Origin of the sequence: Nocardioides lijunqiniae, from assembly GCF_015024225.1 — a bacterium.
GTDB lineage: Bacteria > Actinomycetota > Actinomycetes > Propionibacteriales > Nocardioidaceae > Nocardioides > Nocardioides lijunqiniae.
Genome location: NZ_JACJGM010000017.1, coordinates 57,176 through 100,665 on the forward strand (window position 1 = coordinate 57,176; position 43,490 = coordinate 100,665).

At 72.9% G+C, this 43,490-nt stretch carries 39 protein-coding genes (1 of these 39 cut by a window edge); 29 read left to right on the forward strand and 10 right to left on the reverse strand.

The annotated features are described in order from the left end of the window. Positions 1–514, forward strand: the 3' portion of a protein-coding gene (locus IRQ30_RS11780) for an SDR family NAD(P)-dependent oxidoreductase (RefSeq protein WP_193613041.1). 470 nt of this gene lie to the left of the window's left edge; only the last 514 of its 984 coding nucleotides appear in the window; the start codon falls outside the window, past its left edge; the stop codon is at positions 512–514. 3 nt (positions 515–517) lie between these two features. On the opposite strand, the gene IRQ30_RS11785 is transcribed toward IRQ30_RS11780, so the two are convergent. Further along, positions 518–1,249, reverse strand: a complete 732-nt coding sequence (locus tag IRQ30_RS11785) for an SDR family NAD(P)-dependent oxidoreductase (protein ID WP_193613042.1) — start codon at positions 1,247–1,249, stop codon at positions 518–520. A gap of 110 nt (positions 1,250–1,359) precedes the next feature. On the opposite strand from IRQ30_RS11785, the gene IRQ30_RS11790 reads away from it, so the two are divergent. Genes IRQ30_RS11790 through IRQ30_RS11805 form a run of 4 tightly spaced genes read left to right on the forward strand, consistent with a single transcriptional unit; the run spans position 1,360 to position 3,598 of the window. Further along, the gene (locus IRQ30_RS11790; protein ID WP_193613043.1) at positions 1,360–1,977 is read left to right on the forward strand and encodes a nitroreductase family protein; all 618 of its coding nucleotides are present in this window, start codon (positions 1,360–1,362) and stop codon (positions 1,975–1,977) included. Next, complete coding sequence (locus IRQ30_RS11795) at positions 1,974–2,621, forward strand: hypothetical protein (protein WP_193613044.1); 648 nt, start codon at positions 1,974–1,976, stop codon at positions 2,619–2,621. The genes IRQ30_RS11790 and IRQ30_RS11795 overlap by 4 nt, the downstream gene beginning before the upstream one ends. Before the next feature lie 27 nt (positions 2,622–2,648). Beyond that, on the forward strand, positions 2,649–3,131 hold the full coding sequence (locus IRQ30_RS11800; RefSeq protein ID WP_193613045.1) for a glutathione peroxidase: 483 nt from the start codon (positions 2,649–2,651) through the stop codon (positions 3,129–3,131). Further along, entirely contained in the window at positions 3,131–3,598 is a 468-nt protein-coding gene (locus IRQ30_RS11805) for an SRPBCC family protein (protein ID WP_193613046.1), read from the forward strand. The genes IRQ30_RS11800 and IRQ30_RS11805 overlap by 1 nt, the downstream gene beginning before the upstream one ends. A gap of 186 nt (positions 3,599–3,784) precedes the next feature. Here IRQ30_RS11805 and IRQ30_RS11810 read toward each other — a convergent pair whose 3' ends face one another. Together IRQ30_RS11810 and IRQ30_RS11815 are read right to left on the reverse strand one after the other, a co-directional pair. After that, positions 3,785–6,109, reverse strand: a complete 2,325-nt coding sequence (locus tag IRQ30_RS11810; protein ID WP_193613047.1) for an MMPL family transporter — start codon at positions 6,107–6,109, stop codon at positions 3,785–3,787. 59 nt (positions 6,110–6,168) lie between these two features. Next, entirely contained in the window at positions 6,169–6,753 is a 585-nt protein-coding gene (locus IRQ30_RS11815; protein WP_227467474.1) for a TetR/AcrR family transcriptional regulator, read from the reverse strand. A gap of 227 nt (positions 6,754–6,980) precedes the next feature. On the opposite strand from IRQ30_RS11815, the gene IRQ30_RS11820 reads away from it, so the two are divergent. Further along, complete coding sequence (locus IRQ30_RS11820) at positions 6,981–8,330, forward strand: NAD-dependent malic enzyme (RefSeq protein WP_227467491.1); 1,350 nt, start codon at positions 6,981–6,983, stop codon at positions 8,328–8,330. A 4-nt stretch (positions 8,331–8,334) separates the two neighbouring features. On the opposite strand, the gene IRQ30_RS11825 is transcribed toward IRQ30_RS11820, so the two are convergent. Continuing rightward, complete coding sequence (locus IRQ30_RS11825) at positions 8,335–8,970, reverse strand: hypothetical protein (RefSeq protein ID WP_193610089.1); 636 nt, start codon at positions 8,968–8,970, stop codon at positions 8,335–8,337. 199 nt (positions 8,971–9,169) lie between these two features. On the opposite strand from IRQ30_RS11825, the gene IRQ30_RS11830 reads away from it, so the two are divergent. From IRQ30_RS11830 to IRQ30_RS11875, 10 genes are all read left to right on the forward strand, one after another. Beyond that, positions 9,170–10,186: an ATP-binding cassette domain-containing protein gene (locus tag IRQ30_RS11830; RefSeq protein WP_193613050.1), complete on the forward strand. Its 1,017-nt coding sequence runs from the start codon at positions 9,170–9,172 to the stop codon at positions 10,184–10,186. Then, positions 10,183–10,947: an ABC transporter permease gene (locus tag IRQ30_RS11835; protein WP_193610091.1), complete on the forward strand. Its 765-nt coding sequence runs from the start codon at positions 10,183–10,185 to the stop codon at positions 10,945–10,947. Before IRQ30_RS11830 ends, IRQ30_RS11835 begins: the two co-directional genes overlap by 4 nt. A gap of 51 nt (positions 10,948–10,998) precedes the next feature. Then, positions 10,999–12,627 (forward strand): vWA domain-containing protein, encoded by a 1,629-nt coding sequence (locus IRQ30_RS11840; protein WP_193613051.1) that lies wholly within the window; start codon positions 10,999–11,001, stop codon positions 12,625–12,627. Between the two features lie 75 nt (positions 12,628–12,702). Beyond that, complete coding sequence (locus tag IRQ30_RS24200) at positions 12,703–14,157, forward strand: fatty acid desaturase (protein ID WP_193613052.1); 1,455 nt, start codon at positions 12,703–12,705, stop codon at positions 14,155–14,157. A 17-nt stretch (positions 14,158–14,174) separates the two neighbouring features. After that, the gene (locus tag IRQ30_RS11850) at positions 14,175–14,750 is read left to right on the forward strand and encodes a TetR/AcrR family transcriptional regulator (protein WP_338089675.1); all 576 of its coding nucleotides are present in this window, start codon (positions 14,175–14,177) and stop codon (positions 14,748–14,750) included. A gap of 60 nt (positions 14,751–14,810) precedes the next feature. Further along, positions 14,811–16,208: a DHA2 family efflux MFS transporter permease subunit gene (locus tag IRQ30_RS11855; protein WP_193613053.1), complete on the forward strand. Its 1,398-nt coding sequence runs from the start codon at positions 14,811–14,813 to the stop codon at positions 16,206–16,208. Positions 16,209–16,254: 46 nt separating this feature from the next. After that, the gene (locus IRQ30_RS11860) at positions 16,255–17,463 is read left to right on the forward strand and encodes a M15 family metallopeptidase (protein WP_193613054.1); all 1,209 of its coding nucleotides are present in this window, start codon (positions 16,255–16,257) and stop codon (positions 17,461–17,463) included. Positions 17,464–17,546: 83 nt separating this feature from the next. Then, positions 17,547–18,158 carry a DedA family protein gene (locus IRQ30_RS11865; protein ID WP_338089676.1) on the forward strand — a complete coding sequence of 204 codons (612 nt, stop codon included), beginning with the start codon at positions 17,547–17,549 and terminating at the stop codon, positions 18,156–18,158. Between the two features lie 185 nt (positions 18,159–18,343). Continuing rightward, positions 18,344–19,309, forward strand: coding sequence for an NADPH:quinone oxidoreductase family protein (locus IRQ30_RS11870; protein WP_193613055.1), 966 nt, complete (start codon positions 18,344–18,346; stop codon positions 19,307–19,309). Continuing rightward, positions 19,302–20,120: a 2-phosphosulfolactate phosphatase gene (locus tag IRQ30_RS11875; RefSeq protein ID WP_193613056.1), complete on the forward strand. Its 819-nt coding sequence runs from the start codon at positions 19,302–19,304 to the stop codon at positions 20,118–20,120. Before IRQ30_RS11870 ends, IRQ30_RS11875 begins: the two co-directional genes overlap by 8 nt. Positions 20,121–20,200: 80 nt before the next feature. Here IRQ30_RS11875 and IRQ30_RS11880 read toward each other — a convergent pair whose 3' ends face one another. Next, positions 20,201–20,497 carry a putative quinol monooxygenase gene (locus IRQ30_RS11880; RefSeq protein WP_193610098.1) on the reverse strand — a complete coding sequence of 99 codons (297 nt, stop codon included), beginning with the start codon at positions 20,495–20,497 and terminating at the stop codon, positions 20,201–20,203. A gap of 65 nt (positions 20,498–20,562) precedes the next feature. On the opposite strand from IRQ30_RS11880, the gene IRQ30_RS11885 reads away from it, so the two are divergent. After that, a complete protein-coding gene (locus IRQ30_RS11885; protein WP_338089677.1) occupies positions 20,563–22,500 on the forward strand; it encodes a M13 family metallopeptidase in 1,938 nt (645 codons plus the stop codon). Positions 22,501–22,512: 12 nt separating this feature from the next. Here the strand turns inward: IRQ30_RS11885 and IRQ30_RS11890 are convergent, their stop codons facing one another. Continuing rightward, the gene (locus IRQ30_RS11890) at positions 22,513–23,139 is read right to left on the reverse strand and encodes a hypothetical protein (RefSeq protein WP_193613057.1); all 627 of its coding nucleotides are present in this window, start codon (positions 23,137–23,139) and stop codon (positions 22,513–22,515) included. Between the two features lie 91 nt (positions 23,140–23,230). On the opposite strand from IRQ30_RS11890, the gene IRQ30_RS11895 reads away from it, so the two are divergent. After that, positions 23,231–23,743 carry a hypothetical protein gene (locus IRQ30_RS11895; protein ID WP_193613058.1) on the forward strand — a complete coding sequence of 171 codons (513 nt, stop codon included), beginning with the start codon at positions 23,231–23,233 and terminating at the stop codon, positions 23,741–23,743. Between the two features lie 6 nt (positions 23,744–23,749). Here the strand turns inward: IRQ30_RS11895 and IRQ30_RS11900 are convergent, their stop codons facing one another. Continuing rightward, positions 23,750–25,105, reverse strand: coding sequence for an MFS transporter (locus tag IRQ30_RS11900; RefSeq protein ID WP_193613059.1), 1,356 nt, complete (start codon positions 25,103–25,105; stop codon positions 23,750–23,752). 105 nt (positions 25,106–25,210) lie between these two features. On the opposite strand from IRQ30_RS11900, the gene IRQ30_RS11905 reads away from it, so the two are divergent. The 3 genes from IRQ30_RS11905 (at position 25,211) to IRQ30_RS11915 (ending at position 29,473) form a co-directional block, all read left to right on the forward strand. Further along, positions 25,211–27,331, forward strand: a complete 2,121-nt coding sequence (locus IRQ30_RS11905; protein WP_193613060.1) for a RecQ family ATP-dependent DNA helicase — start codon at positions 25,211–25,213, stop codon at positions 27,329–27,331. A 65-nt stretch (positions 27,332–27,396) separates the two neighbouring features. Beyond that, positions 27,397–28,410 carry a hypothetical protein gene (locus tag IRQ30_RS11910; RefSeq protein WP_193613061.1) on the forward strand — a complete coding sequence of 338 codons (1,014 nt, stop codon included), beginning with the start codon at positions 27,397–27,399 and terminating at the stop codon, positions 28,408–28,410. A 22-nt stretch (positions 28,411–28,432) separates the two neighbouring features. Further along, positions 28,433–29,473, forward strand: a complete 1,041-nt coding sequence (locus IRQ30_RS11915) for an NAD(P)H-dependent amine dehydrogenase family protein (RefSeq protein ID WP_193613062.1) — start codon at positions 28,433–28,435, stop codon at positions 29,471–29,473. Positions 29,474–29,575: 102 nt separating this feature from the next. Here IRQ30_RS11915 and IRQ30_RS11920 read toward each other — a convergent pair whose 3' ends face one another. Next, entirely contained in the window at positions 29,576–31,063 is a 1,488-nt protein-coding gene (locus tag IRQ30_RS11920; RefSeq protein WP_338089678.1) for a DHA2 family efflux MFS transporter permease subunit, read from the reverse strand. A 91-nt stretch (positions 31,064–31,154) separates the two neighbouring features. Beyond that, positions 31,155–31,643 carry a glutathione peroxidase gene (locus IRQ30_RS11925; protein WP_193613063.1) on the reverse strand — a complete coding sequence of 163 codons (489 nt, stop codon included), beginning with the start codon at positions 31,641–31,643 and terminating at the stop codon, positions 31,155–31,157. Between the two features lie 91 nt (positions 31,644–31,734). On the opposite strand from IRQ30_RS11925, the gene IRQ30_RS11930 reads away from it, so the two are divergent. From IRQ30_RS11930 to IRQ30_RS11940, 3 genes are all read left to right on the forward strand, one after another. After that, positions 31,735–34,485: a DEAD/DEAH box helicase gene (locus IRQ30_RS11930; protein WP_193613064.1), complete on the forward strand. Its 2,751-nt coding sequence runs from the start codon at positions 31,735–31,737 to the stop codon at positions 34,483–34,485. A gap of 19 nt (positions 34,486–34,504) precedes the next feature. After that, the gene (locus IRQ30_RS11935) at positions 34,505–35,212 is read left to right on the forward strand and encodes an SWIM zinc finger family protein (RefSeq protein WP_193613065.1); all 708 of its coding nucleotides are present in this window, start codon (positions 34,505–34,507) and stop codon (positions 35,210–35,212) included. Between the two features lie 63 nt (positions 35,213–35,275). Further along, positions 35,276–36,625, forward strand: a complete 1,350-nt coding sequence (locus IRQ30_RS11940) for an MFS transporter (RefSeq protein WP_193613066.1) — start codon at positions 35,276–35,278, stop codon at positions 36,623–36,625. 5 nt (positions 36,626–36,630) lie between these two features. On the opposite strand, the gene IRQ30_RS11945 is transcribed toward IRQ30_RS11940, so the two are convergent. After that, positions 36,631–37,215 carry a TetR family transcriptional regulator gene (locus IRQ30_RS11945; protein WP_193613067.1) on the reverse strand — a complete coding sequence of 195 codons (585 nt, stop codon included), beginning with the start codon at positions 37,213–37,215 and terminating at the stop codon, positions 36,631–36,633. A 79-nt stretch (positions 37,216–37,294) separates the two neighbouring features. Here IRQ30_RS11945 and IRQ30_RS11950 point away from each other — a divergent pair, with 79 nt between their 5' ends. The 5 genes from IRQ30_RS11950 to IRQ30_RS11970 form a co-directional block, all read left to right on the forward strand. Then, a complete protein-coding gene (locus tag IRQ30_RS11950) occupies positions 37,295–38,818 on the forward strand; it encodes a carboxyl transferase domain-containing protein (protein ID WP_193610110.1) in 1,524 nt (507 codons plus the stop codon). A 93-nt stretch (positions 38,819–38,911) separates the two neighbouring features. Then, a complete protein-coding gene (locus IRQ30_RS11955; protein WP_193613068.1) occupies positions 38,912–40,810 on the forward strand; it encodes an acetyl/propionyl/methylcrotonyl-CoA carboxylase subunit alpha in 1,899 nt (632 codons plus the stop codon). Continuing rightward, on the forward strand, positions 40,807–41,727 hold the full coding sequence (locus IRQ30_RS11960; protein ID WP_193613069.1) for a hydroxymethylglutaryl-CoA lyase: 921 nt from the start codon (positions 40,807–40,809) through the stop codon (positions 41,725–41,727). The genes IRQ30_RS11955 and IRQ30_RS11960 overlap by 4 nt, the downstream gene beginning before the upstream one ends. Then, the gene (locus tag IRQ30_RS11965; protein WP_193613070.1) at positions 41,724–42,815 is read left to right on the forward strand and encodes a hypothetical protein; all 1,092 of its coding nucleotides are present in this window, start codon (positions 41,724–41,726) and stop codon (positions 42,813–42,815) included. The genes IRQ30_RS11960 and IRQ30_RS11965 overlap by 4 nt, the downstream gene beginning before the upstream one ends. Continuing rightward, a partial coding sequence (locus IRQ30_RS11970) for a hypothetical protein (protein WP_193613071.1) occupies positions 42,815–43,490 on the forward strand: 676 nt, incomplete at its 3' end. The genes IRQ30_RS11965 and IRQ30_RS11970, both read left to right, overlap by 1 nt.

The window sequence follows — 43,490 nt, forward strand, 5'->3', positions numbered from 1 at the left end:
CACCGAGCTGCTGCTGCCCGCGCTGGGCGCCGCGACGACCTCGGGCGGCTCGTCGGTGGTCTTCATGGCGTCGGGCGGCATGTACGGCGCCGGGCTGCGCGGCACCGAGGACGAGATCGAGTTCCGCGACGGCACCTACGACGGCGTGCAGGCCTACGCGCGGACCAAGCGGATGCAGGTCGTCCTGGCCGACGCCTGGGCGCGGCGGCTGCGTGGCGGCGGCGTCCGTGTCGAGAGCATGCACCCAGGCTGGGTGGCGACGCCCGGCGTGACCGAGAGCCTGCCGCGCTTCAGCAAGGTGATGGGCCCGCTGCTGCGCGACGCGCGCGGGGGCGCCGACACGGCCGTCTGGCTGGTGGCGACCCGCCCCGAGTCGTCCGGCAGCCACCACTTCTGGCACGACCGGGCGCTGCGCCCGACGACGTTCGGCTGGCAGCGCGACCAGGACGCCGGCACGGTCGAGCGGTTCCTGGCCTACGTCTCCACCGCGACCGCGACGTCCGCCGCCTGGTAGCCCTCACCAGGGCACGACGCCGGCCGCGTCGACGAACCTCCCGGCCGGCCGCTCGGTCGCCGAGCCGGCGCGCCACACCACCTCGGCGGCCTCGTCGGCCGTGAGTGGCGCGAGGTCGCGGCTCATGGGCGTCAGGTCCGTCTGGACGAACCCCGGGCAGACCGCGGTGACGACGACCGACGTCCCCTCCAGCCGGCGCGCCAGCGAGACCGTGAGGCTGTTGAGGGCGGCCTTCGACGCGCGGTAGGCCGGCACGGCCGTGGCGGCGTACGGCGAGGACGGGTCGGCGTGGTCGGTGAGCGAGCCCATCGTGCTGGAGACGTTGACGACCCGACCGTCGGCGCTGCGCAGCACGAGCGGCAGGAACGCCTCGATGACCGCGGCGGCGCCGACCACGTTGGTGTGCAGCGTCCGGGCCAGGACCGACGGCTCCGCGAAGGCCGCGCCGGTGGAGGTGGCCTCGGGCAGGATGCCGGCGTTGTTGACCAGGACGTCGAGGCGGTCGTGACGCCGTGACAGCTCCTGCGCCGCGCAGCGCACGCTGACCTCGGAGTCGACGTCCAGGCCCACCCCGGAGACCTCCAGCCCCTCGCGGCGGAGCAGGTCCACGGCCCGTCCGAGGGCCGCCTCGCTCCGGCCGCTGAGGACGACGTGGTCGCCGGCTCGGGCGAAGCGGCGGGCGGTGGCCAGGCCGAGGCCGCGGGTGCTCCCGGTGACCAGGACGGTGCGTGACATGGGGTCTCCTTCGAGGGGGTGTCATGCCAGCGTGCCCGCGCCGCGGCGGGCGCTCTCGCGGGATCCGGACCTGTCATCGGCCGTCGCCGGGGCCCGGCGATACTGGCGCGATGGAGCAGCCGCACGCGCCGATGCCGGGCGCCGAGTCGCTGGCCGAGCCGCTGCGCTCGCGCTGGAGCCCGAGCATCTTCGACGACACCCACCGCCTGGACCCCGAGGACCTCGAGACGCTGCTGCACGCGGCGCAGTGGGCGCCGAGCTGGGGCAACAGCCAGCCGTGGGCGTTCGTCGTCGCCGAGCGCGGGTCGGCGAGCCACGACCTGCTGGTGCCGCACCTGAGCCGTGGCAACGCCGGCTGGGTGCCGCGGGCGAGCGTCGTCCTGGTGACGGCCGTGCAGGTCGCCCCCGACCCCGACGGCGAGGGCGGGGCCAGCCCGGGCCACGCGTTCCACGACCTCGGCCAGGCGGCCGCCCACCTGACGCTGCAGGCGCGCTCGATGGGGCTGCACGCCCACCAGTTCGCGGGCTTCGACCGCGAGGCGGTGCACGCGGCGTTCGGCGTGCCGGCGTGGTTCGAGGTGATGACCGGGATCGCGGTGGGCGTGCGCGGCAACCCCGAGGACGTCCCCGAGCGCGACCGCGGCCGCGAGCAGAAGGTGCGCCGCCGCCGCGAGCTCGACGAGTTCGTCTGGGGTCCCGCCTGGGGCGAGCCCTGGCAGGCGCCGTGAGCCGCCGCGGCAAGTCGCTGCTGCTCGTCGGGCTGGTCGCGCTGCTGGTCAACCTCCCGGTGGCCCACAGCACCTGGACGAGCTGGCGGGTCGACCGCGACGGCGTCGACGTCACCGCGTCGGTGACCGACACCCGGCGGCTGCCCGACGGCGACGGATACCTCGTGGAGTTCCAGATGCCCACCGAGATCGACCCGGAGGAGCCGCTCTGGGTCGCCCAGGTCGACGAGGCGACGTACGACGAGGCGGTGGCGCAGGAGCGCGTCGACGTGCGCGTGCTGCGCGACCAGCCGTCGGCGTACACCGTGAGCGGCCAGGTCACCAGCCGCGTCGGCCTGGTCATCGTGCTGCTCGTCGACGCGCTGCTGCTCGCGGTGGCGCTGCTGATGTGGCGCACGCGAGGACGCGGCGGGCACGCGCTGGTGCTGGTCGCCGACGGCGACGTGGAGCGCTGCCGCCCCGGCGCGCTGCTGGAGCGGCGGGAGGACGGGCACTACGTCGTGGAGGGCGAGGTGGTCTCGATCGAGGCGGACCGGATCGTGCTCGACGTCGACGGCCGCGAGGTGACGGTGCTGCTGGAGGGGCATCACAACCCGGTGGGCCACCAGCAGCCGGCGCGCGTCTCCGGACACCTCGTCGGCTGACGTGGACGCCGGGGGACACTGGGCAGCATGAGCGCACTCCAGGACTTCTCCGCCACGGGCATCGACGGACGCGATGTCGACCTCGCGGACTACGCCGGCCAGGTCGTGCTGGTCGTCAACACCGCCTCGCAGTGCGGGTTCACGCCGCAGTACCAGGGCCTGCAGCGCCTCCACGACCAGTACGGCGAGCAGGGCTTCGCGGTCCTGGGCTTCCCGTGCGACCAGTTCGGCCACCAGGAGCCGGGCGAGGACGACGAGATCGCCGGCTTCTGCGAGCGCAACTTCGGCGTCACCTTCCCGCTCTTCAGCAAGGTCGACGTCAACGGTGCCGACGCGCACCCGGTGTTCGAGTGGCTGCGCTCGGAGAAGGGCGGCCTGCTCGGCAGCAAGATCAAGTGGAACTTCACCAAGTTCCTCGTCGGCAAGGACGGCAAGGTCATCGGGCGCTACTCGCCGACCACGGCGCCCGAGAAGATCAGCGGCGACATCGAGAAGGCGCTGGCCTCCTGATGGCCGTCTTCTCGGCGACCACCAAGGCCGAGGCCGTCGTACCCCACGAGCGCGCGCGCATCTGGGACGCCCTCGTCGACCCGGCGCTGGTCGGCCGGATGACGCCGTTCGTGAAGCGGATCGAGGCCTCCGGCGAGCACTGGGTCTGGTCGATGAGCGGCCTCGAGGTGATGGGCATCGGCTTCTCCCCGACGTTCACCGAGCGGATGACGCTCAAGGACCAGGAGCGCATCGAGTTCGAGCACGACCCGCCCGCGAGCGTGAAGGAGCGCGCCGGCGTCACCGGCTGGTACGACCTGCGCGACGTCGACGGCGGCACCCGCCTCGAGACCAGCCTCGAGGTCTGCATCAGCCTGCCGCTGCCCCGCGCCGCCGGCCCCGCCGTCCGCTCCGCCATGAAGGGCGTCATGGCCACCATGGGCGACCGCTTCGCAAAGAACCTGCTGGACCACCTCGCCGCGGGGTGAGCAGGTTTTTCAGCATCTGCTGAAAGACCGGCGCTTCTGGGCGTGAGTTCGGCCCAGAAGCGCTGGCTTATCAGCATCTGCTGAAAAACCTGCTGTGCGGCCGGTACCCACATCTGCTGGTACCGGCCACCTTCTGGGCCGTCGAAGCGCCCCAGAAGGTGGCCGGCAGGCCCAGAACCGCCGCGGTCAGACGGTCGCGGACCGGCCGCTGTCGAGGCTGTCGAGCTCGTCCTCGAGACTGGCGCCGCTCAGGTGCGGGCGGACCAGCTTCTCGCCCTCGACGTCGACGTTGGGCAGCAGGCGGTCGAGCCAGGCCGGCAGCCACCAGGCCTTCTCGCCGAGCAGGTACATCAGCGCCGGGATCAGCGTCATCCGCACGATGAAGGCGTCGAAGAACACCGCCACGGCGAGCGCGAAGCCCATCGACTTGATGATGGGCTCGTCGATCAGGATGAACGCCGCGAACACCGAGATCATGATGACGCCGGCCGCCGCGACCACGCGGGCGCTGTTGCGGAAGCCGTCGACGACCGCCTCACGGGTCGACATGCCGTGCACGTGCGCCTCGCGCATCCGGGTCACCAGGAAGACCTGGTAGTCCATCGCGAGACCGAACACGAGCCCGATCAGGAAGATCGGCATGAAGCTGACGATCGGCTGACCCTCGACCAGGCCGAACGTGCCCTCCTGGAAGACCGCGACCGTCACGCCCAGCGTCGCGAGCACCGAGAGCAGGAAGCCCAGGGTGGCCGTGAGCGGCACCAGGATCGATCGGAAGACGACCATCAGCAGCAGGAACGCCAGGCCGACGACGACCGCGAGGTAGACCGGCAGCGCGCCGCTGAGGCGCTCGGACACGTCGGTCGTGATCGCGGTCAGGCCGGTGACGCCGGTCGTCGCCCCGGTCTGCTCCTCGATGCCGCTCTGCCCGTCGCGCAGGTCGGTCAGCAGGTCCTCGGTGGCGGTGTCCTCGGGCCCGGTCTCCGGGGTGATCAGCACCGTGGCGCCCGTACCCTGCTCGTTCTGTCCCACGACCTGGGCGTTCTTGACGTTGTCGAGGCCAGCAGCCCAGGCGGCCACCTCGCCGAACGCCGCGCCGCGGTCGGCCTCGGGTACGTCGCGGGCGTCGACGACCGCGAGCATCGGCGCGTCGCGACCGGGGCCGAACGCGTCGGCGACCAGGTCGGAGGCCTTGCGCTGCGTGGTGTCGGAGGCGGCCGTGCTGTCGCTCGGGAAGGCGAGGTGCAGGCTCTGCAGGGGCAGCGCGAGCACGCCGAGGCCGACGACCACGAGCAGCACGACGGCGATCGGGGCGCGGGCGATCGTGCGGGCCCAGCGGACGCCGTTGTTGAGGATCAGGCCGTCCTCGTCGCGCTTGGGGCGGTAGTGACGCACCCGGCCGCCGAACGCCTTGGACTTGGTCATGCCGAGCAGCGCCGGCAGCAGGGTGAGCGCGACGAGCACCGAGATGAACACGGTGGCCGCGGCGGCCAGGCCCATGCTGGCGAGGAACGGGATCCGTACGACGAGCAGCGCGGACAGCGCGATGATCACGGTGAGGCCGGCGAAGACGACGGCCGACCCGGCCGTGCCGACCGCGATCCCGACCGCCTCCTCGCGGTCGTCGGTGTGGTGCAGCTCGCTGCGGTAGCGCGCCAGGATGAACAACGCGTAGTCGATGCCGACCGCCAACCCGATCATCGTGGCGAGCATGGGCGTGGTCGAGCCGATGTCGGTGAACGCGGTCATCGCCGTGACGCCCATGATCCCCAGGCCCACGCCGATCAGCGCGGTGAGGATGGGCAGGCCGGCGGCCACGAGCGAGCCGAAGGTCAGGATGAGCACGATCAGGGCGACGCCGATGCCGATCAGCTCGGAGGTGCCGCTGAGCTCGGTCATGCCGGTGGTGCCGGAGCCGTTGGCCTCGACGGTGAAGCCGTCGCCGCGGGCGTCGTCCATCGCGTCCATGAGCGCCTCGATGGTGGAGGGCTTCACGTCGGCGACGGAGTCCACGTCGAAGTCCCAGGCGATGGTGCCGACCCGGCCGTCCTCGCTCAGCGGGGACAGCGCGGCGGCGTTCGCCCTCGCCTCGTCGACCGAGCCCCCGGCGTCGGTCGCGGCCTTGACCAGCTGGTCCTCCTGCGCCTGAGCGGCCTGGACGGGCCCGGCGAGCGGGGCGTCGGGCATCTGCGGCAGTCGCGAGAGGTCCTGGATCAGGGCGTCGACGCGGTCGGCGTACTCGGGGTCGGACAGCGTGCTGCCCTCCGGGGCCGCGACGACGACCTTCACCGAGGCCTGGTCGAAGGCGTCCACGGCGTCGGGGAAGAGCTCGGCCTGCAGGTCGCCGGCCTTCTCCGAGGGGATGCCGGGGATCGAGAACGAGTCGGTCATCGGCTTGGACATCGTCGCCGAGAAGGCGCCGACGGCGAGCACGGCGATGATCCAGCCCGTCAGGAACAGCGGCCAGCGGCGGAAGGCCGTCTTGCCGAGGCGGTAGAGCACGGTGGCCATGGGGGAACTCCTGGTTGCGGTGGGGAAGGGCTGGTCGGGCTGGTCAGGGAGTACGGCGGTCAGACGAGCAGCTCGCGCGCGAGGCGCAGCTGGTGCAGGAAGACGTCGGCCAGCGGTCGGTCGTCGCCCTCCTGGGTGGGCAGGCAGCCGTCGAAGAGCGCGACGAACAGCTGGACGAGCAGGCGGGCGCGCTCGGCGCCGAAGTCCGGGCCCTCGCGGGTCAGGATCATCTCGACGAACTCCCCGGCGAGCGCCTCGAAGCGCTCGTGGGCCGCCACGATGAGGCGCGGCGTGGTGACGACGATGCGGCGACCGCGCTGCATCTCCTCGCGGTCGAGCACCTTGGAGCTGAGCAGGACCAGGGCGAGCTCGCCGAGGTCGTCGACCAGGTGTCCGTGCGGGCCGCCGGCGTAGAACGTCGCCAGGACGTCCGGCGGCACCTCCGGCGGGTTGCCGAGGACGGCGTCGATCTTGCTGGGGAAGTAGTTGAACAGCGTCCGGCGCGACACCTCGGCGTCCTCGGCGAGCTCGTCCATCGTGAAGCCGTCGAGCCCGCGCTCGTCGGTGAGCCGCTGCGCGCACGCCGTGATCCGGTGCTCGGTCTCGAGCCGGCGCCTCTCCCGGAGCGTTGCACTTTCTTCCATGGAGTGCATTCTTGCACTCTTTCGGGAAAAGTGCACAAATGTGTCGCCCGTCACTCGCCTTCAGCCCCCCGTGGGGACGATTCCCTCACCTCGGGGCCCGCCGGCGCCGTCGGTGGTGGTCGTTGTGGTCGCCGAGGGACGTCGGTGACTTGCCGGTAACCCGCGCGGGGGGCGAAGGTGGCGAGGTGTCCAGACACTCCGCCACCACGTCGTCGTACTCGATCACCATGCGCCTGCACACGGCGCCCGACCACGGGGTCGTCGGCCAGGTCGCCACAGCGATCGCGCAGGCGGGCGGGATCGTGACCGCGATCGACGTCGCGGAGTCGACCGGCACGCGCCTGGTCCTCGACGTCACCTGCTCGGCAGGCGACGCCGACCACGCCAAGGAGCTCGAGGCCGCCGTCGACGCGGTCGACGGCGTCGAGGTCTACAAGGTCAGCGACCGGACCTTCCTGCTCCACCTCGGCGGCAAGATCGAGGTGTCCTCGAAGGTGCCGCTGCGCAACCGCGACGACCTCTCCATGGCCTACACCCCGGGAGTGGGGCGCGTCAGCAAGGCGATCGCCGACCACCCCGAGGACGTGTGGCGCCTGACCTCCAAGGGCAACACCGTCGCCGTCGTCACCGACGGCTCGGCGGTGCTCGGCCTGGGCAACATCGGCCCCGGCGCCGCGCTGCCGGTGATGGAGGGCAAGGCCGCGCTGTTCAAGCGCTTCGCCGACATCGACGCCTGGCCGATCTGCCTGGACACCCAGGACACCGACGAGATCGTGCGCGCGGTCGAGATGATCGCGCCCGGCTTCGGCGGCATCAACCTCGAGGACATCGCGGCGCCGCGCTGCTTCGAGATCGAGCGCCGCCTGCGCGACAGCCTGGACATCCCGGTCTTCCACGACGACCAGCACGGTACGGCGATCGTCGTGCTCGCCGCGCTCACCAACGCGCTGCGCGTGGTGCGCAAGGACCTCGCCTCGGCCCGCATCGTCGTCTCGGGCGCCGGCGCCGCCGGCAGCGCGATCGTGACCCTGCTGCTCGCGGCCGGCGTCAGCGACGTCGTGGTCTGGGACCGCGAGGGCTGCCTGGCCGCCGGCATGACCGGCCTCTCCCCGGCCAAGCAGCGCCTGGCCGAGAGCACCAACCCGCGCCGGGTCACGGGCGACCTGCGGGCGGGGCTCGCCGGCGCCGACGTCTTCATCGGCGTCAGCGCCCCCGGCGTGCTCAAGGCGGAGTGGATCGCCGACATGGCCGACGAGGCCGTCGTCTTCGCGCTCGCCAACCCCGACCCCGAGGTCGACCCGGCCGAGGCCGACAAGTACGCCGCGGTCGTGGCCAGCGGCCGCTCCGACTACCCCAACCAGATCAACAACGTCCTGGCCTTCCCCGGCGTCTTCCGCGGACTGCTGGACGCACGCGCCTCGGAGATCACCGTCGACATGCTGCTGCGCGCCGCCGACGCCATCGCCCACGTCGTGCGCGACGAGGAGCTCAACTCCAGCTTCATCATCCCGAGCGTCTTCGACACCGACGTGCCCAAGGCCGTGGCGGCCGCCGTCCGCGGCGGCGACCAGCGCTAGACGCTCAGGGCCGCCCGAGCGACCCGGGCGCCCGGAAGCGCACGGTCGAGGCCAGGGCGTCCTCGCGCAGCACCTTGCGCTCGGCGACCACCTGCACGGCGTAGGGATGCCCGACGTACATCGCGGTGACGGCGTAGCCGGTCCCGCCGGGCAGCTCGCGGCGCCACTCGTGGCGCAGCGGGGTGCCGTCGCTCGCCTCGACCGTGGACCGCTCGCTGCCGGCGTACTCCTCGTCGAAGGCCGCCCGCCCCCCGGCCACCGAGCGGAGCTCGCTGTAGGTGATCGTCACCGGTGACCCGGCGATCTCGAAGTCGCACATCCAGACCGTGGGCCGTCCCGAGCCGCGCTCGCCCGTGCGGACGTCCTGGCAGCTGTCGCCGCGCGGGCTGAACGACGGGAAGACCCAGCGCAGCCCCCGCACGCCCTTCGGCCGCGCGCACGAGGACAGGTCGGCCACCTCGCTGCCGTCCCAGCAGACCGACGACGGGGCGGTCGCGTCGGCGCTCTGCGGCTCGGCGAACAGCAGCCGCGCGCCCACCAGGCCGGAGGTCGCCAGGAGCACGACCAGGGGCAGCACCACGAGCGGCGTGCGGCGTCGCAGGACCCGGCGTACGGCGCCGAACCGTCGCTGCGTGGCCATGACCCACCTCGTCTCTGGTCGTGCCATTGTGACCCCGGACACGCCCGCCGTCACCCGGTTCGGCGATTCCAGTGCCGGCAGGCGGGCCCGGCGGGACCGATGACTCGCGCTCCCGGAGCCGGTCTGAGCGTGCTCGCGGGCCCTGCCGGCCGTCCCCGGCCCCCACTATCCTGCGAGATCGACCCCGAGGAGCAGATCGATGATCGAAGCGCGCGGACTCGTGCAGACCTTCCACACCGGGCAGGGCAGGAAGAAGCGCCCGGTGCACGCCGTGAGCGGCGTCGACCTCGACGTCGCGGAGGGCGAGGTGGTGGGCTTCCTGGGCCCCAACGGCGCCGGGAAGACCACCACCCTGCGGATGCTGGTCACCCTGCTCAAGCCGACCGCCGGCACGGCCCGGGTCGCCGGCTACGACGTCGCCCGCGAGCCGACCCAGGTGCGGCGCAGCATCGGCTACGTCTCCCAGACCGGCGGCGTCTTCAGCAGCGCGCGCGCCGGCGAGGAGGTGATGGACCACGGCATGCTCTACGGCCTGTCCCGCTCCCAGGTCGAGACCCGCGGCAAGGAGCTCTTCGAGCAGCTGCAGCTCGACGGCCTGTGGGAGCGCATGCCCAAGAACATGTCGGGCGGGCAGAAGCGGCGCCTCGACATCGTCGCCGGGCTGATCCACGACCCCACCCTGGTCTTCCTCGACGAGCCCACGACCGGCCTGGACCCGCAGGCCCGGGCCAACCTCTGGGAGCACATCGCCAAGCTGCGCTCCGAGCGCGGGGCCACGGTGTTCCTCACCACCCACTACCTCGACGAGGCCGACGTGCTGAGCGACCGCATCGTCATCATCGACCAGGGCCGCATCGTGGCCAGCGACACCGCCGACAACCTCAAGGCGCAGGTCTCCGGCGACCTCGTCGACCTCGAGGTGGCCGACGCCGGTCAGGTCGCCGTGGCGCGCGACAAGCTGGCCTCGATCGCCACGCAGGTCGAGGTCGACGACCGCCACGTCCGCGGCCGGGTGCAGCGCGCGGGCCGGGCCATCCCCTCGCTGCTGCGCGACCTGGAGGCCGCCGCGGTCTCCCTCGACTCGATCGAGGTGGCGCGCCCGACCCTCGACGACGTCTTCCTCACCCTCACCGGCCGCTCGCTGCGCGACGCGGAGTCGGCGGCCGACGGCCCGGGGGCCGACGCCGAGACCGAGCTCGAAGGAGCCACCTCATGAACAGCTTCGTCCGCGACTCCTCCATCGTCTTCCGCCGCCAGATCCGGATGAACCTCCGCAACCCCGCCTGGGTCCTCATCGGCGTCATGCAGCCGGTCCTCTACCTCCTGCTCTTCGGGCCGCTGCTCAAGCCGGTCGTGCGCACCTTCCCCGGCTTCGACGGCAACGAGTTCACGTTCCTGGTGCCCGGCCTGCTCGTGCAGCTCGGGCTCTTCGGGGCGTTCTTCGCGGGCTTCGGCCTGATCGCCGAGTGGCGCGAGGGGGTCGTGGAGGCCGAGCGGGTCACCCCCGCCAGTCGTACGGCGCTGCTGTGCGGCCGGCTCCTGCGCGACCTCGCTCAGCTGCTCGTCCAGGCCGTCATCCTGGTCGCCCTCGGCTACGTCATGGGGCTGCGCGGCTCGTTCGGCGGCATCGTCGTGGGCATCGTGCTCACCCTGCTGATCGGCGGGGCGTGCGCGGCGGCGTCCAACGCGCTCGCGCTGACCACCAAGTCCGAGGACGTGATGGCGCCGCTGATCAACATGATCATGATGCCGGTGCTGCTGCTCAGCGGGATCCTGCTGCCGATGACGCTGGGCCCCGCCTGGCTGCAGAACACCAGCGACTTCATGCCGTTCCGCTGGATCGTCGACGGCGTCCGCGACGCCTTCACCGGCGACCTCGGCACCAGCGGCGTGCTGTGGGGCACCACCTGGGCCGCGGCGCTGTTCGTGGTCGCGCTCTGGTGGGGCACCTCGGTCTTCCGCCGCGACGACGCCTGAGCGCGCCGACCCGGCCAGGAACCGTCCGGAGGGTGGCCGCGTCCCACCTGCATGACACCCCTCCGCACTGTCGTGGCCGCCCTGGTCGGCTCGCTCGCCCTGACCCTGACCGCCTGCTCGCAGGACCACGAGCCGGAGCCCGGCCCGGAGCCGGGCACCGTGACGCGCGGCATCGACACCGCGTCGTACGTCGAGGACTACGAGGTCGGCGCCGGCGACAGCGGCGCGATGAACTACTCCCAGTCCCAGCCGCAGTCAGCGCCCGGGAGCGCGAGGTCGTTGTCGGAGGGCGGTGGCACGGACCCGCTGAGGATCCCCGGCCCCCTGGAGGACAACACGTTCGTCGACGAGGGCACGAGCGGCTTCGTGGACCCGCGGGAGGACGCGCGGTCGACGTTCGCGCTGGACGTCGACACCGGCTCGTACGGCGTCGCGCGGACGCTGCTCGAGCAGGGACTCCGCCCGCCCGCCGAGTCGATCCGGGTCGAGGAGTGGGTCAACGCGCTGCCGGTCGCCGACGAGGCCCCCGCGGGCGCCGACCTCGCGGTGACCAGCGAGTCCGGGATGGCGCCGAGCCTCGAGGACGGCACCCAGCTGGTGCGGGTCGGGGTGGCGGCGCGGGAGGTGACCGCCGCCGAGCGGCCGCCCGTCCACGTCACCCTGGTCGTCGACCGCTCCGGGAGCATGGACATCCGCGAGCGGCTCGGGCTCGTGCAGTCGTCGCTGGCGCTGCTGGCCGACCGCCTGCGCGACGACGACACGGTCGCGGTCGTGTCGTTCGAGGACCAGGCCGAGCCGCTTCTCCCGCCGACCCCGGTCCGCGACACCGAGACGATCCTCGAGGCCGTCGAGGGGCTGAAGCCCGGCGGCAGCACCAACCTCGAGGCCGGCCTGACCCTGGGCTACGAGCAGGCGCGCAAGCACTTCGACCCCGAGGGGCTCAACCTGGTCGTGCTCTGCTCCGACGGCGTCGCCAACGTCGGCGCGACCGGCCCGGGGTCGATCACCGAGCGGATCGCCGAGGAGGGCCGCGACGGGATCAGCCTGGTGACGGTCGGCTACGGGATGGGCAACTACAACGACCACCTGATGGAGCAGCTCGCCGACCTCGGCGACGGCTTCTACTCCTACGTCGACTCCTACGACGAGGCCGAGGAGCTGTTCGGCACCGCGCTGACCACCACCCTGACGCCGGTCGCGGCGGAGGCCCGCACCCAGGTCGCCTTCGACCCCGAGCTCGTGTCGTCGTACCGCCTGGTCGGCTACGACAACCGGCAGATCGCCGACGAGGACTTCGCCGACATGGACGTCGACGCGGGCGAGCTCGGCGCCGGCCACCACGCCACGGCGCTCTACGAGGTCCGGCTCGCCGACGGCGTCGAGCCGGGCGACGTGATCGGCACCGCGAGCGTGCGCTGGACCTCCCCGCGCGACGGCGAGCCCCAGGACGCCGGCGCCGAGCTGACCGCCGCCGACCCGGCCGCCGAGGCGAGCCCGGCGCTCGCGCTGCCCGCGGCGGCCGCCGACCTGGCCCAGCTGCTCAAGCGCGCCGCGCCGTACGCCGAGCGGCCGGTCTCGCTCGAGAGCCTCGCGGAGCGCGTTGAGGTGCTGGAGACGGAGGGGGTCGACGGGGCCGAGGAGCTCGCCGAGCTGGTGCGCGCCGCGCAGGACGCCGACTGACTTTACAAAGGCGCAGGGGTTGTCAAGCAGGTTTACAAACAGTACGGTCCTGTAAACCGCACGGAAGGCAGCCCCATGGACCAGATCGCCCACAGCACCGTCCCCGCCGGCTCCACCGACCACTGGCGCGACCGCAAGCGCTACCTCTGGCTGATCGGCCTGGTGGTGCCGAGCCTGGCGTTCCTCGGCTACGGCCTCTGGCTGGCCACCGGCCTGGGCGTGTGGTTCTGGATCGGGCCGGTGGTGATCCTGGTGGTCGTCCCGGCGATCGACCTGGTCACCGGCCTCGACCGCTCCAACCCGCCCGACGACGCGATCGAGGCGCTGGAGAAGGACCGCTACTACCGCTGGATCACCTACCTCTTCCTTCCGGTGCAGTACGCCGGGTTCGTCGGCGCGATGTACCTCATCGCCCGCGGCGACCCGCTCGGCCTCGGCGGCGACCTGGCGGTCGTGGACAAGATCGGCCTGGCCATCTCGATCGGCTGCATCGGCGGCATCGGCATCAACACCGCCCACGAGCTGGGCCACAAGCGCGAGGCCAACGAGCGCTGGCTCTCCAAGATCGCCCTCGCGCAGAGCTTCTACGGCCACTTCTACATCGAGCACAACCGCGGCCACCACGTGCGCGTCGCGACGCCCGAGGACCCGGCCTCGTCCCGGCTCGGCGAGACGTTCTACGCCTTCTGGCCGCGCACCGTCCTCGGCTCGCTGAGGAGCGCGTGGCGCGTCGAGAAGCGCCGCTACGCGCGGCGCAAGCAGCACCCGTGGCGCCTGGGCAACGACGTCCTCAACGCCTGGCTGATGTCGGCGGTGCTCTTCGGCGGGCTGGTCGCCTGGCTCGGCGTCGGCGTCGCCCCCTACCTGGTCCTCCAGGCGGTCGTCGGCTTCTCGCTGCTCGAGGTCGTCAACTACATGGAGCACTACGGGATGCTGCGCCAGAAGGTCGGCGTGGGGGAGCGGCAGCGCTACGAGCGCGTCGACCCCTCGCACTCGTGGAACTCCAACAACATCGCCACCAACGTGCTGCTCTACCACCTGCAGCGCCACAGCGACCACCACGCCAACCCGACCCGGCGCTACCAGACCCTGCGCGACTTCGAGGAGTCTCCCGTGCTGCCGACCGGGTACGCCGGGATGATCGTGCTCGCGCTCGTCCCGCCGGTGTGGCGGCGCGTCATGGACCCCCGCGTGGTCGGCCACTTCGGCGGCGACGTCACCCGCGCCAACCTCCAGCCCGGCCAGGAGGCCAGGCTCCTCGCGCGCTGGCCGCGCCCGGCCGCCGTCGTGGAGGCCGAGCGGCTCGAGGCCGAGCGGGTGGCCGCGCAGGAGGCGGCCGTCCCGGTCGACGAGGTGGTGGCCGCGCGCTGCCCGGGCTGCGGCCACACCTACGAGGTCGACGCCGGCAACGAGCTCGAGGGCTTCGCCGCCGGCACCGCCTGGTCGGAGATCCCCGACGACTGGTGCTGCCCCGACTGCGGGGTGCGCGACAAGCTGGACTTCGTGCCGCTGACCTCGGCCGACGCCTGACGTCTACGCTTCTGGGCGTGAGCCAGCCGCCCGTCGAGACCATGCGCGCCCGCGTGGTCGACGCGGCGGTGCGGCTCACGTCCGAGACGGGCTGGGCCCACGTCACGATGGCCCGCCTCGCCGACGAGGTCGGGGTCAGCCGGCAGACGGTCTACAACGAGATCGGCTCCAAGGCCGGCCTCGCAGAGGCCATGATCCTGCGGGAGCTGGAGCGCTTCCTCGGGGTCGTGACGGTGGCGTTCGACGAGCACCCCGGCGACCTGGTCGACGCGATCCGGGCCGCGGCCACCAGCGTGCTCGGGCTGGCCCAGGACAACCGGCTGCTGCACGCCGTGGTCTCGGCCACGCACGGCGCCGACACCGAGCTGCTGCCGCTGCTCACCACGCACGCCACCTCGCTGCTGACCGCGGCCAAGCTGGTGATCGCCGAGCGCCTCACGCCCTACGACGTGGCGCTGGAGGCCGAGCGCCTCGACGCGGCCATCGACATGGTCGTGCGGGTGGTGCTCAGCCACGTCATGCAGCCCAGCGGCTCCCCGGCCGACACCGCCGACGACATCGCCTGGATCGCGGGGCGCGTGCTCCGGGCCTGAGCCGTCCGAGCCTGAGCCGTCCGAGCCTGGGCCGTCGCCGCGACGGCCTAGGGTGCACCCGTGAGCGCTTCGGAGACCGCGTCGGTACGCCTCGGCACGACGACCGGGCGGGCCGTGGTCGGCGCGGCCGTGCTCGGCTCCGGACTGACGCTCCTCGACGGCACGGTCGTCAACGTCGCGCTCAAGACGATCGGTGAGGACCTCGACGCCAACCTGGCCCAGCTGCAGTGGGTCACCAACGGCTACCTGCTCTCGCTGGCCAGCCTGATCCTGCTCGGCGGGTCGCTCGGCGACCGGTTCGGGCGTCGGCGGGTCTTCGTCATCGGGACGGTCTGGTTCGCGGCCGCCTCGCTGATGTGCGGCCTCGCGCCCAACCCCGAGGTGCTGATCGTCGCCCGCATCCTGCAGGGCGTCGGCGGCGCGCTGCTCACCCCGGGCAGCCTCGCGATGATCCAGGGTGCCTTCGTGCAGGACGACCGACCGGCCGCCATCGGCGCCTGGTCCGGCCTCGGCAGCATCGCCGCGGCGCTCGGACCGTTCGTGGGCGGGGTCCTGATCGACTACGCGCACTGGCGCTGGATCTTCCTGATCAACCTGCCGCTGGCGGTGGTCACCGTCGTCATCGCGCAGCGCTGGGTCCCCGAGACCCGCGACCCGCATGCCTCCACGCACTTCGACCTGCCCGGGGCGCTGCTCGCCACGCTCGCGCTGGGCGGCACGACGTACGCGCTGATCGAGTGGGGCGGCGCCCTCGCGCCGTACGCCGCGGTGGCCTCGGTGCTGGCCGTGGCGGCGTTCCTCACCGTCGAGCGACGCAGCCGCGAGCCGATGCTGCAGCTGAGGATCTTCGCCGACCGCACCTTCAGCGCCGCCAACGCCATGACGCTGCTCGTCTACGCCGCCCTGGGCGCGGTGCTGTTCTTCCTGACGCTGCAGCTGCAGACGGTCGCGGGCTACTCCGCGCTGGCGGCGGGGCTGGCCTCGCTGCCGATGACGCTGTGCATGCTGTTCCTCGCGGCCCGGGGCGGCCGGCTCGGCGCCCGCATCGGCCCGCGGATCCCGATGACCGTCGGCCCGCTCGTGATGGCCGGCGGCACGCTGCTGCTCCTGCTGGTCGGCGACGACGGGTCGTACTGGACCGACGTCCTGCCCGGCATCACCCTCTTCGGCCTGGGCCTCGCGCTCCTGGTCGCGCCGCTGACCGCGACCGTGCTCGCCGCCGCCCCCGACGAGCACGCCGGCATCGCCAGCGGCGTCAACAACGCCGTGGCCCGCGCCGGCTCGCTGCTCGCGGTGGCGGCGCTGCCGGTGGCGGTCGGGCTGGGCGGGGAGCAGTACGCCGACCCGGTCGCCTTCGACGCCGCATACCGCTCCGCGATGGTCGTGTGCGCCGCGCTGCTCGCGGCCGGCGGCGTGCTGTCGTGGCTGACGATCCGCGACCGCGTCCTGGTCGAATGACCGCGGGGCTGTGACGAGCGGCATACGCTCGGGGCGGGAGGGACACATGCGGGTGAGGCGCGCGCTGGTGGCGACCGGGCTGGTCGTCGTGCTCTGCGCGCTGCCCGCCTGCAGCTCCGCCGACGAGGAGCCGGAGCCGGGGCGGGGCGCCTCGACGTCGGCCGAGGCCGATCCGAGCCCGAGCGCCGCCGCAGCCCCCGCCCTCGACCCCGCGATGGCGATGGACCCGCCCGGCCCGCGCACCGGGCCGCTGGTCTCCTCCGACATGGTGCTGATCGACACGGAGCCCTTCTCCGAGGAGCAGGTCGCCGAGATCCGCGCGGTCGAGGGCGTGCAGGAGGTCGTGCAGTTCTCCTACTCGCAGGTGCCCGTCGAGAACCGCCTGCTGAACGTCGCGGCGGTCGACCCGGCGACGTACCGCAACTACACGTTCAACGCCTCCCCGGACACCCAGGCGGCCTGGGACCGGGTGGCCGGCGGCGAGTTCGCGGTCGACCGCCGGCTGGTGAGGCGGCTGCCCGTGGACGGCGACGGCTTCCTCAAGCTGGGCGTCCAGGACGACGCGCCCGTGGTGCACTTCGGCGCCACCATCGACCAGGCGCCGCTGGTCGACGTCGTGGTCAACGAGAAGTGGGCCGACCGGCTGGAGATGAAGCCCGGCAACGCCCTGCTCCTCGGGACCGGCGCCACGTCGCCGTACGCCGTGCGCGCGGCGGTGGAGAAGGCCGCCGGGGTCGCGGCGCAGATGACCGACGTGGTCGCCCGCGAGGGCCTCGACCCCGGGGCGGTGCAGACGCTGGTGCCGGTGGGCACGGTCTCGGAGGCGGTCGGCACGTTCACCTACACCGTGATCGGCGGCGGCCGGATCGCGCCGGACCCGGCCTGGGTGGCGGCGCACATCAGCACCGAGCAGGTGCCGATCCTCGGCAAGGTCACCTGCAACAAGGCGCTGATGCCTCAGCTGCGCGGAGCGCTGCTGGAGATCCAGGGCGCCGGGCTGGCCGACGAGATCAACCCCGACGAGTACGCCGGCTGCTACTACCCGCGCTTCATCGCCGGGTCGACCACGCTCTCCAACCACTCCTTCGGCCTCGCGCTGGACCTCAACACCCCCGGCAACCAGCGCGGCACCGTCGGGGAGATGGACCGCGTCGTGGTCTCGATCTTCAAGCGCTGGGGCTTCGGCTGGGGAGGCGACTGGAACTACACCGACCCCATGCACTTCGAGATGAACCGCATCGTCGAGCCGGAGTGACGGTCGGGAGCCCCGCGCTTCCCCGCACTGCCTAGGGTGTCCCCTTTATCGTCCTGTCCCACGCCGGAGCGAGAGGGGAGCCCGTGTCGTCGTTGCTCGACTGGCTCGTCGGGCTGATGCGCACGGTCGGCGCTCCGGGCGTCGGGTTCGCCACCGCGCTGGAGACGGTCTTCCCGCCGGTGCCCTCGGAGGCGGTGCTCCCGCTGGCCGGCTACACCGCCAGCCAGGGCCACTACGGCCTGGCCGCCGCGATCGCCTGGGCCACCGCGGGCTCGCTCGTGGGAGCGCTGGTCCTCTACTACGCCGGCGCGCGCCTCGGCGCCGAGCGGCTCGAGGCCGTCGCCGAGCGGATCCCGCTGGTGCACGGGCGTGACGTCGAGCGGGCGATGGAGTGGTTCGACCGGCACGGGCGCACGGCCGTGCTGCTGGGCCGGCTGGTGCCCGGCGTCCGCAGCCTGATCTCGATCCCCGCAGGTGTGAACCGGATGCCGCTGCTGCAGTTCGCCGGCTACACCACCGCCGGCAGCCTGCTCTGGAACGGCCTGCTCATCGGTGCCGGCTACGAGCTCGGCGCGCAGTGGCACGTCGTCGAGGCCCGCGCCGGCGAGATCTCGAACGTCGTCTACGTGCTCCTCGCCCTCCTCGTCGTGTGGTTCGTCGTCCGTCGCCTCCGGCGACGCCACCGCTCAGTCTGAGCTCGGTGGCCATGTGAGGCGGGCATGTAACACGTCGTCATGACCTCTTCCACGTCGAAATATCAACGTGGAAGAGGTCACGACGACGTGTTACATGGTCTTCGCCGGCCGGCAGCATCCCGCGGATCGGTTCGGGAGGCGCACACCTCGAGCCGTCACGCAGCCCGGTGGGTAGCCTCCGACCCATGCGCGCAGCCCAGGTCGTGACCACCACCGGACCCGCCGACGTCGTGATCCGCGAGGTCCCCGACCCCACGCCCGGCCCCGACGACGTGCTGATCGAGGTGCACCGGGTCGGGACGTCGTTCCCGGACCTGCTGCTGAGCCGCGGCGAGTACCAGCTCAAGCCCGAGACGCCGTTCACCCTCGGCGTCGACGTGGCCGGCACGGTCGTGAGCGGCCCGGGCTTCGAGCCTGGCCAGCGGGTCGCGGCGGTCGGCGCCTACGGCGGCGCCGGCGAGCTGGCGGCGGTGCCGGCGATGTTCACCTTCGCGCTGCCGGACTCGCTCAGCCTCGACGAGGGCGCGGCGCTGCCGATGAACTACCTCACCGCGCAGTTCGCGCTCGCCGAGCGCGGCAGCCTCCGCGCCGGTGAGACCGTGCTCGTCCACGGTGCCGCCGGCGGTGTGGGGACGGCGACGATCCAGGTCGCGAAGGGGTACGGCGCGCGGACGATCGCCGTGGTCAGCACCGAGGAGAAGGCCGAGGTCGCCCGGTCCGCCGGCGCCGACGAGGCCGTGCTGCTGGACGGCTTCAAGGACGCCGTCCTGGGGCTCACCGACGGCAAGGGCGTCGACGTCGTGCTCGACGTGGTCGGCGGCGACGTCTTCACCGACTCCCTGCGGGTGCTCGCGACCCAGGGACGGCTGCTGGTCGTGGGGTTCGCCTCGGGCCAGGGCATCCCGCAGGTCAAGGTCAACCGGCTGCTGCTCAACAACGTGGACGTCCGGGGCGTCGGCTGGGGCGCCTACGCGATGATGCGGCCCGGCTACATGCAGGACCAGTGGGCGGCCCTGCTGCCGATGATGGAGAGCGGCGTCGTCAAGCCGCCCGTCGGCAAGGTCTACGACTTCGAGGACTTCGGCCTGGCCCTCACCGACCTCGACGAGCGCCGGACGCTGGGCAAGGGCGTCGTCCGGGTCCGTGACTGACCCGAGGGCCGCCGCCCACGCCGCCGCGCACGGCCAGCAGGCGCACGCCGTACGGCTGGAGTGGGGCCCGACCGGTGGCGCGGCGGTCGCCGCCGGCGCTGACCTCGCCGTGGTGGTCGACGTGCTGTCGTTCACGACGACGCTGACCGTCGCCGTCGAGCGCGGGATGGCCGTGCACCCCTTCGCGTGGCGCGACGAGCGCGCTGCGCAGCACGCGGCGGCGCTCGACGCGGTGCTGGCGGTCGGCCGCTTGGAGCAGCCGTCGGCTGGGGTGGCCGCCGTCAGCCTCTCGCCCGCCGCGATGAGCCGCGTCGAGGGCGTGGAGCGCATCGTCCTCCCCTCGCCCAACGGCTCGACCATCAGCGCGGCGCTGGCCGCCTCGGGTGCCACGGTCGTCGGCGCCAGCCTGCGCAACCGCGCCGCCGTCGCCCGCTGGCTGGCGCCCCGGGTCGCCGACGGGGCGGTGCTCGCCGTCGTACCGGCGGGGGAGCGGTGGCCCGACGACTCGCTGCGTCCCGCGGTCGAGGACCTGTGGGGCGCGGGTGCGGTGCTGGCCGCGCTGGACGCGCTCGGAGCCACCGGGCAGGCGGTGACCGGGGTGGGCGCCGAGGCGGCGTTCGCACGCGACGCGTTCCGGGCGGTGCAGGCGACGCTGACGCAGTCCGTCGCCGACTGCGCGAGCGGTCGCGAGCTGTCGGTGGCGGGCTTCGCCGACGACGTGGCCATGGCAGCCGAGCTCGACGTCAGCGACGTGGTCCCGGTGCTCGGCGCCGACGGCGCCTTCCGCGACGCCGGCCACCGGCGACCCTGACGTACGAAACTGGAGCCTCCCGCCCGGAGTTTCGTCGGTCAACGTCCAGTTTCGCCGGTCGACCGGCGAAACTGGACCGCTCACCCCAGCGGCGCCAACGTATGGATCGCGAGCTCGCCGGCGAGCACCGGACCGAGCACCTCGAACGCCTTCGCGACGTGGGGGGTGGACATGTGGGCGGTCATGTCGTCCTCGCTGCGCCACTCCTCGATCGTGACGAAGGTGCCGGGCGTGGAGGACGACTCGTAGGCGACGTAGGAGACGCAGCCGTCCTCCTGCGACGACGCCGCCGCGAGCTCGGCGAGGGCGGGTCCGGCGGCGGCGACGCCCTCGGGAGTGATCGGGATGGTCGCGACGACACGCAGGACATCAGTCATGGCGCATGTCTAGCAGCCGCCCGGCGCCCTCACCCCCGCTTCCGCGAGACGGTTAGTGTCGGGGTGTGAGCATCCTCGATGACGCCCGTGACGGCATGAACCCCGACATCCGCCCCCAGGACGACCTCTTCGGCCACGTCAACGGCCGCTGGCTCGACGAGGTGGAGATCCCCTCGGACCGGTCCAGTTGGGGCCCGTTCGTCCAGCTGGCCGACGCCGCCGAGGACCACGTCCGCACGATCATCGAGGACCTCGCCGCCGGCGAGCCCCGCGACGAGGACGCCCGCAAGATCGGCGACCTGTTCGCCTCCTTCATGGACACCGCGGCGATCGACAAGCTGGGCACCCGCCCGGTCCGCCCGCTGATCGACGCCGTCGCCGCGCTGCGCGACGTGCGCGACCTGGCGGCGTTCCTCGGGGAGTTCGAGCGCCTCGGCGGCCACGGCGTCTTCGGCTCCTACGTCGACACCGACGACCGCAAGTCCGACCGCTACCTCTTCCACCTGACGCAGGGGGGGCTCGGGCTGCCCGACGAGTCCTACTACCGCGACGACAAGTTCGCCGAGCAGCGCGAGGCGTACGTCGGCTACCTCACGCGCCTGCTGGAGCTGGGCGGCCACGAGGACGCCTCCGCCGCGGCGGCCACCATCCTCGAGCTGGACACCCAGCTGGCCGCGGGCCACTGGGAGCGCGCCGAGACCCGCGACGTGCAGAAGACCTACAACCTGATGACGGCCGCCGAGCTCAAGGAGCTGTGCCCGGCCTTCGACTGGGACGCCTACGTCACCAACCTCGGCGGCAGCGACGAGACGATCGCCGAGGTGTGCGTGCGACAGCCGTCGTACTTCGCCCACCTCTCCACCGTCCTGGACTCCGTGCCGCTCGAGGACTGGAAGGCCTGGCTGCTGGCGCACGTCCTGCGCTCCGCGGCGCCGTACCTCACCGACGACTTCGTCGAGACCAACTTCGACTTCTACGGCCGCACCCTCAACGGCACCCCCGAGCTGCGCGCCCGCTGGAAGCGCGGCGTCGCGCTGGTCGAGGGCGCGCTCGGCGAGGCCGTCGGCAAGGAGTACGTCGCCCGCCACTTCCCGCCGCGGTCCAAGGAGCTGATGGACGACCTGGTCGCCAACCTCCTGGCCGCCTACCGCGACTCGATCTCCACGCTCGACTGGATGACCGAGGAGACCAAGCAGCGGGCCTACGACAAGCTCGGCACCTTCCGGCCCAAGATCGGGTACCCCGAGAAGTTCCGCGACTACTCCGCGCTGAGCATCAGCGCCGGCGACCTGCTCGGCAACGTCGCGGCCGCGTCGGCGTTCGAGACCGACCGCCAGCTGGCGAAGATCGGCTCGCCGGTCGACCTCGACGAGTGGTTCATGCTGCCGCAGACGGTCAACGCCTACTACAACCCCGGCACCAACGAGATCTGCTTCCCGGCCGGCATCCTGCAGAAGCCGTTCTTCTCCCCGGACGCCCACCCGGCCGAGAACTACGGCGGCATCGGCGCGGTCATCGGCCACGAGATCGGCCACGGCTTCGACGACCAGGGCGCCCAGTACGACGGCTCCGGCAACCTCAACGACTGGTGGACCGCCGACGACAAGGCGGCGTTCGAGGTGAAGTCGACGGCGCTGGTCGCGCAGTACGACGCGTTCGAGCCGCGCGCCCTGGCCGGCGAGAAGGTCAACGGCTCGCTGACCGTCGGCGAGAACATCGGCGACCTCGGCGGCCTCACCATCGGCCACAAGGCGTTCGTGATCTCCGAGGGCGGCGACGCCTCGGTCGAGGACCGGCGCTCGCTGTTCCTCAACTGGGCCTACGTGTGGCGGACCAAGCGGCGCACCGAGCAGGAGCGCCAGTACCTCACCATCGACCCCCACAGCCCGCCGGAGTTCCGCGCCAACATCGTGCGCAACCTCGACGAGTTCCACGAGGTCTTCGAGACCCGCGAGGGCGACGGCCTGTGGATCGACCCCGCGGAGCGCGTGCGCATCTGGTGACCCGTCGTCCCCTCAGGGGACGAGGATCGTGAAGCCCTGGTTGGCGTTCTGGAGGACCGTCGTGTTGGCGTCGGGGAAGGTGCGGATGAAGGTCCGTACGCCGAAGGTGCCGTTCGGGCAGGCGAGCGTCGCCACCTCGACCGCTCCCTGGGGAGCGTTGGGCTCGGTGCTGGTCGAGGAGTGCGCATAGTCGAGCGAGACCACCGCGGGGCCCGTGTTGGGATCCACGCCCGGGACCGTGACGCAGTACGTGCCGACGAACGGGTTGGTCACCGTGATCCCTCCCGACTGGCGGCTGACGTTGGCGCCCACGATGTGCGCGTAGCCGCGGGCCGTCCCGGGGGCACCCGCCTGTCCCTTCGGGCCCTGCTTCCCCCGCAGCCGGGCGACCGCCTTCGGCGCCAGGTCGGCGGTGCGCAGGCTCCGGTCCTTGACGTCGGCGGACGTGAGCGTGCCGTTCTTGACCTGGGCGCCGGTGATGAGCGTGCCGGCGACGGCACCTCCCGTCGCGGTCAGCACCAGCGCCCCGGCCGCGACGGCCAGCGTGAGTCCGGTGGGCAGGGTGGGACGGAGGCGGGCACGGGGCCGCGGGCGGCGGTCGGTCGAGGAGCTGGTCGACGAGCGGGGCGAGGAGGTCATGGCGCGCACGCTAGGAGGCGGGGCTTCGGGTTGCCTTCGGGATTCCTTCCGGCACCGACACGGCCTTTTGTAAGTGTGTAATCATGTAAGCATGAGCAACGAGACGACGGAGCGGGTGCGCGGCTGGTTCACCGGCCGGCTGCCCGAGCAGTGGCAGGAGCAGGCGCCCGAGGTGGCCGTCGACCGCGAGGAGGTCACGGTGGTCCTGACCATCGCCGACGTCGCCGCGGGCGAGTCGGAGGTCGAGCAGGCCGAGGCGCGCGCAGGCCGGGCCAAGGCCTTCCGCGAGGAGACGCGCGAGGCGCGGATGGCGATCGCCCGCGAGGCGGAGCACCGCTTCGAGCGCAAGGTGTCCTGGGGCGTGCGCGTCGGCGAGCGCGAGGAGCTGTGGACGCACGTGTCCGCGCCGGTCATGACGCGGCTGCGCCAGCCGCAGCGCCGGGTCCTCGACACGCTGGTCGAGTCCGGCGTCGCCCGCTCGCGCTCGGAGGCCCTGGCGTGGTGCGTGCGGCTGGTCGGCCAGCACGAGGGCGACTGGCTCGCCGAGCTGCGCGACGCGATCACGCACGTCGACGACGTACGCGCGCAGGGCCCGGCGGCCTGACCGTCCCTAGCGCAGGGCGGGCTCCCGCTCCGGCTCACCGGACGCGGCGCTCGGCGCGAGGTCCTCGTGCAGGTCGCGGCCCCGCGTCTCCGGAAGCAGTGCCGCGCACGCGAGGCTGATCAGCGCGACGACGACGTTGTAGCCGGCCACCAGCCACAGCGTGCCGTCGCCGCGGGTGACCAGCCAGGCCGCGATCAGCGGAGTCAGCCCGGAGGCGAGGATGCCGGAGACCTGGTAGAGCGTGCTGAGGGCCGAGTAGCGGTAGCGGGTGTCGAACAGCTCGCTCCAGAACGCCGCCAGCGGTCCGTAGACGATGCCGTAGATCACCCCGAGCCCGCCGACGAACGTCACCGCGACCCCGAGGGTGGTCCCGCCCTGCACCAGCCAGGCGGCCGGGAAGGCGAACAGCAGGGCGATCACGACGCCGGTGTTGTAGACGCGCTTGCGGCCGAAGGTGTCGCTGAGGCGTCCCGACGCCAGCACCAGGGCGACGCCGACCAGCGCGCCGACCATGATCGCGTTGAGGACCGTCGACTTGGGGATGCCCACCTCCTTGACGGTGTAGGCCAGCAGGTAGACCGAGAACAGGTTGAACGTGAAGCCCTCGATGAAGCGGGTGCCCATGCCCAGCAGCAGGGTGCGCGGCTGACGGCGGACCAGCTCGGCCACCGGGTTGGGCGAGATCTCCTTGGTCGCCTGCACCTGCTGGAACGCCGGCGTCTCCATCACCGAGAGCCGGATCCAGGCGCCGATGGCCAGCAGCACGATGCTCACCAGGAAGCAGGCGCGCCAGCCCCACGCGAGGAACGCCTCGTCGGGCAGCTGGCTGGCGATCGCGAACGCGCCTGACGCCAGGAACAGTCCGCCGGGCACCCCGATGTGGGCGAAGCTGCCGAAGAACCCGCGCCGCTCGCCGGGCGCGAACTCGACGGCGAGCAGCACGGCGCCGCCGTACTCCCCGCCGACGCCGATGCCCTGCAGGATGCGGAGCACGACCAGCAGGACCGGCGCCCACACCCCGATCTCGTCGTACGTCGGCAGCAGCCCGATCGCGGCGGTGCCGGCGCCCATGATGACGAGCGTCCAGATCAGCATCGTCTTGCGACCGATCCGGTCACCGAAGTGGCCGAAGATCAGTCCGCCGATCGGGCGCGCGACGAACCCGACGGCGAAGGTGCCGAACGCCGCGAACTGGGCGGCCGGACCGTCCAGGCCGTTGAAGAAGAGCTGGTCGAAGACCAGACCGGCGGCGGTGCCGTAGAGGAAGAAGTCGTACCACTCGATCGTGGCGCCGACCGCGGAGGCGGCGGCGACCTTGCGCGGCGAGCTGGCCTCGGCCGGGCGCGGTGCTGCGGTGCTCATGGGGATCCCCTCGAGAGACGTCCGGATGCAAACCACACAAAGGCTAGTGGCTTGGTGCAATATCGGGAAGTGGGCGCGTCGGTGACCGCTGGTAGACATGCGGGCATGACCTCCACCGACGCCCCCGAGGCGACCGCCGACGTCCGGCAGGCCGCCCGCGACAGCGCCGAGGCCCACCTGCGCGCGCTGGTCGGGCGCGACGACGTGTCGCTGCGCGAGGACCAGTGGACCGCGATCGAGGCGCTGGCCGTCGACAAGCGGCGCGCGCTCGTCGTCCAGCGCACCGGCTGGGGCAAGTCGGCGGTCTACTTCGTGGCGACCCTGCTGCTGCGGGCGCAGGGGGCGGGCCCCACCGTCATCGTCTCGCCGCTGCTCGCGCTGATGCGCAACCAGATCTCCGCCGCCGAGCGCGCCGGCATCCGCGCCGTGACCATCAACTCGACCAACCTCGAGGACTGGGAGTCCACCCACGACGCGATCCGCGCCGGCGAGGTCGACGTGCTGCTGGTCAGCCCCGAGCGGCTCAACAACCCCGGCTTCCGCGACGAGGTGCTGCCGCGGCTGGCCGCGACCTGCGGCCTCCTGGTGGTCGACGAGGCCCACTGCATCTCCGACTGGGGCCACGACTTCCGGCCCGACTACCGGCGGATCCGCACCCTGCTGGACGACCTGCCGGCCGGCATCCCGGTGCTGGCCACCACCGCCACCGCCAACGCCCGGGTGACCTCCGACGTCGGCGAGCAGCTCGGCGAGGGCGTGCTGGTGCTGCGCGGCACCCTCGACCGCGAGTCGCTGCGGCTCGGCGTCGTCCACCTGAAGACCGCCCAGCAGCGCCTGGCCTGGCTCGCCGACCACCTCGCCGAGCAGCCCGGCTCCGGCATCGTCTACTGCCTCACCGTCGCCGCCACCCAGGAGGTCGCCGACTACCTCCGCTCGCGCGGCCACGACGTCGCCGCCTACTCCGGCCAGACCGAGCAGACCGAGCGGCTCGCGCTCGAGGCCGACCTGATGGCGGGCCGGGTCAAGGCGCTGGTCGCCACGAGCGCGCTCGGGATGGGCTTCGACGCCACCCTCGGCTTCGTGGTCAACCTCGGCGCCCCGTCGTCGCCGGTCGCCTACTACCAGCAGGTCGGCCGTGCCGGCCGCGGACTGGCCAAGGACGGGGACAGCGCGACCGTGGTGCTGCTGCCCGCGATCGAGGACCGCGACATCTGGGCCTACTTCGCCTCCCTGGCGTTCCCGCGCGAGGAGCTCGTGCGCCGCACGCTCGAGGTGCTGGCGCAGGAGGGCCGCCCGCTCAGCACGGCCGCGCTCGAGACCCACGTCGAGCTCAACCGCAACCGGCTCGAGACGATGCTCAAGGTGCTCGACGTCGACGGCGCCGTACGCCGGGTCCGCGGCGGGTGGGAGTCCACCGGGCAGCCGTGGTCCTACGACGAGGAGCGCTACCGCCGCGTCGCCGAGGCCCGCGAGCGCGAGCAGCAGGCGATGGTCGACTACCTGCGCACCACCGAGTGCCGGATGTGGTTCCTGCGCGACCAGCTCGACGACCCCCAGGCCGAGCCCTGCGGTCGCTGCGACAACTGCGGCGGCCTCGCGCTGTCGCTCGACGTGTCCAGCGCGGCCGTGGCCGAGGCCGAGGAGCGGCTCTCGCGTCCCGGCGTGGTCGTGGAGCCGCGCAAGATGTGGCCCACGGGCCTGGCCTCGATGGGCATGGACCTCAAGGGCAAGATCGCCGCGGGCGCCGCGGAGGGCCGTGCGGTCGCCCGCCTGACCGACCTCGGCTACGGCCAGGCGCTGCGCGAGCTCTTCCGCCCCGAGGCCGGCGACGGGCCGGTCCCGGTGCCGCTGGTGCAGGCGGTCGTGGCGGTGCTGGGCGACTGGCGTCCGCGCGTCGAGGCGATCGCCGTGGTGGAGTCCGCGACCCGTCCGACGCTCACCGCCGACCTCGCCGACGGGCTCTCGCGCTACCTCAAGGTGCCGGTGGTGGCCCGCTACGCCATCGTCGACCCCGACGTCGCGCCCGGCCAGGGCGCGATGAACTCCGCCCAGCGGGTCGCGGCCGTCGGCCGCCGCTACGCGCTGCAGGGCGAGGTGCCCCCCGGTCCGGTGCTCCTCGTCGACGACCTGGTCGTGACGGGCTGGACCCTGACCCGGGCCGCCCACGCCCTGCGCCAGGCGGGCGCGACCGAGGTGCTCCCGCTGACCCTGGCCGTCCAGAGCTGACCGCGCCACGCCGCGCTGATCTGCGACTTCGGACCGGGGGCGCCGGTCGACCCTAGGGTGCCCGCATGACCCAGGCACCCCCTCCCGGCCCGCCGGCCGCAGCACTCACGCCCCCGGCCGCACCGACGCCGCGGCTGCTCGACGACGGCCGGCCGCTGGTCTCCGTCGGCGTCGCGCTCCTGGCGACGGCGGTGGTGCTGTCCACCGCCTACACCCGGGCCGACGGCGACCTGGACTGGTCCAACTACGCGGTGGGGCTCGTCGCCACGCTCGGGCTCCTCGGCGTCGCGGCGGTCGCGTACGTGACCGCGCGCTCCGCCGACCCCGCGACCGACCTGGTCGCCTGGCCGGGCGCCTTCGGCGTGGCCGGCCTCGGCCTGATGGTCGCTGTCGCGATGGACGACCACCAGCTCACGGCGTACGTCGCCGGGCTGAGCGTGGTGGCGCTGTCGCTCGCCGGACTGGCGCTGACCGGGCGCGGACCGTTCGTCGTGACGGCCGTGCTGGGGCTCTACGTGACCTACGTGAAGGTGCTCGACGACGTGATCACCGTGCCCGACGACGCCGGCGACGACGTCGCGGCGATCTCGATCGCGCTGGGGCTGGTGCTGTTCGCGGTCCTGGTCACCGTCGCCGGGTGGGTGCGGGCCGACACGCGGGTGCTCGCCGGCGCGGTGGCCGGAGCCCTCACCGTCCTCGGCTTCGCCGGGCTGACCGGCGCGCTGGTGCTGGCGCAGGCCTTCGCGCCGCTCATCTCCTTCAGCCTCGACGAGGACGTGATGACGAGCGAGCCGCCGCGGTTCGACGGCTACGACAACGACACCTGGGTGATCCTGAGCCTCTCGCTGCTGCTGATGCTGGGCTGGGCGGTCTGCGCGGCCCTGACCGGGCACGTCGTCTACCGGATCCTGGTGGTCGCGATCGCGGTGTCGGTGACGCCGCTGGCGACCGCCGTGCTGTCGGTCGAGCACCCCTCCTGGTGGGGCCTGGTCGCGGGCGCGATCGGGGGCGGGCTGCTGCTCCTGGCGCTGCTGCAGACCGTGGGGGCGGTGCGACGGCGGTCCCTGGACGCAGACTAGAACGCGTTCTAGTCTCGGGGCCATGACACCCCTGCGCGTGGTCCAGTGGACGACCGGCAACATCGGACGACGCTCGCTGCACGCCATCCTGGGCCGCGACGACCTCGAGCTGGTCGGCGTCTACGCCCACGGCGCGGAGAAGGTCGGCCTCGACGCGGCCGACCTGTGCGGCTGGCCGGAGCCGACCGGCGTCCTCGCGACCGACGACCTCGGGGCGCTGCTCGCGCTGAAGCCCGATGCGTGCTGCTACAACCCGCTCTGGCCGAGCATCGACGACCTGGTCGCGCTGCTCGAGAGCGGCGTCAACGTCTGCTCCAGCGCGGCCTGGATCACGGGCGGCAAGCAGCCGCCCGAGGACCTCGCGCGGATCCGGGCGGCGTGCGAGGCGGGCGGCTCGACGATCTTCGGCAGCGGCGCCCATCCCGGCATGACCAACCTGGTGGGGATGGCGCTGAGCGGGTCGTGCGAGCGGGTCGACGAGATCCGGATCACCGAGTCGGTCGACTGCTCGACGTACGAGTCGGCGGGCACGCAGCGGGCCATGGGCTTCTCCCAGTCACCCGAGACCCCAGGACTGGCCGAGAGCGTGCGCGTCGAGAGCGAGGTGTTCGCGGAGTCCGCGGCGATGATGGCCGACGCGCTCGGCGTGACCCTGGACCGGATGACCTTCGACGTGGAGTTCACCGCGGCCACCGGCGACTCCGACCTCGGGTTCATGACGATCCCGGAGGGCACGGTGGCCGGCGTCATGGGCTACCACCGCGGCTGGGTGGGCGAGCGCAACGTCGTCAGCGTCGGCTTCAACTGGACCATGGGCGCCCATGTCGTCCCGCCCAAGCCGCTCGCGCACGGCCACGTGATCCAGGTCTTCGGCCTGCCCAACATGCGCACGGTCATCCACTGCCTGCCCCCGGCCGACTGGACCGAGGAGGGCTTCATGGGCCTCGGCATGATCTACACCGCGATGCCGGTGACCAACGCCGTGCCCGCCGTGGTCGCCGCCGCCCCTGGCATCAAGACCCTCGCCGACCTCCCGCCGATCACCGGGCGGGCGCGGGTCTGACCCGCATGTAACACGTCGTTATGACCTCTTCCACGTCGAAATATCAACGTGGAAGAGGTCATAACAACGTGTTACATGCGGGCGGCCGCGCTCAGGCGGCGCTCAGTGGCCGACGAGGGCGGCGGGGTCGACGGGGGTGGCGGACCTGCGGCGGGGGAGGAGGAACGCCGGCACGAGGACCAGCGCGACCATGACCGTCGCGACGACGAAGACCGTGGCGAAGGAGTCAGCGAGACCCTCCAGCTGGCCCTCGGGCGTCGTCGCGTCGATGGCGAGGATGCCGTTGGTCAGCAGCACCGCGAAGACGGCCGTGCCGATCGAGGCGGCGACCTGCTGGACGATGTTCATCAGCGTCGAGCCGCGGGCGATCGTGTGCGGCTCGAGGGTGGCCAGCGCCGCGGACATGATCGGCATCATCGTGCCGCCCATGCCCAGGCCCATCACGAACAGTGCGCCCAGGATGAACGCGTACGACGTGTCGGCGGTGAGCTGGGTGAACATCGCCATGCCGACGGTGATCACCGCGATGCCGGTCATCACGATCTTGCCCGGCCCGATGCGGTCGGCCAGGATGCCGGCCACCGGCATGGTGACCATCGCGCCGATGCCCTGCGGGGCCAGCAGCAGCCCGGCGCCGAGGGCGTCCTCGCCGCGCACCTGCTGGAAGTACAGCGGGAAGAGCAGGCTGGCGCCGAAGAACGCGATCGCGAAGAGCGCCATCGCGATCACGGCGACCGACATGGTGCGGCTCCTGAAGAGGCGCAGGTCGATCAGCGGGTGCACGTTGGCGCGGTTGAGCGCCCACGGCACGAACGCCGCGATCAGCACGGCGCCGATGACCGCGGGCGCGACGACCTGGGCGGTCCAGACGGTGCCGTCCTCCTGCTTGGCCTCGGGGATCGAGGAGACGCCGTAGAGGAACGCCGCCAGGCCGGGCGAGAGCAGCACCATGCCGACCCAGTCGAAGGTCTCCGACGGCTCCACCTCGTCGGCGGGCAGCACCTTCCAGGCGTAGGCGAGCGCCAGGATGCCGATCGGCAGGTTGATCAGGAAGATCCAGTGCCAGCTGGCGGAGTCGATCAGCGCGCCGCCGATGATCGGGCCGAAGATCGGGCCCAGCAGCATCGGGATGCCGAGCACGGCCATCACGCGGCCGACGCGCTCGGGACCGGCGGCGCGCGTCAGGATCGTCATGCCCAGCGGCATCAGCATGCCGCCGCCGAGGCCCTGGAGCACGCGGAAGGCCACCAGCATCCCGAGCGAGGACGCCGCCGCGCACAGCACGGAGCCCGCGGTGAACAGGATCACCGCGAGCAGGTAGAGGCGCTTGGTGCCGAACCGGTCGGCCGCCCACCCGGTCAGCGGGATGACGCTGGCGAGCGCCAGCGTGTAGCCGGTCATCGTCCAGGCGACCTCGGCCGAGGTCGCGTCGAACTCGCGCTGGAAGGTCTCCAGCGCCACGGACACCACCGTGATGTCGAGGATCGACATGATCGCGCCGAGCACGACCACGCCGGCCACCATCAGCACGCCGCGGTCGAGCCGGTCGCTGCCGGGAGGGGTGCTCTGGGAACTGGTCTCGGTACTCACCGGAGAAGCCTAGGAGCACTCTCAGGTCGCGCGCATCCGACTTTCGTCCACGTACGGCGTGGTCTCGCTCACGCGCGGGCGCGCCCGGAGCTCAGGAGAGCTGCGACTTGATCGCCGTGACCAGCGTGGGGTCCTGCGGCTCGACGCCGGGGTTGAAGCGGGCCACGACCGAGCCGTCGGCGGCGAGGAGGAACTTCTCGAAGTTCCACTGCACGTCGCCGGTCTCGCCCTTCTCGTTGGGCACCTCGACGAGCGAGCGGTAGAGCTCGTGGCGGGCCTCGCCGTTGACCTCGACCTTCTCGGTCATCGGGAAGCTGACGCCGTACGTCGCCGAGCAGAACTCCGCGATCTCCTCCGAGGTCCCGGGCTCCTGGCCGCCGAACTGGTTGCAGGGCACCCCGACGACGGTGAAGCCGCGCGCGCCGTAGGCCTGCTGCAGCTCCTCGAGGCCGGTGTACTGCGGCGTCAGGCCGCACCTGCTCGCCACGTTGACCAGCAGCGCCGGTCCGCCGCCGGTGAGGTCGCCGAGCGTGCCGGGGGAGCCGTCGAGGCGGGCGATGGGCGTGTCGAGGAGGCTCATGCCTCGACTCTAGGCGGCGCGCCCGCGGGAACCTGCTGTCCCCGCCACGCGTTAGCGTCTGAGTCCCACCCCGCCACCCCGAGGTCTGCGCTTGAGCTTCGTCCCTGTCACCGGGCCGGCGACCTTCCGCCCGGCCGACCCGCCCCGCGAGGGCGTGGTCGAGTTCAGCGACGACCGACGCACCGTGGCCCTGCCGATCCGCGCCGCGCTGCCGGTGCTCACCAAGGCCCACGCGCGCGACGACGTCCACCCCAGCGTCGGGCTGCTCAGCGGCGCGGCGCTGCTGGGCATGCGGCTGGTCGCGGCGGGGCGGTTCGAGCCGTCCGAGTCCGGCCGCAGCTGGCGCGCCGGTCCGCTGGAGGACGACGACACCGACCGCGTCGAGATGCTCGCGCGGTCCCGCTCCTACGACGACGTGGCCGGCGCCGACGCGGAGGCGCTGGTGCGCCAGATGCTCGACGCGGTGAGCGACGCGATGCCCCGCTCGGCCCCGCTCGCCACCTCGGTCCGCGCCCGCACGCCGAGCCCGGCGACCGAGGGCGGGTCCCGGCGCCCGGTGGGCGGGTCGGACTTCGAGTCCCGGCTGCAGTCGCGCCTCGCGCGCCACCGGCGCACGGCCGACGTCGACCTGCCGCAGCTCGTGACGATCTCGCTGCGGGTCGAGGCCGACGAGGAGGAGCTCGTCGCGGGCGCGGTGCGGCTGGTGCTCCAGGTCGCCGACGAGCAGAACCCCCTCCACCTCTGCGACGCCGCCGCGCTCTTCACCGAGCACGGCCGCGACGCCAGCCACGGCTTCGGCGAGCGCGCCCGCACCCACGCGATGATCGCCCTGCGCGCGGCCGCCGACGCCTGGCCGGTGCTGGACCGGCTGCTCGCGCTGCGCGTGCCCGACCAGATCACCCTCGACGCCGACGAGCTGGTCAGCCTCCTCGAGACCGGCGTGGGCGTCCTCAAGGACCGCGGCGTCGACGTGCTCTGGCCGCGGAGCCTGGGTCGCGACCTCACCGCGACGGCGGTGCTCGACCGCGCGCCCAGCGGGCCGCGCGAGGAGCCGCTGCAGCAGGGGCTGCTGTCGACCGAGGCGATGTTCTCGTTCAAGTGGCAGCTCGCCCTGCACGGCGAGCCGCTGAGCGCCGAGGAGATGGACCTGCTGGCCGGCGCCGCGGCGCCGGTGCTCAAGCTCCGGGGCAGCTGGACGGTCGTCGACCCGGCCATGGCCAAGCGGGCCCGCAAGCGGCTGGTCCGCACCGTCAAGCCCGTGCAGGCGGTCGCCGCCGCGCTCACCGGCGTCGTCCAGCTCGAGCCGGCCGACGAGTGGGGCTCGGCCACGCAGACGCAGGTGGTGGTGGGCGCCTCGCTGCTGGAGGTCCGCGACCGGCTGCTCAACGCCGCGACCCGCGAGCCCGTGGAGGTGCCGGCGGCGCTCGACGCGACCCTGCGCGACTACCAGCGCCACGGCCTCACCTGGCTGGCCGACCTGACCGAGCTCGGACTCGGGGCCTGCCTGGCCGACGACATGGGCCTGGGCAAGACGATCACCCTGATCGCGCTCCACCTGCACCGCCGCGCCGCCGGCGCGACCGGCCCGACGCTGGTCGTCTGCCCGGCCAGCCTCCTGGGCAACTGGGAGGCGGAGGTGGCGCGGTTCGCCCCGGGCACGCCCACGCGGCGCTTCCACGGCAACCAGCGATCGCTCGAGGGGCTGGGTCCCGACGGGGACGGCGGGTTCGTGCTGACGACGTACGGCACGATGCGGGTCGACCACGCCGCGCTCGCGGAGGTGGGCTGGGACCTCGTCGTCGCCGACGAGGCGCAGCACGTCAAGAACCCCCAGTCCTCCACCGCCCGTGCGCTCCGCGGCATCCCCAGCCGGGCCCGGGTGGCGCTCACCGGGACGCCCGTGGAGAACAACCTCACCGAGCTGTGGGCCATCCTCGACTGGGCCACGCCCGGGCTGCTCGGCAGCCGCAACGCCTTCCGCAAGGTCTGGGCCGGGCCGATCGAGTCCGGCCTGGAGCCGACCAAGGCGCGCCAGTTCGCCGACCTGATCGAGCCGTTCCTGCTGCGGCGCCGCAAGTCCGACCCCGGCATCGCACCCGAGCTGCCGCCCAAGACCGAGACCGACCACCCGCTGGGGCTGACCCAGGAGCAGGTGGTGCTCTACGAGGCCTTCGTCCGCGACTCCATGGAGCGCATCGAGCGCGCCGACGAGGAGACCCGGCGCGGGCTGGTGCTCGCGCTGCTCACCGGCCTCAAGCAGATCTGCAACCACCCCGCCCACTTCCTCAAGCAGTCGACCGGCCGTCTCGCCGGGCGCTCGGAGAAGCTCGACCTGCTCGACGAGCTGCTCGGCACGGTGCTGGCCGAGGACGGCGCCGTGCTGGTCTTCACCCAGTACGTCGCCATGGCGCGCCTGCTGGAGACCCACCTCGCCAAGGCCTCCGTGCCCCACCAGCTCCTGCACGGCGGCACGCCGGTGCGCGAGCGGGAGGCGATGGTGAAGCGGTTCCAGGCAGGCGAGGTGCCGGTGTTCCTGCTGTCGCTCAAGGCGGGCGGCACCGGCCTCAACCTCACCCGGGCCGACCACGTCGTCCACGTCGACCGCTGGTGGAACCCCGCGGTCGAGGAGCAGGCCACCGACCGCGCCTACCGGATCGGCCAGACCCGGCCGGTGCAGGTGCACCGGATGATCACCCAGGGCACGATCGAGGAGAAGATCGCCGAGCTCCTCACCCGCAAGCGCTCGCTCGCCGACTCCGTCCTGGGCCGCGGCGAGGCGGCGCTGACCGAGCTGGGCAACGACGAGCTGCGCGACCTGGTCACGCTGCGCCGGACCCGATGAGCGCCCCCGTGGGTCCGGCGTGACGGCCGTCGGGGACGGTCAGGTCGTCCACGCCCGGCTGGCGCCGCGCCGCAGCGCCGCCCGGGCCTCCCGGTGGTGGGGCAAGGCGTGGGTGCGCGCGGTCGAGGAGGCGGCCTACACCGAGACCGACCTGCGCGCGGCCCGCGGCCTGGCGCGTGCCGGTCGCGTCGGCGGGATCACCGTCGGCGCCGGCACGCTGGTGGCCAGCGTGGAGGACGACGCAGGACTGGCGACGGTCTCCGGCACGGTCCCGGTCCTCGACGAGGCCGGCCGCGACGCCCTCGTCGAGACGGTCGCGGCCGAGTCGGGCCGGGTCGCCGCGCTCCTCGCCGGCGACCTGCCGCACTCGCTGGTGGAGCACGCCGACCAGATGGGCGTCGAGCTGCTGCCCTACGGCGCCGAGCTGGCCACGTCCTGCACCTGCGACTTCTGGGCCGACCCGTGCCCGCACGCGCTCGCCGTCCTCTACCAGCTCACGTGGCTCATCGAGGGCGACCCGTTCGTGCTGATCCACCTGCGCGGTCTGCCCCGCGAGCAGCTGCTCGCCGACCTCCACGCCCGCACCGTCACCGCCGACGAGCTCGCCGGCGACCTGCCGCCCGGCCGCGCCGACGACGTCGACACCGCCCTCGACGCGGCCGTGCGCGCCGCCCGGATCCTCGAGCTCGTCGAGGACCCCGCCCGACCCATCGACCACCTGTTCTGACCGACCACGCGACCCGCCTAAAATGCGGCGACAGCCGCACGTGGAGCAGGAAGGATCTCGGGGATGCTCACCGCCCTGATGCGCCATGCGCGCCCGCCGTCGCCGCTGGCGGGGCGGCTGTCGGTGCAGTCGCTGCTGTTCGCGCTCGGCGAGGGCACGTTCATGACCGGGTCGGCGGTCTTCTTCACCCAGATCGTGGGGCTCTCCGCCGCCCAGGTGGGACTCGGCCTGACCATCGCGGGTGCCGCCGCCTTCGTGGCCGCGCTGCCGATGGGCAAGCTGGTCGACCGCTTCGGCCCCAAGCGGATGTGGGCCGTGAGCGCGACCGGCCAGGCGGCGATGTTCGCGGTCTGGCCGTTCATCACCGACTTCCGGGGCTACGTCCTGATGGCCGTCGGCATGGAGGTCATCGGCTCGCTCGGGGGCGCCGCCCACGGCGCCTACACGATCGACGTCCTGCCTCCCGGGGAGCGGGTCCGGTCGCGGGCCTACATGTACTCCGCGCTCAACGTCGGCTTCACGCTCGGCTCCCTGCTGGGCGGCATCGCCCTGGCCTTCCACTCCAACACCCTGCTGCACGCCCTGCCGTGGTTCACGGCGGCCGTCTTCCTGGTCAACGCCGGCGCGATCATCCGGCTGCCGCGGGCGCCCCACGACGACCGCACCCCCGAGGACCGGAAGGTGAAGGTCCCCGGTCCCGGACCCCTGCGCAACCCCGGCTGGCTGCTCACCGAGTTCTTCGGCGGCGTCTTCTGGACCAACCAGGTGCTGCTCAACATCGTCATCCCCCTGTGGCTGATCGAGGAGACCGACGCCCCGCGGGTGCTGCTGGCCTTCCTCTTCGGCACCAACACGGTGATGTGCATCTTCCTGCCGATGGCGGCCGCCCGTGGGGTCCGCGACGTGACCACGGCCCTGAAGGCGATCCGGATCTCGTCCACGTTCTTCGTGGTGTCCTGCCTGATCACCCTGGCCACGCACGACACCGTCGGCTGGACCACGATCGCGCTGGTCTGGCTGGGCCACGTCACCGTCACCGGGGCCGAGCTGTACCTCTCCGCGGCCAGCTGGGCCTTCGAGGCCGAGCTGATGGACCCGCGCCAGCGCGGCGCCTACCAGGGCGCCGCCGAGCTCAGCTCCACGCTCGGGAGGGTGTGGGCGCCGGCGCTCTACACGTTCCTGGCCATGAACTGGGGCGCCTCGGGCTGGCTGGTCATCGCCGGCATCATCGTCATCGCGACGGTGGCCATCCACCCCTCGACCCGGATGGCCCACCGCTTCCTCGAGCGCCACGTCCCCGCCGACGTCCTGGCCCAGGCCCGCGCGACGGCCCCGGAGGCCGAGGACGGCGCCGCCGCCGGCCCGCCGTCCCTGATCGACTCCGAGCCGCCGACGCCGGGTCCGGTGCGCTGACCCGGCTAGGCGTCGCCGGACGCGGGCAGCAGCGCGCGCAGCGCCATCGCGATCAACAGGTCGTGCAGCGAGGGGTCGGGCAGCGCGCCGGTGCGTGGGGTGGAGTTGATGAGGCCGAACGCCGCGTGCGCCATGGCGCGCGCCGCGGTCAGGTCGAGACCGGCGTGCAGCAGCCGGAGCCGGTCGGCCCACAGGTCGACGTACGCGCGCTGCAGGTCGCGGACCCGGGCGCGCGCGTCGACCGGCAGCGACTCCCAGTCGCGGTCCTGGACGATGATCAGCGCGCGGTGGCGCAGGGCGAAGTCGACGTGCCAGTCGACGAGACCGCGCAGCGCGTCCTCGGGACCGCTCGCCGCCGCCACCCGCTCGCGGCCCACGTCGAGCAGCCGCACGCTGATGTCGACCAGCATCTCGGCGAGCACGGCGTCCTTGGAGGCGAAGTGCTTGTAGAGCGCGGGCCCGGAGATCCCGCAGGCCGAGCCCAGGTCGGCCACCGAGACCCCGTGGAAGCCGCGCGCCGCGAACAGGTCGGCCGCCGTCGCCAGGATCTGCTCGCGCCGGGTCGGCGCCTCCTCGGTCGACGTGGTCACCGGCTCAGGTTAGCGGCCGCTAACGCCGCAGCAGGACGAGAGCATGGACGCCCAGGTTAATGATCGCTAACCTAGAGTCGTGCCCGCAGACCTGAAGGACCTCGTCGCCGACCTCCGCGAGCGGCTGGCCGCCGCGCGCCTCGGCGGGAGCGAGGCGGCCCGTACCAAGCACACCGACCGCGGCAAGCTGCTGGTCCGCGACCGGGTGGACGCGCTGCTCGACCCCGGCAGCCCCTTCCTCGAGCTCAGCCCCCTGGCCGCCACCGGCATGTACGGCGACGCCGTGCCCAGCGCCGGCGTCGTCACCGGCATCGGCCGGGTGAGCGGGCGCGAGTGCGTGATCGTCGCGAACGACGCCACCGTCAAGGGCGGCACCTACTACCCGATGACGGTCAAGAAGCACCTGCGCGCGCAGACCGTCGCCTCCGACAACCACCTGCCGTGCCTCTACCTCGTCGACTCCGGGGGCGCCTTCCTGCCGATGCAGGACGAGGTCTTCCCCGACCGCGAGCACTTCGGCCGGATCTTCTTCAACCAGGCCAACCTCTCCGCGCGCGGCATCCCGCAGGTCGCGAGCGTCATGGGCTCCTGCACCGCCGGCGGCGCCTACGTCCCGGCGATGTCCGACGAGACCGTCATCGTGCGCAACCAGGGGACGATCTTCCTCGGCGGACCGCCGCTGGTGAAGGCCGCGACCGGCGAGGTCGTCAGCGCCGAGGACCTCGGCGGCGGCGACGTCCACGCGCGCACCTCCGGCGTCGTCGACCACCTCGCCGACGACGACCGCCACGCGCTGGCGATCGTGCGCAGCATCGTCGACACCTTTGAGCGCCCCCAGCCGCGCTCGATCCAGACCCACGAGGTCGAGGAGCCGGCCGAGGACCCCGCGACGCTCTACGACGTCGTGCCGGCCGACACCCGCACGCCGTACGACGTGCGCGAGGTGATCCGCCGCATCGTCGACGGCAGCCGCTTCCACGAGTTCAAGAAGCTCTACGCCGAGACGCTGGTCACCGGCTTCGCACGGATCTGGGGCATGCCGGTCGGCATCGTCGCCAACAACGGCATCCTCTTCGGCGAGTCCGCGCTCAAGGGCGCGCACTTCATCGAGCTGTGCAACCAGCGCGGCATCCCGCTGGTCTTCCTGCAGAACATCACCGGCTTCATGGTCGGTCGCGAGTACGAGAACAAGGGCATCGCCCGCGACGGCGCCAAGCTCGTGACCGCCGTGGCGTGCAGCGTCGTCCCGAAGTTCACCGTCGTCATCGGCGGCTCGTTCGGCGCCGGCAACTACGGCATGTGCGGCCGCGCCTACGACCCGCGCTTCCTGTGGATGTGGCCCAACGCGCGCATCTCGGTCATGGGCGGCGAGCAGGCCGCCTCGGTGCTCGCCACCGTCGCCGGTCGCCCGGACGACGAGGACTTCAAGGCCCCGATCCGCGACCAGTACGAGACGCAGGGCTCGCCGTACTACTCCACCGCCCGGCTCTGGGACGACGGCGTCATCGACCCCGCCGACACCCGCCGGGTGCTCGGCATGGGGCTGGCCGCGGCCTCCCATGCGCCGATCCCGGAGCCCTCCTACGGAATCTTCAGGATGTGAGGCTCGCAGTGACGCGCGAGGGACGAGGTCGCAACGGGAGCGTCGAGACCACATGCTGCTGACCAAGGAGATGTTCTAGTGCTGGAGCCCACCATGAGGGTCCTGATCGCCAACCGCGGCGAGATCGCGGTCCGGATCGCGCGCGCCTGCCGCCGCCTCGGGCTGTCGACCGTCGCGATCCACACGGACGCCGATGCCGACGCACCGCACGTCCGGGCCTGCGACGAGGCGGCCCGCGTCTCGTCGTACCTCGACATCGACGAGGTCGTGGCGCAGGCCCGGCGCTTCGGCTGCGCCCTGGTGCACCCCGGCTACGGCTTCCTCTCGGAGCGGGCGCCGTTCGCGGCCGCGCTCGAGGCGGCCGGTCTCCAGCTGGTCGGGCCCTCGGCCGCCGTCATGGAGCGGATGGGACGCAAGGACGCCGCCCGCGAGATCGCCGTCGCCGCCGGCGTGCCGGTGGTGCCGACCGGCGCCGAGGCGCCCTTCCCCGTGCTGGTGAAGGCCGCGGCTGGCGGTGGCGGCAAGGGCATGCGGATCGTGCGCTCCGCCGACGAGATGGACGAGGCGGTGGCGGCCGCGAAGCGGGAGGCGCTGTCGGCGTTCGGCGACGACACCATGCTGGTCGAGAAGTACGTCGAGCGCGGTCGTCACATCGAGGTCCAGGTGCTCGCCGACGCCCACGGCCACGTCGTGCACCTCTTCGAGCGCGACTGCTCCACCCAGCGCCGGCACCAGAAGGTCCTGGAGGAGGCGCCGGCCCCGACGATCACCGCCGAGGTCCGCGAGCTCGTGACCTCCAGCGCGGTCGCCCTCGCCGCGCACGTCGGCTACGAGAACGCCGGCACGGTGGAGTTCCTGCTGGACACAGCGCCGTCGGAGACCGGCGAGGCAGCCGTCTATTTCCTGGAGATGAACACCCGGCTCCAGGTCGAGCACCCGGTGACCGAGGCGGTCGTCCGCGTCGACGGGCAGCCGCTGGACCTCGTCGAGCTGCAGCTGCGCGTCGCCGCGGGCGAGCCGCTGCCGTTCACGCAGGACGACGTCACGGTGTCGGGCCACGCCATCGAGGCGCGCGTCTACGCCGAGGACTCCTTCGGCGGCTTCCTGCCCCAGGCCGGTACGGCGAGCATCGTGCGCTGGCCCGCGGGCCAGGGCATCCGCGTCGACCACGCCCTGGAGGGCGGCCAGGTCGTGAGCACGTCGTACGACCCGATGCTCGGCAAGGTGATCGCCCACGGGCCCGACCGCGAGAGCGCACGCGACGCGCTCGTCGCGGCCCTCGAGGAGACCGCCGTGCTCGGGCTCACGACCAACACCGGCTTCCTGCGCACGCTCGTGGAGAGCGAGGCGTTCCGCGACGCGACCATCGACACCGCCTGGCTCGACCGGGTCGACGTGGGCACCGACGTCCCCGCCCCCGAGGCCGACGTGCCCCGGGTGATGGCTGCCTGGGTCTCGGCGATGATCACCGCCTTCGACGCCGGGCACCCCTTCCAGGCCGACGGGTTCCGCCTCGGGGGTCCGCCGGCGCCGACCCTGGTCGAGCTCGACCGCGACGTCTCCGTCGACCGCCACGCCGGCACGGTCGACGGCGTGCCGTTCGTGATGCTGAGCGCCGAGGACCACGTGATCGACGCGGTGGTCGACGGCCACCGTGACCACGCGGTGGTCAACGTGCAGCCCGACGTGGTCGAGGTGTCCTACCGTGGTCAGCGCTTCGTGCTGACGCCGCCCGACCGCCTCGCCGACACGGCCGCGGCGGGCGACGGGGTCCTGCTGGCGCCGATGCCCGGCACGGTCCTGGACGTCCGCGTCGCCGAGGGCCAGCAGGTGGCCGAGGGCGACGTGCTGGGCATGATGGAGGCCATGAAGATGGAGCTCACGCTCAAGGCGCCGTTCGCCGGCACCGTCACCGCCGTCGGCGCCGCCGCCGGGCACCAGGTCGCGCTCGGCGCGCGGCTGTTCGTCGTCGAGCAGGAGGAGGCCGGATGAGCCAGATGCCGGACAGGGTCACGATCTACGAGGTCGGTCCGCGCGACGGCCTGCAGAACGAGAAGGCGCTGGTCCCGACCGACGTCAAGGCGCAGTTCGTACGACGCCTGGTCGCCGCCGGGCTGCCGGTCGTCGAGGCCACCAGCTTCGTGCACCCGAAGTGGGTGCCCCAGCTGGCCGACGCGGCCGAGCTGATGGAGCAGCTCGGCGACGAGGGCCGCGACCACCCGGTGCTGGTGCCCAACGAGCGGGGGCTGGACCGCGCCCTGGAGCTCGGCATGCGCCACATCGCGATCTTCGGCTCGGCCACCGAGACCTTCGCGCAGGCCAACCTCAACCGCGGCCTCGACGAGCAGTTCGCGATGTTCGAGCCGACCGTGCGCCGCGCGCGCGACGCCGGCCTGGACGTCCGTGCCTACGTCTCGATGTGCTTCGGCGACCCCTGGGAGGGCTCGGTGCCCGTCGAGCAGGTGGTCGGCGTCGGCAAGCGGCTCTTCGACCTCGGCGCCAGCCAGCTGAGCCTCGGCGACACGATCGGGGTCGGCACCGCCAACCAGGTCACCGCGCTGGTGGAGGCGTTCGGCGCCGCCGGCATGACCACCGACCAGCTGGCGCTGCACTTCCACGACACCTACGGCCAGGCCCTCGCCAACGCCCACGCCGGGCTCCAGGCCGGCGTCACGACGTTCGACGCCAGCGCCGGCGGCCTCGGCGGCTGTCCCTACGCCAAGAGCGCCACCGGCAACCTCGCCACCGAGGACCTGGTCTGGCTGCTCACCGGGCTCGGCATCGAGCACGGCGTCGACCTCGACGGGCTCGTCGCGACCAGCGCCTGGATGGCCGAGCAGCTCGGACGCCCCAGTCCGTCAGCGGTGGTGCGGGCGCTGAGCCCGGGTGCGGCAGAATCACCCGGGTGAGTGCCAAGCGACGAGTCTTCCTGCACGTCGGCGCCCCCAAGACCGGCACCACCTACGTCCAGGACCGGCTCGCCCGCAACGCGAAGCTGCTCGCAGAGCACGACGTCCACTTCCCCACCCGCCCGCCGCGCGTCAACGCCACGCTCTTCCACTTCCGGGCCGCGCTCGACCTGCTCGGCCAGGACTGGGGCGGTCACCCCGGCCACGCCCGGGGCAGCTGGGACGCGATGGTGCGTCGGGTGCGTCGCCGCAGCGGCACCGTCGTCATCAGCCACGAGATCCTGGCGCCGGCCCCGGCCGACGCGATCGTGCGCGCCAAGCGCGACCTGGCCGACGCCGAGCTGCACATCGTCTACAGCGCCCGCGACCTGGCGCGCCAGATCCCCGCGGCCTGGCAGGAGTCGGTCAAGCAGGGCCGCCGCTGGACCTACCGCCGCTTCCTCGACGGCCTCGAGCACGACAAGCCGTGGTTCTACCGCGCCTTCGACATGCCCAGCGTGCTCAGCGCCTGGGGCGCGGGCCTCGACCCCTCCCACGTGCACGTCGTGACCGTGCCCCCCGCGGGCGCGCCCGGGGACGAGCTCTGGCTGCGGTTCTGCCGCGTGCTCGGGATCGACCCCGCCTGGGCACCGCGCGACAGCGAGCGGGTCAACGAGTCGCTCGGGGTGGCCGAGACCCAGGTCGTGCGCCGCCTCAACCGGCGCATGGACCGCGCCACCCGCCGCGAGTCGACGTTCGACGAGCTGATCCGCGAGATGCTCGCCCACAACGAGCTCGTGGGGCGGGTCTCCCCGCCGGTGCGGATGCCGCCGCGGCTGATGCCGTGGGCCGAGGCCGAGACCGCGCGCTGGGTGGAGTGGATCGAGCAGAGCGGCGTCGACGTCGTCGGGGACGTCGCTGACCTGCTCCCGCTGCCCACGCCCGAGGGCGAGCGGTACGTCGACCCCGACAAGGTCTCGACCAAGCAGCAGCTGCGCGTGGCGATGGACGCGCTCACGGCCATGACGCGTGAGGCGGCCCGCCGGCCCGACCCCGACCAGCAGCTGATCCAGAAGGTCCGCACCCACGCCAAGCGGATCCGCGAGTAGTGGCGGGCGACGACGGCCGTCGGCGTGCGTGGGGCTGGGTCGCCCACCTGCGCGCGGGGGGGACGACCCCCTGGGCCGACTGGCGGGCGGAGGCCGAGCGCGGTCCCTACCTCCCCGGCGCCCAGCAGCTCGAGCTCCTGCGCCGCCTCAACCTCGCCGGCGCCCCGTCCGCCGGGCTGGTCGACCGCGTGCTGACGGCCAGCGCGCCCGGCCGCGGCACGCCGGACCTCGAGCTTGTCGGGGCCGACTCCGGCTCGGCGTTCGGGCCCCGGCCCGTGGACCCCGCCGACCTGCCGCGCGCCGAGCTGACCCGCGTGGCGACCAGCCTGGTCGCGGACGACCTGGTCGCCCAGGGCGTCCCCGAGGCGCGCGAGTCGGCGTTCGTGCGCCCGTGGCGCACCCGCTACCGCGTGGTCGGGGACCCGTGGCTCGCCGACCCGGTGCGCGACGCGCTGGTCGCCCGCGGTCGGCCGCCGGGCGGTCGCGGCGCCGTCGTGCTCGTGCTGGGCACCGACCTGGCCACGATGGTGGCCGACGTCTGGACCGCGCGCGCGTTCGGCGCCGGCGTCGCCTCGTGGCGCGAGTGGCTGGACCCCCTCGCCCGTGCGCGGAGCGTCCCGCCCCGCGTCGACCTCGCCCGCGCGGCGGGTGCCTGGGCGGACCGCGCCGGCCGGG

Coding starts and splice junctions, on each gene's coding strand:
- IRQ30_RS11915 (WP_193613062.1), top strand. CDS start 28,433: ATGACACCCCTGCGCGTGGTCCAGTGGACGACCGGCAACATCGGACGA.
- IRQ30_RS11890 (WP_193613057.1), bottom strand. CDS start 23,139: ATGACCTCCTCGCCCCGCTCGTCGACCAGCTCCTCGACCGACCGCCGC.
- IRQ30_RS11900 (WP_193613059.1), bottom strand. CDS start 25,105: ATGAGCACCGCAGCACCGCGCCCGGCCGAGGCCAGCTCGCCGCGCAAG.
- IRQ30_RS24200 (WP_193613052.1), top strand. CDS start 12,703: ATGGACCAGATCGCCCACAGCACCGTCCCCGCCGGCTCCACCGACCAC.
- IRQ30_RS11925 (WP_193613063.1), bottom strand. CDS start 31,643: ATGAGCCTCCTCGACACGCCCATCGCCCGCCTCGACGGCTCCCCCGGC.
- IRQ30_RS11800 (WP_193613045.1), top strand. CDS start 2,649: ATGAGCGCACTCCAGGACTTCTCCGCCACGGGCATCGACGGACGCGAT.
- IRQ30_RS11830 (WP_193613050.1), top strand. CDS start 9,170: ATGATCGAAGCGCGCGGACTCGTGCAGACCTTCCACACCGGGCAGGGC.
- IRQ30_RS11825 (WP_193610089.1), bottom strand. CDS start 8,970: ATGGCCACGCAGCGACGGTTCGGCGCCGTACGCCGGGTCCTGCGACGC.
- IRQ30_RS11880 (WP_193610098.1), bottom strand. CDS start 20,497: ATGACTGATGTCCTGCGTGTCGTCGCGACCATCCCGATCACTCCCGAG.
- IRQ30_RS11840 (WP_193613051.1), top strand. CDS start 10,999: ATGACACCCCTCCGCACTGTCGTGGCCGCCCTGGTCGGCTCGCTCGCC.
- IRQ30_RS11790 (WP_193613043.1), top strand. CDS start 1,360: ATGGAGCAGCCGCACGCGCCGATGCCGGGCGCCGAGTCGCTGGCCGAG.
- IRQ30_RS11960 (WP_193613069.1), top strand. CDS start 40,807: ATGAGCCAGATGCCGGACAGGGTCACGATCTACGAGGTCGGTCCGCGC.
- IRQ30_RS11910 (WP_193613061.1), top strand. CDS start 27,397: ATGACCCAGGCACCCCCTCCCGGCCCGCCGGCCGCAGCACTCACGCCC.
- IRQ30_RS11835 (WP_193610091.1), top strand. CDS start 10,183: ATGAACAGCTTCGTCCGCGACTCCTCCATCGTCTTCCGCCGCCAGATC.
- IRQ30_RS11940 (WP_193613066.1), top strand. CDS start 35,276: ATGCTCACCGCCCTGATGCGCCATGCGCGCCCGCCGTCGCCGCTGGCG.
- IRQ30_RS11785 (WP_193613042.1), bottom strand. CDS start 1,249: ATGTCACGCACCGTCCTGGTCACCGGGAGCACCCGCGGCCTCGGCCTG.
- IRQ30_RS11870 (WP_193613055.1), top strand. CDS start 18,344: ATGCGCGCAGCCCAGGTCGTGACCACCACCGGACCCGCCGACGTCGTG.
- IRQ30_RS11805 (WP_193613046.1), top strand. CDS start 3,131: ATGGCCGTCTTCTCGGCGACCACCAAGGCCGAGGCCGTCGTACCCCAC.
- IRQ30_RS11815 (WP_227467474.1), bottom strand. CDS start 6,753: ATGGAAGAAAGTGCAACGCTCCGGGAGAGGCGCCGGCTCGAGACCGAG.
- IRQ30_RS11905 (WP_193613060.1), top strand. CDS start 25,211: ATGACCTCCACCGACGCCCCCGAGGCGACCGCCGACGTCCGGCAGGCC.
- IRQ30_RS11810 (WP_193613047.1), bottom strand. CDS start 6,109: ATGGCCACCGTGCTCTACCGCCTCGGCAAGACGGCCTTCCGCCGCTGG.
- IRQ30_RS11895 (WP_193613058.1), top strand. CDS start 23,231: ATGAGCAACGAGACGACGGAGCGGGTGCGCGGCTGGTTCACCGGCCGG.
- IRQ30_RS11860 (WP_193613054.1), top strand. CDS start 16,255: ATGCGGGTGAGGCGCGCGCTGGTGGCGACCGGGCTGGTCGTCGTGCTC.
- IRQ30_RS11955 (WP_193613068.1), top strand. CDS start 38,912: ATGAGGGTCCTGATCGCCAACCGCGGCGAGATCGCGGTCCGGATCGCG.
- IRQ30_RS11820 (WP_227467491.1), top strand. CDS start 6,981: ATGCGCCTGCACACGGCGCCCGACCACGGGGTCGTCGGCCAGGTCGCC.